At 65.1% G+C, this 56748-nt stretch carries 49 protein-coding genes (1 of these 49 running past the window's edge); 26 read left to right on the top strand and 23 right to left on the bottom strand.

Features of this window, described 5'->3' with window-relative positions; genetic code table 11:
* The first annotated feature begins 147 nt into the window (after positions 1-147).
* Complete coding sequence (locus ACV22Z_RS04640; protein ID WP_448075114.1) at positions 148-1824, top strand: S53 family peptidase; 1677 nt, start codon at positions 148-150, stop codon at positions 1822-1824.
* A gap of 70 nt (positions 1825-1894) precedes the next feature.
* A complete protein-coding gene (locus ACV22Z_RS04635; RefSeq protein WP_448075113.1) occupies positions 1895-3583 on the top strand; it encodes a S10 family peptidase in 1689 nt (562 codons plus the stop codon).
* Positions 3584-3776: 193 nt separating this feature from the next.
* Here ACV22Z_RS04635 and nadE read toward each other — a convergent pair whose 3' ends face one another.
* The 3 genes from nadE to ACV22Z_RS04620 all read right to left on the bottom strand — a co-directional run bounded on the left by nadE (position 3777) and on the right by ACV22Z_RS04620 (position 6051).
* Positions 3777-4631: an ammonia-dependent NAD(+) synthetase gene (nadE, locus tag ACV22Z_RS04630; protein ID WP_448075112.1), complete on the bottom strand. Its 855-nt coding sequence runs from the start codon at positions 4629-4631 to the stop codon at positions 3777-3779.
* 222 nt (positions 4632-4853) lie between these two features.
* Positions 4854-5723 carry a DMT family transporter gene (locus ACV22Z_RS04625; protein ID WP_448075111.1) on the bottom strand — a complete coding sequence of 290 codons (870 nt, stop codon included), beginning with the start codon at positions 5721-5723 and terminating at the stop codon, positions 4854-4856.
* A 142-nt stretch (positions 5724-5865) separates the two neighbouring features.
* On the bottom strand, positions 5866-6051 hold the full coding sequence (locus ACV22Z_RS04620) for a hypothetical protein (RefSeq protein ID WP_076482052.1): 186 nt from the start codon (positions 6049-6051) through the stop codon (positions 5866-5868).
* Positions 6052-6380: 329 nt separating this feature from the next.
* Here ACV22Z_RS04620 and ACV22Z_RS04615 point away from each other — a divergent pair, with 329 nt between their 5' ends.
* Both ACV22Z_RS04615 and ACV22Z_RS04610 read left to right on the top strand, forming a co-directional pair.
* Positions 6381-7139, top strand: a complete 759-nt coding sequence (locus ACV22Z_RS04615) for a DeoR/GlpR family DNA-binding transcription regulator (RefSeq protein ID WP_448075110.1) — start codon at positions 6381-6383, stop codon at positions 7137-7139.
* A gap of 107 nt (positions 7140-7246) precedes the next feature.
* On the top strand, positions 7247-9031 hold the full coding sequence (locus ACV22Z_RS04610) for a phospholipase D-like domain-containing protein (RefSeq protein ID WP_448075109.1): 1785 nt from the start codon (positions 7247-7249) through the stop codon (positions 9029-9031).
* A gap of 186 nt (positions 9032-9217) precedes the next feature.
* Here the strand turns inward: ACV22Z_RS04610 and ACV22Z_RS04605 are convergent, their stop codons facing one another.
* From ACV22Z_RS04605 to ACV22Z_RS04595, 3 genes are all read right to left on the bottom strand, one after another.
* Positions 9218-9892, bottom strand: a complete 675-nt coding sequence (locus ACV22Z_RS04605) for a TetR family transcriptional regulator (RefSeq protein ID WP_448075108.1) — start codon at positions 9890-9892, stop codon at positions 9218-9220.
* Positions 9893-10032: 140 nt separating this feature from the next.
* Complete coding sequence (locus ACV22Z_RS04600; RefSeq protein WP_448075107.1) at positions 10033-11301, bottom strand: NAD(P)/FAD-dependent oxidoreductase; 1269 nt, start codon at positions 11299-11301, stop codon at positions 10033-10035.
* A 141-nt stretch (positions 11302-11442) separates the two neighbouring features.
* A complete protein-coding gene (locus ACV22Z_RS04595) occupies positions 11443-13020 on the bottom strand; it encodes an amino acid permease (RefSeq protein ID WP_448075106.1) in 1578 nt (525 codons plus the stop codon).
* 651 nt (positions 13021-13671) lie between these two features.
* On the opposite strand from ACV22Z_RS04595, the gene amaB reads away from it, so the two are divergent.
* On the top strand, positions 13672-15183 hold the full coding sequence (amaB, locus tag ACV22Z_RS04590) for an L-piperidine-6-carboxylate dehydrogenase (protein WP_448075105.1): 1512 nt from the start codon (positions 13672-13674) through the stop codon (positions 15181-15183).
* 98 nt (positions 15184-15281) lie between these two features.
* Here amaB and ACV22Z_RS04585 read toward each other — a convergent pair whose 3' ends face one another.
* Complete coding sequence (locus tag ACV22Z_RS04585) at positions 15282-17741, bottom strand: DUF3772 domain-containing protein (protein WP_448075104.1); 2460 nt, start codon at positions 17739-17741, stop codon at positions 15282-15284.
* A gap of 22 nt (positions 17742-17763) precedes the next feature.
* Between ACV22Z_RS04585 and ACV22Z_RS04580 the strand changes: the two genes are divergently transcribed.
* The 3 genes from ACV22Z_RS04580 (at position 17764) to ACV22Z_RS04570 (ending at position 20869) form a co-directional block, all read left to right on the top strand.
* On the top strand, positions 17764-17985 hold the full coding sequence (locus tag ACV22Z_RS04580; RefSeq protein ID WP_448075103.1) for a hypothetical protein: 222 nt from the start codon (positions 17764-17766) through the stop codon (positions 17983-17985).
* A gap of 119 nt (positions 17986-18104) precedes the next feature.
* Entirely contained in the window at positions 18105-19532 is a 1428-nt protein-coding gene (locus ACV22Z_RS04575) for an MFS transporter (protein WP_448075102.1), read from the top strand.
* A gap of 194 nt (positions 19533-19726) precedes the next feature.
* Positions 19727-20869, top strand: a complete 1143-nt coding sequence (locus ACV22Z_RS04570) for a hypothetical protein (protein WP_448075101.1) — start codon at positions 19727-19729, stop codon at positions 20867-20869.
* A gap of 132 nt (positions 20870-21001) precedes the next feature.
* Here ACV22Z_RS04570 and ACV22Z_RS04565 read toward each other — a convergent pair whose 3' ends face one another.
* Together ACV22Z_RS04565 and pdxR are read right to left on the bottom strand one after the other, a co-directional pair.
* Complete coding sequence (locus tag ACV22Z_RS04565) at positions 21002-23221, bottom strand: penicillin-binding protein 1A (RefSeq protein ID WP_448075100.1); 2220 nt, start codon at positions 23219-23221, stop codon at positions 21002-21004.
* A 230-nt stretch (positions 23222-23451) separates the two neighbouring features.
* Positions 23452-24954, bottom strand: a complete 1503-nt coding sequence (gene pdxR, locus ACV22Z_RS04560) for a MocR-like pyridoxine biosynthesis transcription factor PdxR (RefSeq protein ID WP_448075099.1) — start codon at positions 24952-24954, stop codon at positions 23452-23454.
* A gap of 124 nt (positions 24955-25078) precedes the next feature.
* Between pdxR and ACV22Z_RS04555 the strand changes: the two genes are divergently transcribed.
* Positions 25079-25717: an FMN-binding negative transcriptional regulator gene (locus ACV22Z_RS04555; protein ID WP_448075098.1), complete on the top strand. Its 639-nt coding sequence runs from the start codon at positions 25079-25081 to the stop codon at positions 25715-25717.
* A 132-nt stretch (positions 25718-25849) separates the two neighbouring features.
* On the opposite strand, the gene ACV22Z_RS04550 is transcribed toward ACV22Z_RS04555, so the two are convergent.
* The 3 genes from ACV22Z_RS04550 to ACV22Z_RS04540 form a co-directional block, all read right to left on the bottom strand.
* Positions 25850-26539 (bottom strand): SDR family NAD(P)-dependent oxidoreductase, encoded by a 690-nt coding sequence (locus ACV22Z_RS04550; RefSeq protein ID WP_448075097.1) that lies wholly within the window; start codon positions 26537-26539, stop codon positions 25850-25852.
* Positions 26540-26659: 120 nt separating this feature from the next.
* Entirely contained in the window at positions 26660-27256 is a 597-nt protein-coding gene (locus ACV22Z_RS04545) for an HD domain-containing protein (RefSeq protein WP_448075096.1), read from the bottom strand.
* Positions 27257-27316: 60 nt separating this feature from the next.
* A complete protein-coding gene (locus ACV22Z_RS04540; protein ID WP_448075095.1) occupies positions 27317-28051 on the bottom strand; it encodes an ABC transporter ATP-binding protein in 735 nt (244 codons plus the stop codon).
* 189 nt (positions 28052-28240) lie between these two features.
* Between ACV22Z_RS04540 and ACV22Z_RS04535 the strand changes: the two genes are divergently transcribed.
* The 9 genes from ACV22Z_RS04535 to ACV22Z_RS04495 all read left to right on the top strand — a co-directional run bounded on the left by ACV22Z_RS04535 (position 28241) and on the right by ACV22Z_RS04495 (position 38593).
* Positions 28241-29452: an ABC transporter substrate-binding protein gene (locus tag ACV22Z_RS04535; protein WP_448075094.1), complete on the top strand. Its 1212-nt coding sequence runs from the start codon at positions 28241-28243 to the stop codon at positions 29450-29452.
* 60 nt (positions 29453-29512) lie between these two features.
* Positions 29513-30277, top strand: coding sequence for an ABC transporter ATP-binding protein (locus ACV22Z_RS04530; RefSeq protein ID WP_448075093.1), 765 nt, complete (start codon positions 29513-29515; stop codon positions 30275-30277).
* Positions 30278-31189: a branched-chain amino acid ABC transporter permease gene (locus ACV22Z_RS04525; protein ID WP_448075092.1), complete on the top strand. Its 912-nt coding sequence runs from the start codon at positions 30278-30280 to the stop codon at positions 31187-31189.
* Positions 31190-32281, top strand: coding sequence for a branched-chain amino acid ABC transporter permease (locus ACV22Z_RS04520; protein ID WP_448075091.1), 1092 nt, complete (start codon positions 31190-31192; stop codon positions 32279-32281). It begins immediately after the preceding gene.
* 102 nt (positions 32282-32383) lie between these two features.
* Positions 32384-34414 carry a hydantoinase/oxoprolinase family protein gene (locus tag ACV22Z_RS04515; RefSeq protein ID WP_448075090.1) on the top strand — a complete coding sequence of 677 codons (2031 nt, stop codon included), beginning with the start codon at positions 32384-32386 and terminating at the stop codon, positions 34412-34414.
* Positions 34415-34425: 11 nt separating this feature from the next.
* Positions 34426-36123, top strand: a complete 1698-nt coding sequence (locus tag ACV22Z_RS04510; RefSeq protein ID WP_448075089.1) for a hydantoinase B/oxoprolinase family protein — start codon at positions 34426-34428, stop codon at positions 36121-36123.
* Positions 36124-36125: 2 nt separating this feature from the next.
* Positions 36126-36320: a hypothetical protein gene (locus ACV22Z_RS04505; RefSeq protein ID WP_448075088.1), complete on the top strand. Its 195-nt coding sequence runs from the start codon at positions 36126-36128 to the stop codon at positions 36318-36320.
* Positions 36321-36613: 293 nt separating this feature from the next.
* On the top strand, positions 36614-37720 hold the full coding sequence (locus ACV22Z_RS04500; RefSeq protein WP_448075087.1) for a porin: 1107 nt from the start codon (positions 36614-36616) through the stop codon (positions 37718-37720).
* Positions 37721-37882: 162 nt separating this feature from the next.
* Positions 37883-38593 carry a GntR family transcriptional regulator gene (locus ACV22Z_RS04495; protein ID WP_448075086.1) on the top strand — a complete coding sequence of 237 codons (711 nt, stop codon included), beginning with the start codon at positions 37883-37885 and terminating at the stop codon, positions 38591-38593.
* A 695-nt stretch (positions 38594-39288) separates the two neighbouring features.
* Here ACV22Z_RS04495 and ACV22Z_RS04490 read toward each other — a convergent pair.
* The 3 genes from ACV22Z_RS04490 to ACV22Z_RS04480 all read right to left on the bottom strand — a co-directional run bounded on the left by ACV22Z_RS04490 (position 39289) and on the right by ACV22Z_RS04480 (position 42055).
* Positions 39289-40581: a hypothetical protein gene (locus tag ACV22Z_RS04490; protein ID WP_448075085.1), complete on the bottom strand. Its 1293-nt coding sequence runs from the start codon at positions 40579-40581 to the stop codon at positions 39289-39291.
* A gap of 140 nt (positions 40582-40721) precedes the next feature.
* Positions 40722-41468, bottom strand: a complete 747-nt coding sequence (locus tag ACV22Z_RS04485; protein ID WP_448075084.1) for a hypothetical protein — start codon at positions 41466-41468, stop codon at positions 40722-40724.
* Positions 41469-41524: 56 nt separating this feature from the next.
* Positions 41525-42055, bottom strand: a complete 531-nt coding sequence (locus ACV22Z_RS04480) for a hypothetical protein (RefSeq protein WP_448075083.1) — start codon at positions 42053-42055, stop codon at positions 41525-41527.
* A gap of 246 nt (positions 42056-42301) precedes the next feature.
* On the opposite strand from ACV22Z_RS04480, the gene ACV22Z_RS04475 reads away from it, so the two are divergent.
* Positions 42302-42511, top strand: coding sequence for a hypothetical protein (locus ACV22Z_RS04475; protein ID WP_448075082.1), 210 nt, complete (start codon positions 42302-42304; stop codon positions 42509-42511).
* 414 nt (positions 42512-42925) lie between these two features.
* On the opposite strand, the gene ACV22Z_RS04470 is transcribed toward ACV22Z_RS04475, so the two are convergent.
* The 3 genes from ACV22Z_RS04470 to ACV22Z_RS04460 form a co-directional block, all read right to left on the bottom strand.
* Positions 42926-43255 (bottom strand): hypothetical protein, encoded by a 330-nt coding sequence (locus tag ACV22Z_RS04470; RefSeq protein WP_448075081.1) that lies wholly within the window; start codon positions 43253-43255, stop codon positions 42926-42928.
* Between the two features lie 81 nt (positions 43256-43336).
* Positions 43337-44347 (bottom strand): hypothetical protein, encoded by a 1011-nt coding sequence (locus tag ACV22Z_RS04465; protein WP_448075080.1) that lies wholly within the window; start codon positions 44345-44347, stop codon positions 43337-43339.
* 148 nt (positions 44348-44495) lie between these two features.
* Complete coding sequence (locus ACV22Z_RS04460) at positions 44496-45164, bottom strand: hypothetical protein (RefSeq protein ID WP_448075079.1); 669 nt, start codon at positions 45162-45164, stop codon at positions 44496-44498.
* 756 nt (positions 45165-45920) lie between these two features.
* Between ACV22Z_RS04460 and ACV22Z_RS04455 the strand changes: the two genes are divergently transcribed.
* The 3 genes from ACV22Z_RS04455 to ACV22Z_RS04445 all read left to right on the top strand — a co-directional run bounded on the left by ACV22Z_RS04455 (position 45921) and on the right by ACV22Z_RS04445 (position 49151).
* Complete coding sequence (locus tag ACV22Z_RS04455; RefSeq protein ID WP_448075078.1) at positions 45921-46301, top strand: helix-turn-helix domain-containing protein; 381 nt, start codon at positions 45921-45923, stop codon at positions 46299-46301.
* Positions 46301-47626 carry a type II toxin-antitoxin system HipA family toxin gene (locus ACV22Z_RS04450; protein ID WP_448075077.1) on the top strand — a complete coding sequence of 442 codons (1326 nt, stop codon included), beginning with the start codon at positions 46301-46303 and terminating at the stop codon, positions 47624-47626. The genes ACV22Z_RS04455 and ACV22Z_RS04450 overlap by 1 nt, the downstream gene beginning before the upstream one ends.
* A gap of 295 nt (positions 47627-47921) precedes the next feature.
* Positions 47922-49151, top strand: a complete 1230-nt coding sequence (locus tag ACV22Z_RS04445; RefSeq protein ID WP_448075076.1) for an SIR2 family protein — start codon at positions 47922-47924, stop codon at positions 49149-49151.
* On the opposite strand, the gene ACV22Z_RS04440 is transcribed toward ACV22Z_RS04445, so the two are convergent.
* On the bottom strand, positions 49108-49731 hold the full coding sequence (locus ACV22Z_RS04440) for a hypothetical protein (RefSeq protein WP_448075075.1): 624 nt from the start codon (positions 49729-49731) through the stop codon (positions 49108-49110). The two genes, ACV22Z_RS04445 and ACV22Z_RS04440, sit on opposite strands and share 44 nt — an antisense overlap.
* Positions 49732-50030: 299 nt before the next feature.
* The gene (locus tag ACV22Z_RS04435) at positions 50031-50639 is read right to left on the bottom strand and encodes a thioredoxin family protein (protein ID WP_448075074.1); all 609 of its coding nucleotides are present in this window, start codon (positions 50637-50639) and stop codon (positions 50031-50033) included.
* Between the two features lie 288 nt (positions 50640-50927).
* On the opposite strand from ACV22Z_RS04435, the gene ACV22Z_RS04430 reads away from it, so the two are divergent.
* Together ACV22Z_RS04430 and ACV22Z_RS04425 are read left to right on the top strand one after the other, a co-directional pair.
* Complete coding sequence (locus tag ACV22Z_RS04430) at positions 50928-51668, top strand: response regulator (RefSeq protein WP_448075073.1); 741 nt, start codon at positions 50928-50930, stop codon at positions 51666-51668.
* Entirely contained in the window at positions 51665-52984 is a 1320-nt protein-coding gene (locus ACV22Z_RS04425) for an ATP-binding protein (protein WP_448075072.1), read from the top strand. The genes ACV22Z_RS04430 and ACV22Z_RS04425 overlap by 4 nt, the downstream gene beginning before the upstream one ends.
* Here ACV22Z_RS04425 and ACV22Z_RS04420 read toward each other — a convergent pair.
* Both ACV22Z_RS04420 and ACV22Z_RS04415 read right to left on the bottom strand, forming a co-directional pair.
* The gene (locus tag ACV22Z_RS04420) at positions 52981-53598 is read right to left on the bottom strand and encodes an alpha/beta fold hydrolase (RefSeq protein WP_448075071.1); all 618 of its coding nucleotides are present in this window, start codon (positions 53596-53598) and stop codon (positions 52981-52983) included. The genes ACV22Z_RS04425 and ACV22Z_RS04420 overlap by 4 nt on opposite strands.
* A gap of 26 nt (positions 53599-53624) precedes the next feature.
* Entirely contained in the window at positions 53625-54359 is a 735-nt protein-coding gene (locus tag ACV22Z_RS04415) for a metallophosphoesterase family protein (RefSeq protein WP_448075070.1), read from the bottom strand.
* Positions 54360-54695: 336 nt separating this feature from the next.
* Here ACV22Z_RS04415 and ACV22Z_RS04410 point away from each other — a divergent pair, with 336 nt between their 5' ends.
* Positions 54696-55889: a porin gene (locus tag ACV22Z_RS04410; RefSeq protein WP_448075069.1), complete on the top strand. Its 1194-nt coding sequence runs from the start codon at positions 54696-54698 to the stop codon at positions 55887-55889.
* A gap of 460 nt (positions 55890-56349) precedes the next feature.
* On the opposite strand, the gene ACV22Z_RS04405 is transcribed toward ACV22Z_RS04410, so the two are convergent.
* The gene (locus ACV22Z_RS04405; RefSeq protein WP_448075068.1) at positions 56350-56601 is read right to left on the bottom strand and encodes a hypothetical protein; all 252 of its coding nucleotides are present in this window, start codon (positions 56599-56601) and stop codon (positions 56350-56352) included.
* A 55-nt stretch (positions 56602-56656) separates the two neighbouring features.
* Between ACV22Z_RS04405 and ACV22Z_RS04400 the strand changes: the two genes are divergently transcribed.
* A protein-coding gene (locus tag ACV22Z_RS04400; RefSeq protein WP_448075067.1) for an SMP-30/gluconolactonase/LRE family protein crosses the window boundary here: on the top strand, positions 56657-56748 show its 5' end (the start). It continues 1825 nt past the right edge of the window; 92 of the gene's 1917 nt are visible here — the first part of the coding sequence; the start codon lies at positions 56657-56659; its stop codon lies off the right edge, out of view.

Here is a 56748-nt window from a genome sequence, read left to right as displayed (position 1 = left end):
CCCGCAACCGCAATTTGTCCGACTTGTCCTAAACTTCCTGTACCTCGCCGCGCTGCGAATCCGTCTGACTGAACGGAACCGGCCGCCGCCGGTCATGTCCGATTTTCTGGCTGTTCCGTGCAACGCGGTACCAAGGAGGGTCTGAACATGGCAAGGCATCTTCACGCCGACCGCGAACCCCGAATCGTCGCCGAGTCTCAGCGTCTCGGCCCGTGCGATCCGGCCGAACGCATTCACGTCACGATCATGTTGCGGCGGCAGGAAGAAGGGGATCTCGATTCGTTGCTTCACCAGCTGGCGACCGGCGATCCGAACGCGCGGCCGCTGTCGCGCGACGCGTTCGCGAAGCGCTTCTCCGCCAATCCCGACGATATCCGCAAGACCGAGGAATTCGCGCGCCGTCATCAACTGACGGTCGATCGCGTCGATCCGGTCGAAAGCGTCGTCGTGCTGTCCGGCACGATCAAGCAGTTCGAAACCGCGTTCGGCGTCACGCTCGAACGCTTCGAGCATCGCTCGATCGGCCAGTATCGCGGCCGGTCCGGTGCGATCACGCTGCCCGATGAACTCGGCGATGCGGTCACTGCCGTGCTCGGCCTCGACAGCCGTCCGCAGGCGCGGCCGCATTTCCGGCTGCGACCGCCGTTCAGGCCGGCGCGCGGCGGCGCGGCGGCCGTCACGTTTACCCCGCCGCAGCTCGCGTCGCTGTACGGCTTTCCGGCCGGCGACGGCGCCGGGCAATGCATTGCGATCATCGAACTCGGCGGCGGCTACAGCGCAGCCGATATCGCGCAGTATTTCCGCGGGCTCGGCATCACGACGCCGCCGAAGCTCGTCGACGTGAACGTCGGCACGGGCCGCAATGCGCCGACCGGCGACCCGAGCGGCCCGGACGGCGAAGTTGCGCTCGACATCGAGATTGCCGGCGCGATCGCGCCCGCGGCGACGATCGCCGTGTACTTCGCGCCGAACAGCGACGCGGGCTTCATCCAGGCCGTCAACGCGGCGGTCAACGACACGACGAACCGTCCTTCCGTGATCTCGATCAGCTGGGGCGGCCCCGAGGCGATCTGGCAGGCGCAGTCCGCGCAGGCGTTCAACCGCGTGCTGCAGGCGGCGGCCGCGCAGGGCATCACGGTGTGCGCGGCGTCGGGCGACAGCGGCTCGGGCGACGGCCTGCAGGACGGCGCGCAGCATGTCGATTTCCCCGCGTCGAGCCCGTACGTGCTCGGCTGCGGCGGCACGCAGCTCGATGCGCTGCCGGGCCAGGGCATCCGCAACGAGGTTGTATGGAACGATGACGCGTCCGGAGGCGGCGCGGGCGGCGGCGGCGTCAGCACGATGTTCGATCTGCCCGCATGGCAGCAGGGGCTCACGGCAAAGCTCGCCGACGGCAGCACCGCGCCGCTCGCGAAGCGCGGCGTGCCGGACGTCGCGGGAGACGCGGCGCCGCAGACCGGCTACGAAGTCGCGATCGCGGGCACGCCGACGGTGATGGGCGGCACGAGCGCGGTGGCGCCGCTGTGGGCGGCGCTGATCGCGCGGATCAACGCGGCGGCGAGTGCGGTGGCAGGTTCGCCCGCAAGTTCCGCCTCAAGTTCGGCTGCGAGTTCGGCTGCGGGTTCGGTCGCGAGTCCGGCGGCCGGCGTGTCCGTCGGCTGGATCAATCCGGTGCTGTACAGGAATCCGGGCGCGCTGCGCGACATCACCGAAGGCACGAACGGCGCGTATGCGGCGGCGCCGGGCTGGGATGCGTGCACGGGCCTCGGCAGCCCGAACGGTGCGCAACTGGCCGCGATCCTGACACGCAAGCCGTCGAGCTGACGGCGACCGTCTTCACGCAGCACGCTTGTTGCGGGTTTCCCGCATTCCTCTCACCTCCAGGAGCAGCACGATGGGCATCGATTCCGCATCCAGTGGCGGCGTGTATCCGCTGCATCACGGCGACCACAATTCGCACGGCGTGCCGCCGACCGTCACTCCGGTCGCGCTGAGCCACGGCCGCGACCAGCCGTTCTTCGATCCGGTCGCGTACGGCAACGGGCCGGACGACTCGGTGACCGACACGACCGAGGCGGCCGCAGTCACGCATCACGCGGTGACGATCGGCGGACGGCGCATCGCGTACACGGCGACGGCCGGGCATCTCGTGACGGTCGATCCGAGCAGTTCGCAGCCGGCCGCGAAGATCTTCTATGTCGCGTTCACCGAAGACGGGCAGAAGGAGGAGGCGCGGCCCGTGACGTTTTTCTATAACGGCGGGCCCGGTTCGTCGTCGGTGTTCGTGCTGCTCGGCTCGTTCGCGCCGCGCCGCATCACGACGTCGATGCCGGGCTTCACGCCGCCCGCGCCGTACCAGATGGAAGACAACCCCGACAGCCTGCTCGACCGCAGCGACCTCGTGTTCATCAACCCGGTCGGCACCGGCTATTCGGCGGCGGTCGCGCCGAACAAGAACCGCGATTTCTGGGGTGTCGACCAGGACGCGAATTCGCTGAAGCAGTTCATCAAGCGCTACCTGACGAAGAACAACCGCTGGAATTCACCGAAATACCTGTTCGGCGAGTCGTACGGCACCGCGCGCAGCTGCGTGCTCGCGTACAAGCTGCACGAGGACGGCATCGACCTGAACGGCATCACGCTGCAGTCGTCGATCCTCGACTACCGGCAGGCCGGCAATCCGGTCGGCGCGCTGCCGACCGCCGCGGCCGACGCGTGGTACCACAAGCGGCTCGGCGTGTCGCCGGCGCCGACCGATCTCGGCGCGTTCGTCGAGGAAGTCGCGCAGTTCGCGCGCACCGACTACCTGGACGCGCTGCGCAAGTTCCCGCAGACCGACGCGGCGGTCGTGCAGAAGCTGTCCGAATACACGGGCATCGACACGACGACGCTGCTGTCGTGGAGCCTCGACATCGCGGGTTACGACGCGCGCGGCAATTCGCTGTTCCTGACGACGCTGCTGCATGCGCAGGGGCTGTCGCTCGGCTCGTACGACGGCCGCGTGACGGGGATCGGCACGGGCATCGCAGGCAAGGTCGATCCGAATTCGGGCGGCAACGATCCGACGATGACGGCCGTGTCGGGCGTCTATACGGCGATGTGGAACAGCTACCTGAACGAGCAGCTGAAGTTCACGTCGAATTCGGCGTTCACGGACCTGAACGACCAGGCGTTCCAGAACTGGGACTTCAGCCACATCGACCCGACCGGCGCGCAGCAGGGCGTCGACGCGAAGGGGAACGTGATCCTCTACACGGCGGGCGACCTCGCCGCGGTGATGGCACTGAACGTCGACCTGAAGGTGCTGTCGGCGAACGGCTTCTATGACTTCGTCACGCCGTTCTACCAGACCGTGATCGACCTGCAGCAGATGCCGCTCGAGGACCAGAAGGTGCGGCAGAACCTGTCGGCGCGCTTCTATCCGTCGGGGCACATGGTGTATCTCGACGGCGGCTCGCGCACCGCGCTCAAGCACGACCTCGCGGCGATGTACGACACGACGGTCGCCGATACGGGCGCGCGGATGCGGATCCGCGCGCTGCAGGCGAAGCAGGGGGCGCCGGTGTCGGGCGGGCACGCCTGACGCGTCAGGGCGAGGCGCCGGTGTGTGATTCCGGCGAGGCGGTGATGCGCATTCGGCCGTGGCTGCGTGCGGTGGTGCGCGCCGGCAGTGGTACGCCGGCGCGCTGCAGTTGATGGCGGCGGCCGACGGCAGGCGGGCGATCCGTCATGCCGTGGGCGGTCGCCGCATGCCGCGAAATGCGCGCGGGCGCGCGTCAGCCGCGCTGCTCGGGCCAGTCGAACGGCGTGTAAGGCAGCGCGCGCTTGTGCCGCGAGCCGTGATGGAAGCGCAGCACCGTTTCGTACACGTGGTCGCTGACGGGCTTGCCCTCGAGGAAGTCGTCGATCTCGTCGTAGGTGACGCCGTATGCGTGCTCGTCGGGGCGCAGCGGACGCAGCTCCTCGAGATCGGCCGTCGGCACCTTCATCACGATCGTCTCCTCGCCGCCCAGCGCGCGGGCCACAGCGCGCACGCGGCGCTTGTTCAGGCCCGCGAGCGGCAGCACGTCCGCGCCGCCGTCGCCGAATTTCGTGAAGAACCCCATCAGCGATTCGGCCGCGTGATCGGTGCCGATCACGATCCCGCGCCGCGCGCCCGCGACCGCGTACTGCGCGATCATGCGCTCGCGCGCCTTGATGTTGCCGTGCACGAAGTCCTGCTGGGCCGGGGTGTCGAACGCGTGGCCGGACGCGGCCAGCGCGCCGAGCATCGCGTCGGCGGCCGGCTTCACGTTGACCGTCAGTTCCTCGTCGGCGCGCACGAACGCGAGCGCGCGCTGCGCATCGGCTTCGTCGTTCTGCATGCCGTTCGGCAAGCGCATTGCGATGAAGCGCGCGTCATAGCCTTCCGCGCGCAGGCGTTCGACCGCGAGCTGCGCGAGCCGGCCGGCCGTCGACGAATCAACGCCGCCGCTGATCCCTAGCACGTAGGTCTGCAGTCCGGTCGAGCGCAGGTAATTGGCTAGGAATTCGACGCGGCGCGCAATCTCGGCATCGGCGTCGAAGTGCGGGGCGACGTTCAGTTCGGCAATGATTGCGCGTTGGCGGCTGGCGTAATCGGCGGCTGTCATGGGGGAGTTCCGGGTCGAAATGCGAGGCGCTCATCATAAGCGCATTCGCGGCGCCATGCCGTGCCGGGGGGCGTGATGTGGGGGGCGGTGCGTTGCATGGGCGATACGGCGGATCGGGGATCGGGGATCGGGGATCGGGGATCGGGGATCGGGGATCGGGGATCGGCGGACCGGCGGACCGGCGGATCGGCAGACCGGCAGACCGCAGACCAGCCGACTCGCCTATCGCCGCGCGAGCACGACGCCCGCCAGTGCGACCGCGAACCCGGCGAGCTGCACGACCGCGAGCGTTTCGCCGAACAGCATGTAACCCTGCAGCGCGGCGAGCGGCGGCGCGAGGAACAGCAGCGACGTCGCACGCGCGGCATTGCCGCGTCGAAGCATCCACATCAGCATCGTGACCGCGCCGCCGGACAGGAACACGACGCCCCATACGAGCGATACCCACAGTGCCGGTGCGCCGATCCAGCGCGTCTCGTGCAGCAGCGCCGCGAACACGGCCGCGACGATCGCGGCACCGAAGTTCTGCACGGCGACGGCCGTGCGCAGGTCGTTCTGCGCGAGGCCGCCTTTCTGATAGAGCGAGCCGGCGGTGATCGACCCGACCGCCAGCACCGACACCGCGACGACGAGCCATGCCGGCGCGGCGCCGGGCAACGGCGCGACGCCGCCCATCACCTTCGGCGCGAGCACGAGCGCGACGCCGGCGAGGCCGAGCGCCATCCCGAGCCAGCCGCGCGCGGACAGCCGCTCGTTGAACAGCGGCGCCGCGAGCACCGCGGTCGCGAGCGGCTGCAGCGCGCCGAGCAGCGCCATCACGCCGGCATTCAGTCCCTGCGCGACTGCCCAGTAGCTCGCGCCGAGATACACGCCCTGCAACAGCGCACCCGCAATCAGGTGGCGCGGCCATTCGCGGCGCGCGGGCCACGGTGCGCGCGCGGCGAGCGCGACCGCGCCGAACAGCACGGCGGTGCCCGCGAAGCGCGCGAGCAGGAACAGGTTCGGATCCGCGTAGGGCTTGATTGCCCGCGCAACGATGAAGCCGGTGGACCAAAGCGCGACGAAGGCTGCCGCGACTATCGAGTTGAGCATGCGAAGCGGGCCGGGACACGGCCGGACGGAATCACGAAGTCCGGCAGTATCCGGCGCCGCGGCGCCGGCGTCTTGTCGAATCCTGCAATCGCCCGCGCGGCACGAAGCGGGCGGATCGGGCGGATTGAGCGGATTGGCGGAATCAGTCGATGGAGAAAGTGTCGAGCGGCTGGTTCGCGCTCGTTTCGTTCGCGAAGCGCGCGGCGAGCTGCTGATGGAGGCGGCGGGCCTCGTCGAGCGTGAGGTCGATCCAGTAGGGATCGCCGGCGGCGTCGTTGAGTCGTTCGGGCGGAAACTGGATTTCGAGCACTATGCCTTTGCGATACATCGCGCAAGCCCCCTGGTTGGTCTGTCGTTCGGTGAAGCGCAAAGTGTAGCAATCCGCACCGCTGCGATTCGCGCGCTTTCGGCAATTCAGAATTTCGCTGCCCGTTGCCCGTTGCCCGTTGCCCGTTGCCCGTTGCCCGCTGCCCATTGCCCATCGCCCATTGCCCATCGCCCATCGCCCATCGCCCATTGCCCATTGGCCGATTTCCGACTTCCGATTGTTGTTTGCCGTTCATCGAGCGCCCGACACCCGACCGTCAAACGTCGGTCAAATCGGCGTAATACAATGTCACGCTCCCCATTTACTTGTCGCCTCGGGCGTGTAGCGAGATGCTGGCGGAACAACGTCATCAATTCATTCTGTCGGAACTCGGACGATCGGGCGCGCTGTCGGTCGCGGAACTGGTGCGCTCGCTCGACGTGTCGCGCGAGACGGTGCGGCGCGACCTGAACGCGCTCGCCGCGCGCGGCCTGCTCGTGATGACGCATGGCGGCGCGCTGGCCGCGGACCGCCGCGAGCCGAGCCTGTCCGAGCGCGAGGCCGCGAATGCCGACGCGAAGCGCACGATCGGGCGGCGCGCGGCCGAGTTCGTGCCCGACGGCGCATCGGTGCTGATCGATTCCGGCAGCACGCCGCATGCGGTGGCGCTCGCGCTTGCCGACAAGCACCGTCTCGCGGTCTACACGAACGACTGGCGCACCGCGTTCGTGCTCGCGCGCCGCAACGGCAATCGCGTGACGCTGCTCGGCGGCGAACTGTCCGACGACGAGGACGCGACGTTCGGCCTCGACACGATCCAGCAGCTCGCGCAATACCACGTCGATTTCGCCTTCGTCGGCGCGGGCGGCATCACGGCCGACGGCGAGTTCACCGACTACTCACGGCTCGCGGCTGAAGTGCGCAGCCGGATGATCGCCACGGCTGCGATGGCGATCGTCGTCGCCGATCATTCGAAATTCGGCCGCGTGACGCCGGTGCGGATCAACGGCACCGACGCGGCGCGCTGTCTCGTGACCGAACGCGCGCCGGACAAGGCCGTGCGGCGCGCCTTGACCGCGCGCGGCATCGAGCTGATCGTGTGCGGCTGACGCACACGCGACACACAAGCTTCTTCGAACCGTCATCCTGCGTGAAAAACCGCCGAGGACACTGATCCATTCGACCTTGACCGGCCGTTGAGCCAGGGAGAATGCCGATGTCTGTCAGCGTGCGCAGCTATCTTTCCCCGACCTTGGTATTGCTGGCCTTCGACTGGCCCGGCGCGCAGGCGCGAACCGACTTCCTCGGTTTCGCGATCAAACGCACGCCCGGGTTCTGGCCGGCGGACAGCAAGACGCGCGCGCCCTACAGCTGGCTGCCGAACCGCCTGACGTTCGACGGCCCGGCCGCCGACACGCAGGGCGACGCGCCGACCGACCAGGCGCCGATCCAGAAATTCATGTGGTGGGACGCACGGATCGATCCGCAGGATCGCGGCGCCAGGTTCCGCTATGACGTCTATCCGGTCGTCGGCACGCCCGCGAGCCTGCAGGTGCTCGATGCGGAAGCCGGCACGTGCGACGTCGTGCTGCCCGCGCATGTCGAGGACGGCGTCGGCACGTGGTTCAATCGCGCGGTGGTCAGCTCGCAGGCGTTCGCGAAGCAGGTCGCGGCGCTGCAGCTCGCGTCCGGTGCGGCGCCGAGCGCCGGGCAGGCGCTGAAGCTGCGCACGTGGCTCGCGAACGACATGGAACAGGTGTTCGCGCAGATGCTGGATCCCGCGTCGAGCGCGGTGTCGGCCGTCTATCACCTGACCGACACGCTGTGGGCGCTGCCCGCATTCGAGGCGTTCGGCCATGCGCACGGCGACGCGGCGCTCGCGATCGTCTACGACGCGCACGTGACGCCGCGCAAGGGCCAGCCGCCGCTGCCGTCGCCGAACCAGCCGGCCGTCGACGCGTTGCAGGGGCTCGCTACGCTCGCGCCGCGCGACAAGACGCACATCATGCACGACAAGTTCATCGTGACGGACGCGCCGGCGAACGCCTCGCCCGCACGCGTGCTGACGGGCTCGGCGAACTTCACGACCGAGGGCCTGACCGAGCAGGCGAACGTGCTGCACACATTCGATTCGCCCGCGCTCGCCGCGCTGTACAACGACCGCGCGCGGGCGCTTGCCGCAAATCCGCCGGTGGCCGAGACGGCGCGGCTGTCGCCGGGCTGGTCGCAGCCGCTGACGGTCGGCACCGCGCAGGTGCGCGTGTCGTTCTCGCCGGAGCCGGCCGGGCAGCGCACGCAGATCGATACGATCGTCGCGGCGATCGCGGCAGCGAAGCATTCGGTGTCGTTCTGCCTGTTCATGCCGACCGACGCCGCGTTGCGCGACGCGTGCTTCGCGGCGGGCGACCGCGGCCTGATGATGTTCGGGCTCGTCAACAAGATCAACATCGGCAGCGCGACGAAGGCCGAGGCGGCGAAGCAGAACGGCCAGACGCTCAATGCGGCGACGCTCGCGAACCTCGAGCTGTACCACCGGAGCCGCGATCACCGCGACGTGATCGACGCGGAATACTTCTCGCCGGTGACGGTGCCGCAAGGTTTCGAGCCGGAGCTGCGGCTGTTCCCGGGAGAGCCGGCGCCTGCATACCCACCGGTCGTGATCCATCACAAGTTCATCGTGATCGATGCGGAAGGCGCGAACCCGATCGTCTACACCGGGTCGGCAAACATGAGCCGCAACTCCGAGCAATTCAACGACGAGAACCTGCTCGAAATTCGCGATCCGCGGGTCGCCGCGATCTATCTCGCGGAATTCCTGCGGCTGTACGAGCACTATCGGGCGCGGGCGCTGGCGATCGATGCGCAGAAGCAAGGTGGCGCGTCGACGCACCCGCGGCTCGCGCTGGCGCCGGATTCGAGCTGGGCGAAGAAGTATTTCGTGGCAGGGAGCCCGGAGGAGAAGGCAAGGATCGCGCTGGCGGCGGCTGCGCCGATGAACTGATGCGCATCGGCATCCGCGAGGGGGCGCGCACGTTGCGGATCGCCCGGGCCATGCGCTTTGCGCGTGTGCTGTCGGCATTCGCCTCGTTCCGGCGGGGCTGGCCCCCGGCTGTTGCGATCAAGGCGATCGACGCGGTGCGGACACCTTCCGGCAGTCCGCACGATGCGTTCGGAACGGGAACGGACGTTATGCGGCGACGTAGCGCAGCACGGCTTCGGCGATCGTGTCGCGGTGCCGTGCGCGCAGGCGCGGCGCCGACGGATCGCGGCCGAACGCGGCGCCGAACGTGTAGCGGTTCGACACGCGATGGAAGCAGAACGAGCTGATCAGCAGGTGCAGGTCGAACGCGTCGATGTCCTGGCGGAACGCACCGCTTGCCGCGCCGCGCTCGAGCAGTTCCTCGAGCGTCTTGATGATGCTGACGTTGCGGTTCTTGAACGACTTCAGCTGTTCCAGATACTTCGCGCCGTGGATGTTCTCGATCGATACGAGACGGACGAAATCGCGATGCTTGTCGTGATAGTCGAACGTGAACTCGACGAGGCGGCGCATTCCTTCGCGCGGCTCCATGTCGCCGACGTGCAGTTCCTGCTCGAGCGCGCGGATGTCGCCGTACACCTTCTCCAGCACAGCCTCGTACAGGCCTTCCTTGCTTTCGAAGTAGTAATAGAGCATCCGCTTCGTCGTGTTGGTGCGTTCGGCGATGGCGTCGACGCGCGCACCGGCGAGGCCCATCGCGGAAAACTCCTGCGTGGCAACGTCGAGGATGTTGCGCTTGGTCTGCTCGGGATCGTATTTGCGCCGCGCATCGGACGGAAGCGCGCGGTTGTCGGGCGAGGCGGCCTTGCTTCCAGATTTCATGTGGCGTTTTTTTGTGGCTTTGCGGCGGCTTGGACGAGGCATTCTAGCATGTGGAAAACCCCGTCCCGCCGACCTTCCGCCGACCTTTCGTTCTAACCGCAGCGCATCGCGCGGCACCCGGCGGGCCGCCGCGCGGGCGTTCAGTTGCGGTACACGGCGATCGCGTCGCGGGCCTGGTACGCGGTGTACGTGAGCTGCGCGGCCGCGAGGCCCGCGAGCCCGAACGTGCGGGTCAGGCCGAACTCGGCGAAGCCTGCAGGCACCGGCCGCTCGCCGGCCAGCGCGGCCGCGAGCGTTTCGCCGGCGACCGTGGTCGGCGCCATCCCGTGGCCGCCGAACGCGATCGCGTGCCACACGCCGTCGGCGTCGCGGCCGATCTGCGGCATCTTGTGCCGCGCATAGCTCATCAGCCCGCCCCATGCGTATTCGACCTTCACGTCCGCGAGCTGCGGATACACGCGCACGAGGTCGCGCTTGAGCAGGCGCGCGATCGCGTCCGGGCCGCGGTCGAGCACCGAGATCCGGCCGCCCCACAGGATTCGCGTGTCCTGCAGCGGACGGTAGTAGTCGAACGCGAAGCGCGTGTCGTAGATCGCGTACGGCGCGTCGATCGCGTCCGGCAGACGCGCGCCGAGCGGCTCGGTCGCGATCACGTAGGTCGCGATCGGCAGCACCGCGCGTTCGATGCGCGGCGACACGCCGCGCGCGTAGCCGCCGCATGCGAACACGACGTCCTTCGCGCGCACCGCGCCGTGCGCCGTGCGCACGACGTAACCGGCGCCTTCGCGGGCGATGCCGAGCGCGGCCGACTGTTCGTAGACGCGCGCGCCGCCGCGCGTCGCGGCCGCGGCGACGCCGAGCACGTACTTGAGCGGATGGAAATGGAACGCGTTCGGCTCGAACAGGCCGCCGTGGTAGCGGTCAGTCTTCAGCCGGTCGCGCAGCGCGTTCGCGGCGACCGGCTCCCAGTCGACGTCGAGTTCGTTCTTCATCAGCTTGCGCAGGCTGTCGAGCCGCGACGGATCGTCGAACCAGTTCGCGAGCATCACGCCGCGGTCGACGATGTCGCAGTCGATCCCGTAGCGGGCGATGCGCGAGCGGATCAGGTCGACCGCATCGACGGTCAGCCGGTACAGGCGGCGTCCTTCTTCACGGCCGAGCGTGCGCAGCAGGTCGGCGTTGTCGAGGCTGTAGCCGCCGAACACGAAGCCGCCGTTGCGGCCCGACGCGCCGTAGCCGACGCGTTCGCCGTCGAGCACGACGACGTCGCGCACGCCGCGCTCGACGAGGCCGAGCGCCGTGCACAGGCCGGCGAGGCCGCCGCCGACGATGCAGACCTGCGTGTCGATCGTGCCGGTCAGTTGCGGATAGGGCTGGCGGGTAACGGTGGCTTCGTAGAAATTCTGCATGTGATTCGATGACTGATGAACGACGGAAAAACGGACGGCGCGCGTCGATCTTGCCTGATCGCGCGCGCCGCGTCGAATGCCGGATGAACCGGGCCGGGCTGGCGGCCACCCGTAGACGGGCGGCCGCCAGCCCGGCGGGAATCAGGCGCCCGGGGTCGGGTTCGCGACGTAGCCGCCGGCAGGCGCGGGTGCGGATTGGGCTTCAGCCGCCTGGGCCGCTGCATTGCGCTGGATCCACGGCGCGATCTCCATGTCCTCATAGCGGACCAGCCGGCACTTGCGCACCAGCGCGTAGCCGAGCCAGATCGCGAAGAAGAAAGGCAGGCCGATGTAGGTCGCGGCGATGCCGACCCAGTCGATCTTGCTCGACAGGAACGCCTGGTAGTCCTGGCCCAGCGCGACGATCGCGCACAGCACGAATGCGAAGATCGGGCCGAACGGGAACCACTTCGCGCGGTACGGCAGCTGGTCGAGCGAATAGCCCTGCTTCAGCAGACCCTTGCGGAACCGGTAATGGCTGACCGCGATGCCGAGCCACGTGACGAAACCGGCCATGCCCGACGTGTTCAGCAGCCACAGGTAGACCGTCTTGTCACCGTACAGCGACGTGAGGAAACACAGCGCGCCGACCGCGGTGGTCGCGTACAGCGCGTTGAGCGGCACGCCGCCCGGCGACAGCTTCGCGAACAGCTTCGGCGCGCGGCCTTCGACCGCGAGGTTGTACAGCATCCGCGTCGACGCATACATGCCGGAGTTGCCGGCCGACAGCACGGCAGTCAGGATCACTGCGTTCATCACGCCCGCAGCAAAGGCAAGACCGGCATGACGAAACACGAGCGTGAACGGGCTCACGCCGATGTCGGTCACGTCGCTCTTCAGCAGGTTCGGGTCGGTATAAGGAATCAGCACGCCGATCACGAAGATCGCGAACACGTAGAACAGCAGGATGCGCCAGAAGATCTGGCTCACCGCGCGCGGGATCGTGGTGCGCGGGTTTTCCGATTCGCCGGCTGCGACGCCGATCATCTCGGTGCCCTGGAACGAGAAGCCCGCGATCATCGCGACGCCGAGCATCGCGGCCCAGCCGCCCGCGAACGGCGCGTCGCCGATCGTGAAGTTGCTCCAGCTTGCACGCGGCCCGCCTTGCATGATGCCGAAGATCATCAGCAGGCCGACGCCGACGAACGCGACCACGGTGACGACCTTGATCAGCGCGAACCAGTATTCCGCCTCACCGAAGCCGCGCACCGACAACGCGTTGAGCGCGAAGATCAGGACGAGAAACAGCGCGCTCCACCAGACGCCCGGCACGTGAGGGAACCAGTAGTTCATCACGAGCTGCCCGGCCACCAGTTCGACCGCGAGCGTGACGGCCCAGCTGTACCAGTAGTTCCAGCCGATCGCGAAGCCGAAGCCCTCGTCGACGAATTTTGAGCCGTAGGTCGCGAACGAACCGGACACCGGCATGAACGCGGCCATCTCGCCGAGGCTCGTCATCAGGAAATAGACCATCAGGCCGATCATCATGTACGCGAGCATCGCGCCGCCGGGGCCGGCCTGCGAGATCGACGCGCCGGACGCGACGAACAGGCCGGTGCCGATCGAGCCGCCGATCGCGATCATGCGCAGGTGGCGTGCCTGCAGGGCGCGGTGCAGGGTAGGCTTCGAAGCTTGCGAGCCCGACGGGCTCGTGGAATCGGGGTGGGAATCTGAACGCATGGGGGAGCTGAGCGCTGTCTCCGGGATTGTTTTGGGGAGACGAAGCGCGGCGTCCGCCCGCCGCCTGCCGGCGGCGTCGACGCGCGGTGCGGGGGCCTGGCCGACCTGCGCGTCGCCTTCGTCTGGGGTCCGGCCGTGCACGGCGAGACGGGCACGGCGGCTGTTGGCGCGCCGGGTGCTGTGTCGCACGCCTTGACGCAGATCAGATTGTGTGGGGGCGAAGCGTGCGCGGCAAACGATATTTCCGAACTAGTTGATGCGTCTTTGTCATCAACTCGTGCCGGATCGCAGCGCGTGCCGCGTGCCTGCTGCTTGCCTTTGCCTCGCATACCAGACGCGTCCCGAGGTGCCCCGGACAGGATCGGACCGGATTCGACCGTATGATGCGTTTTGGGAATGAAGTCGTGAGTTAATATCAATAGCCGCCCGACTTGTGGCCACCGACAATGCTGTTCATGGATCGCGGCTCGCGAGGCGAGGCCACGTGCGACGGCAAAGGCGAACCGGCGAGGCCGGCGTCGTGTGGCCGGACGAGGCGGCAGGCTCGCCCGGGCGCGCATCTGCTTGCACCCGGCGCGCGAACGCGCTCCAATCGAATCACGCGGGCGGCGCTGCCGCCGCACCGATCAATCTGTCCCTGAAGAGGAAGTGATGCAATTCAACGACATTCTTGCCGCGCTCGACATCGATCTGGCCCAGTGGAAAGGCAATGCGCTGACCGCGCGCTCGCCGCTCGACGGCGCGACGCTGGCGACGCTGGCCGTCGACAGCCCTGCCGACGCAGAGCGCAAGATCGACGCCGCGCACGAGGCATTCCTCAAGTGGCGCACGGTGCCGGCGCCGGTGCGCGGCGAACTCGTGCGCGTGTTCGGCAACGTGCTGCGCGAACACAAGGCCGCGCTCGGCCACCTCGTCACGCTCGAGGCCGGCAAGATCACGTCGGAAGGGCTCGGCGAAGTGCAGGAAATGATCGACATCTGCGATTTCGCGGTCGGCCTGTCGCGCCAGCTGTACGGCCTGACGATCGCGTCCGAGCGCCCGGGCCACCGGATGATGGAGACGTGGCACCCGATCGGCGTGTGCGGCGTGATTTCGGCGTTCAACTTCCCGGTCGCGGTGTGGGCATGGAATGCGGCGCTCGCGTTCGTGTGCGGCGATCCGGTCGTGTGGAAGCCGTCCGAGAAGACGCCGCTCACCGCGATCGCGTGCCATGTGCTGCTCGAGAAGGCGCTGCGCGAGTTCGAGAAGACGCATCCGGGCGTTGCGCCTGAAGGCCTGAGCCAGCTCGTGCTCGGCATGCGCGATGTCGGCGAGGTGCTGACGTCGTCGAAGAAGGTGCCGGTCGTCAGCGCGACGGGCAGCGTGCGGATGGGCACGGAAGTCGCGAAGGTGCTGAGCCAGCGTCTCGCGCGCGGCATTCTCGAACTCGGCGGCAACAACGGGATGATCGTCGCGCCGAGCGCGGATCTCGATCTCGTCGTGCGCGCGGTCACGTTCGCCGCGGTCGGCACCGCAGGCCAGCGCTGCACGACGCTGCGCCGCCTGATCGTCCATCGCAGCGTCGTCGATCAGCTGCTGCCGCGCCTCGAGAAGGCCTATGCGTCGGTGAAGGTTGGCAGTCCGCTCGAAGCGGGCACGCTGGTCGGGCCGCTCGTCGATCGCGCAGCGTTCGACGCGATGCAGAAGGCACTCGCCGACGCGCGCGAGCAGGGTGGCGAAGTGAAGGGCGGCGAGCGTATCGACGTCGGTCATGCGGATGCGTACTACGTGCGTCCGGCCATCGTACGGATGCCGAGGCAGTCGGCCGTGGTCGAGCGCGAAACGTTCGCGCCGATCCTGTACGTGATGGTCTATGACGACTTCGCGGACGCGATCGACGTGCACAACGCGGTGCCGCAGGGCCTGTCGTCGGCGATCTTCACGAACGACATGCGCGAAGCCGAGCAGTTCATGTCGGCAGCGGGCAGCGACTGCGGGATCGTCAACGTGAACATCGGCACGAGCGGCGCGGAGATCGGCGGCGCGTTCGGCGGCGAGAAGGAAACGGGCGGCGGGCGCGAGTCGGGTTCGGATTCGTGGAAGGCGTATATGCGCCGCGCGACGAACACGATCAACTACAGCCGCGAGCTGCCGCTCGCGCAGGGCGTGAAGTTCGACGTGTAACGCGGTGCGCCGGATCCGGCGCTGCGCGCAAGTAAGACGGGCCGGTTGCCGCGATGCGGCAGCCGGCCCGTTTTGTCTGCAGATGACACGAACGCGCGTCAGCCACCCTCTCCGTACACCTCCCCCGTCGGCATGTTCTGCACCATCAGCATCTGCGGGCTCGACAGCGTGATCGCCGCCGCGCGCAGCCGCTTCAGGATCTCGAACAGCAGGTCGCTCTTCGTCGACCCTGCAATCCGCGGGCTCGCGACGTAACCCGTCACACTCAGCGTGATGCCGTCCGGCGTGAGCTGGCTGAACGTCACCGACGGCGCGGGCTTTTCCAGGATCCCCGGATGATCGCGATACGCGTCGAGCAGCAGGTCGCGCACCTGTTCGGGGTCCGTATTCAGCGGGAACGTCAGCATCAGCGTCGCGACGCCCTGCGTGCTGTTGCCCATCGTCACGTTGCGCACGTTCTGCGAGATCAGCTGCGAATTGGGCACGATCATCGTCGAGCGGTCGCTCAACTGGATTTCGGTCGCGCGCACGTTGATCCGGCGGATGTCGCCTTCGACGCCGCTGATGCTGATCATGTCGCCGACCTTCACCGGCCGCTCGGTCAGCAGGATCAGTCCCGACACGAAGTTCTTCACGATCTCCTGCAGGCCGAAGCCGATACCCACCGACAGCGCGCTGACGATCCACGCGAGGTTGTCCCATTTGACGCCGAGCAGCGACAGCGTCATCAGCACGAGCAGCACGTAGCCGACGTTGGTGAATAGCGTGATGAGCGACGCGCGCATGCCGGGATCCATGCCGAGCGCCGGCATGAACTCGTTGTCGAGCCAGCGCCGCACGGAACGCAGCAAGTAGAAGCCGACCGCGAACCCGATCGCCGCGTTCATGATCCGATCCGGCATGATGTTGAGGCTCTGCAGCCTCTGGCCGCCGATCATCGCGACGAGGCTGTCGAGCAGGTCGCCGGGCGTCGTGCCGAAACCGCCCGTCATCAGCGCGACCACCGCGAACAACATCAGCAGGCTCGTGCCGAGGCCCGACAGCACGGTTTGCGCCTGTTCGAGATGCTTGTCGTCGAGCCCGAACAGGTGCTTGATCTGCTTGCCGCTCGACAGGTGCGACGCGAACAGGGTTTCGAACGCGTCGCGCGTCAGTTTCGTGAGCACGTAGACGCTGCACAGCACGATCTCGAACCACACCAGCTCGTAAGTGATGAAGCGCGCGACCGTGATGTAGCCGATCACGAGCGCGGCCAGCGACGCGACGATCGCGAGCGTCACGCCGGCGTGGATCAGCCCCGCGAGCGTCGAGCGATGTTCGGGCGCTTCGCCCGCTGCCGCGAGCGCGCTGCGCACGCGGTTCGAGCGCAGCAGCGACGCGCCGACCGTCAGCGCAACGACGAGCGACACGATGCCACGGCCGAACAGCGTGACCGACAGGCTCGTGTCGACGATCCGGTTGATCGATTCGAGCGTGCCGGACACGAGCAGCAGTGCCGCCAGCACACCCGGGAACGGCCGCATCGCGCGGGCAACCGGATCGGCGAGCGCGGGCAGCCGCCACGACGGATGTTTCGTGCACAGCAGCGCGCGGCCGAGACCGGCGATCAGTGCGCAGGTGAGCGTGAGCTTCGCGAACTGCTCCCACAGGTCGCTCAGCATCGGCGTGAGTTCGTAGTGGCGTGTCAGTGCGACGTAGAGGATCTGCACCGCGATCCCCGTGGTCAGCAGCGTCGCGACCGCGGTCGACAGTGCGAGCGCGCTGCGGCGCAGGCGGGTTTCGGGCAGGCGGTTCAGACAGAACCACGCGAGCGTGCGTTCGACGAGCCGCCGGCCGATGAGCCAGACCGCCAGCGCGGCGAACAGCAGCAGCGCGGTCGCCGCGCGCTGCCCGGGCGCCCACGCCGACTGCAGCATGTCGCGGAGCTGCGAATTGAACGCGCCGAGCCGCACGGCGTCGCGCGGCGAATGCTCGACGAGCGGCGCCCAGAATTGCACGCTGAAAATGCTGCCCGAGCGGAACGCAAGCTGGTTCTTCAGCAGGCTGCGATGCAGCTTCGCGAACTGCTCGTTCAGGTTGGCGAGATTGTCCTTCTGGTCGGCGGCCTGTTTCAGCGCGACATCGATTTGCGTCTTGCGTGCGTCCAGCGTTGCGCGCTGCTGCGCGACGGCCGGCGTCTCGGGCGCGGCGCCCGGCACGGGCGGCGGACCGAGCACGTCGAGCTGCGCCTGGATCTGCGCGCGCTGCGGGCTCAGCTGAGCCGCCAGCTTCGCGACGTCGGTGGCCAGTTGCTGGGTCGCATCGGCGAGCGCGTCCAGCTCCTTGCTGTTCGTCGCAGCCGACGTCTGCTGCTTGATGCGATCCTGTTCGACCTGCGTCTGCTTCAGCTGCGCGACCGCGTCGTTCAGCGAGATCGTGGCGGCGGGCGCGCCAACGGCGGTCGCGCTCGTGGCGGACGCGGCAAGCGGGAACGCGGAGGCCGTGGCGACCGGCAGCAGGTGAATTAGTGCGATCAGCGCGAGCTGGCGCGCGAATGGAAGAAGTCGTTTTATCTGCATGGGATGTTTACGATTGGCTGACATGATCGACGTCTGCGAATCGTCGGAAGAGTGCCATGTTAGGGCAGCCTGCATGTTACCCGCGCTCGCGGGCATGAAGCGCCCGGCACTCGCGCACGCCAATCGCGCAGCGACCGGCGGCGCGGCGCGGCGCAGCGGCCGTTGCGCGCTGTTGCCGGAGGAAGCGCGCGGGACAGATCGTTACGCAATTTACACAATCTCGACGTGGGCGCGGCCCGAATAAAAAGGGGGACGGGCGGTCCGTCGTGCGCGTCCTCCGTCCCCGCTAAAATGCCCGAACCCGCCCGCAGATCCGACCCGCGGCGGCGACCAGACCAATCAAGATTCCGGAGACGCGCCACCATGGCTTCGACCCAGCCCGATCCGCTCGCCGCAGCGGACGTCGCCCGCACTTCAACGCTCGACGCCGGCACGATTTCGGCCCGCCTCGACCGCCTGCCGCCCACCCGCAGTGTCTGGAAGCTCGTCGTGCTGCTGAGCCTCGGCTTCTTCTTCGAGCTCTACGACCTGCTGTACAGCGGCTACGTCGCGCCCGGCCTCGTGAAAAGCGGCGTCCTCACGGCGACCACGCACGGGCTGTTCGGCACGACCGGCGTCGCGAGCTTCATCGCCGCGCTGTTCGCGGGCCTCTTCATCGGCACGATCGCATGCGGTTTTCTCGCCGATCGCTTCGGCCGCCGCGCGATCTTCACGTGGTCGCTGCTGTGGTACACGGCCGCGAACGTCGTGATGGCGTTCCAGGATACGGCCGCCGGGCTGAACTTCTGGCGCTTCATCGTCGGCCTCGGGCTCGGTGTCGAGATGGTGACGATCGGCACGTACATTTCCGAACTCGTGCCGAAGCAGATTCGCGGCCGTGCGTTCGCGTGCGAGCAGGCGGTCGGCTTCGTCGCGGTGCCGGTGGTCGCGTTCCTTGCCTACCTGCTCGTCCCGCACGCGCCGCTCGGCCTCGACGGCTGGCGCTGGGTCGTGCTGATCGGTGCGCATGGCGCGATCTTCGTCTGGTGGATCCGCCGCGCACTGCCGGAAAGCCCGCGCTGGCTCGCGCAGCAGGGCCGGCTCGACGAGGCCGATCGCGTGATGCGCGCGCTCGAGGCGAAGGTCGAAGCCGAATACGGCCGCGCGCTGCCGCCGCCCGCGCCCTCCGAGCCGGTGCCCGCGCGCGGCAGCTTCCGCGACATGTGGGTGCCGCCGTACCGCAGCCGCACGATCATGATGACGATCTTCAACGTGTTCCAGACGGTCGGCTTCTACGGCTTCGCGAACTGGGTGCCGACGCTGCTGATCAAGCAGGGCATCACGGTCACGACGAGCCTGATGTATTCGAGCGTGATCGCGCTCGCCGCGCCGGTCGGCCCATTGATCGGACTCCTGATCGCCGACCGCTTCGAGCGCAAGTCGGTGATCGTTGCGATGGCGGGCGCGGCGATCGTCTGCGGGTTGCTGTTCAGCCAGACGAGCGTGGCCGCGTTGCTGATCGTGCTCGGCATCGGCCTCACGCTCGCGAACAACATCATGTCGTACAGCTTCCATGCGTATCAGGCCGAGCTGTTCCCGACCGCGATCCGTGCGCGCGCGGTCGGCTTCGTCTATTCGTGGAGCCGCTTTTCCGCGATCTTCACGTCGTTCGTGATCGCAGCAGTGCTGAAGGGCTTCGGCACCGTCGGCGTGTTCGTGTTCATCGCGGGCGCGATGGCGATCGTGATGGCGTCGATCGGCCTGATGGGACCGCGCACGAAGGGCATCGCACTCGAAGCGATCTCGAAGTGACGGTGGCGCGGCGTGCAAGCGCCGCGGCTTGCGCGCGCGTAGAATGAAAAATCAGACGACTCTCTGGTTGCCACCTGCCTGATTGCGTTGTGCGCGCGGCGAGGTGTGCCGCGCGAAGGCGCCGGCGTCCCGCGTGCGCGATGCACCCGGCGCGTCGTTGCCTCACGCGGCCTGCGTGCCGCTCACGACGTGCAATGGCCGATCCGGCCGATGGCATCGATCGTATGACGTTTCCTCGCCTGACGCGGCGTTTCTCGCGGCCGCGTCGTCTTGCCGTTTCGCTTGCCGCGTGCGCGTGTGCCGCGGTCCCGGTACTTCCCGTCCTCGCCGAACCGCCGGCGTCCGCCGTATCGCCGATGTCGGCCGCAGCGCCGTCGGCCACTGGGTCGGCTGCATCAGGGGCATCTGGCGCATCTGGTGCATCGAATGCATCGGGCGGCACATCCAGCGCGCCGGCCGCCGCGGAGGCCGGCGCGGCGTCAGCCGCATCCGGCGTCCCGGCCAGCGAGGCTGCGGCCGTGACGCCGCGCATGCATCCGCCGCTGTCTCCCGCCGATGCCGCGAGTGCGACGACCCGCGCGGTCGACTTGCGCAAGCGGTTCGCGCAGGAAGTCACGCGCCGTCTGAATGTGCCTGTCAGCGCGCAGCGCGCGTACGGGCAGCGCCTGCAGCAGGCGCTCGCGGCCGACGATCTCGCCGGGCTCGCGGGTGAATACGTGGTGCTCGTCGATCGCGCGCCGACCGTGCAGGCGCTCTTCATCTACTTCCGCGCGACGCCGGCAAACGCGTGGCTCATGATCGGCGCATCGCCCGTCGCGACCGGCTGGCCCGGCAAATATGACCACTTCCTGACGCCGCTCGGCGTGTTCACGCATACGCCGGACAACATGGATTTCCGCGCGGAAGGCACGACGAACGACAACGGCATCCGCGGCTACGGGCGCCGCGACATGCGGATCTACGATTTCGGCTGGATGGACAGCGAACGCGGCTGGGGCAAGGGCGGCGTGTCGCCGATGCGTTTCCAGATGCATGCGACCGATCCGGACCGTCTCGAACCGCTGCTCGGCATCCGCCACTCGAAGGGCTGCGTGCGGATCCCGGCGTCGCTGAACGTGTTCATCGACCGGCACGGCATTCTCGACGCCATTTACGAGGCGCGCATCGAGGCCGGCAAGTCGTACTGGGTGCTGCAGCCGCGGCGCGACGTCACGCCGATCGAAGGCCGTTACCTCGTCGTGATCGATACCGCGCGCAACACGCGTCCGGCGTGGTCGCCGCTGCCGGGCCGCAACGCATGGGCCAAGGTGCCGAAGGGCGGGGATACGGCGGATTGAAGGGCGGCGTGAGACAACACAGAGCCGACCGTGCAAGGGGCAGCATATTGGCAGCGTGCAGCGTGCAGCGTGCAGCGCGCATCGCGTGCCGTCGTCGGTTCCGGCCGTCACGCGAGCCCGTGCAATAGGCGGCTAGCGGAACAGCCTCAACCAGTCGAAGAGGCCCGGACGCGGGTGCCGCTTTTGCGGCGGCGGTGTCGCGGGCCGTGGCCGGAAGTCAGGCGTCAGCTGTGCGCGCGGATCGATGATGCGCGCACGCAGCGCCGAATCGTAGAACGTGCCGACGATCGGCAGCGCGCTGTGCGCGCCTTCGCCCCAGTAGTCGCTGCCGAGCGTCACGTGGCCGTCGTCGAAGCCGACCCACGCGCCGGCGACGAGCTGCTCGTGCATCAGGATGAACCAGCCGTCCGCGTTGTCCTGCGTCGTGCCGGTCTTGCCGGCGACGTCGGCGCGGATGCCGTAGCGCGTGCGGATGTCCGCGCCCGTGCCGCGGTCGACGACGTCGCGCATTACGTCGACGAGCGTCTGCGCGGCGCCGACGGGCAGCGCGCGTTCCGGCGGCGCGCTGCCGAACTGGGCGAGCACGTTGCCGTTGCGGTCCTCGATGCGCGTAATCATCTGCGGCGCGACATACATACCGCGGTTCGCGATCGTGCCGTACGCCGACACCATTTCCTTCAGCGTGACGGGGCTCGTGCCGAGCGCGATCGACGGCACCGCGTCGAGCGGACTCTCGCGCACGCCCATCGCGCGCGCGAGCCGCACGACCTTCGCGGGGCCTTCCCGCTGCATCAGTTGCGCGGTGATGCGGTTGCGCGAATGCGCGAGCGCGTCACGCAGCGTCATCGGCAGGCCCGTCGGCGGCTCCGCGTCGGTCGGCCGCCACACGGCGTGACCCGACAGCGGGATCGCGACGTTGCGGTCGATGAACGTATCGCCCGGCCGCGCGCCGTCCGCGAACGCCGCGCCGTACACGAACGGCTTGAACGTCGAGCCCGGCTGGCGGCGCGCCTGCTGCACGTGATCGAACGGCTCGTCTGCGAAGTCGCGGCTGCCGACCCACGCCTTGATCTGCCCGTTGCGCGGGTCGATCGCGATGAAGCCGGCCTGCACCTGCGTCTTGCTCTCGCACAGCGCACGCACGAACGCGCGGTCGGTGCCGAGCTTGCGCAGCGCGGCCGGGTCCGGCATGCCCGCGTCGCGCAGCGTCCGGTAATCGGGCGTCTGCCGGATGAACGTGCGGAACAGCGCGTTGCGCAACCCGCAGCCGTCGGGGTTGTGCCATTCGTCGTTCGCAATCTGCTGCAACCGGTCCGTCTGCGCGTCGAGCGCCTGCGTCGCGATCTCCTGCAGACGCGAGTCGATCGTCGTGCGCACGACGAGCCCGTCCGAATAGATGTTGTAGTCGTTGCGGTCGGCCCACGCGATCAGCCACTTGCGCAGCAGCGCAGCGAAGTGCGGCGCAGTGCCCGGCGACGCGGTCTGCGGCTCGAAGTCGACGCGCAGCGGCTGCCGGATCAGCCACGCGTATTCGTCGGGCCGCAGCTTGCCGTAGCGGTTCATCTGCGCGAGCACCGTGTTGCGCCGCTGCAGCGCGCGTTCGGGGTTCAGCACCGGGTTGTAGTAGCTGTTGCCCTTCAGCATGCCGACAAGCGTCGCGCTTTCGAGGATGTCGAGCTGGTCCGCCGATTTGCCGAAGTAGGTGCGCGCGGCCATCTCGACGCCGTACGCGTTGTACAGGAACGGCACCGTGTTCAGGTAGGTTTCGAGGATCTCCGGCTTGCTGTAGACCATCTCGATCTTGAACGCGGTGATCAGCTCCTTCAGCTTGCGCGTGAGCGTCGGCGCGCGGCCGACGTCGTCGGGGTACAAGTTGCGCGCGAGCTGCTGCGTGATGGTCGAGCCGCCCTGGCGCTCGCCGGAGAACGTATGCATGCCGGCCGCGATCGTGCGGCGCCAGTCGATCCCGTGGTGTTCGTAGAAGCGCCGGTCTTCGGTCGCGATGAGCGCATCGACCATGTGCGGCGAGATCTGCTTGAGCGGCACCCATTCGCGGTTCACGGGCCGGAATTCGGCGATCACCTGGCCGTCTGCCGACACGATCTGCGCTGGCCGGTCGATGCGCGCCTTGCGGATGTCGCCGATGCTCGGCGTGAACGGGATGAACGCGAGCAGCACCAGCAGGCCGAGCACCGGCACCGCGGCGAGCGTCAGCGCGATGCCGCGGCGAGTCGGATGCCGAAGACGATGCAGCGCGGCGGCGAGCAGCGCGCGCAGGCGGGTGGCGCCGGCCGCCGCCAGCGGCCGGATGCGGGCGAGCCACCTGGCGCAATGGTCACGGAGAGACGACACGATTCGGCGATTCACGGAGATTCACGGGGACGGCGCACGGCGCGGAAAAGGCGCGATCGTAGCAAACGGACCCCGTGCGCCGGCGCGCGAAACGGGCTTCTGCTTGCAGGATTTACAGATGATTACGTTTGTTTCGGATCGACAACGTGTTGCCGCGGTAGGGCAACCGCGTGCGCGGTCATTCGACTGACGAATCGGCGGCAAGCGCCTTTGCGGAACGCCCGTTGCGCTCAGCGCCGCCCATGCGCCGCGCCGGCCGCTGCAATCACGTCGGCGAGCCGTTGCGCGGCCGTTTCGATTTGCGCGCGGCTGAAGCCGCCGAACCCGAGCACGAGCCCCGGGCGGCCCGTGCCGGGCGCGAACATCGGCGACACCGCGCGCACCGCGACGCCGGCGTCGGCCGCGCGCGCGACGACCGCGCGATCGTCGATGCCGTTCGCGAGCCACAGCACGACGTGCATCCCCTGGTCGCCGGGCTGCAGCCACGCGAGCGGCTTCGGCAGCCGCTTGCCGAGCGTGTCGATCAGTTGCGCGCGATGGTCCGCGTACACGGTGCGCACGCGGCGGATGTGCCGGTCGAGATGGCCTTCGGCCATGAAGGCTGCCAGCACGTGCTGGTCGGCGGTCGGCGCATGACGATCCATCAGCACGCGCGCGCCGCAGAACGCGGCGACGAGATCGTCCGGCGCGATCACGTAGCCGAGCCGCAGCGACGGGAACAGGATCTTGCTGAATGTGCCGAGGTAGATCACGCGGTCGGGGTCGAGCCCCTGCAGCGACGGAAATGGATAGCCCTCGTAGCGCAGTTCGCTGTCGTAGTCGTCCTCGACGATCCACGCGCGGTTCGCGCGTGCCCATGCGAGCAGCGCGTTGCGCCGCGCCATGCTCATCGGCATGCCGAGCGGATACTGGTGCGACGGCGTGACGAACGCAGCGCGCGCATGCGGCGCGAGCCGGATCCCCGCGTCGACGTCGATGCCTTCGTCATCGACCGGCACGCGCACCATCGCGTCGCGTCGGCCCGTGCTTTCCAGCAAGGCAGTGATGCCGCGGTAGGCGGGATTCTCGACCCAGGTCTGGTCGTTCGCGCCGAGCAGCACCTGGCACGCGAGATGGAGCCCTTGCTGGGTGCCGCTGGTGACGATCACCTGATCGGGTTCGCAACGGACCGAGCGCGACTTGCGCACGTAGTCGGCAATCGCTTCGCGCAGCTGCCGCGCGCCCTGTGGATCGGCATAGCCGGATGGCGCGCCCGCGCCGCGTGCGCGCAGCCGGTTGCCGAGCCGGCGCCAGATGTCGTCGGGCGCGGTCAGGCCGACGGGCACCGAGATCGCGAACGGCACCGCCGGCAGCGGCGCGAATTCCTGCGCGATCCGCGCGAATGCGGCGGCCGGCTCCGGCAGGCTGGCGCGGGCCGGACGGCGGCGCGCGGCCACCGGTTCGACGGGCGCCGGCGGCTCGGCCAGCGCATGCGCGACGTGCGTGCCTGCGCCGCCGCGCGATTCGAGGAAGCCTTCGGCGATCAATTGCGCGTAGGCGTCGACGACCGTGCCGCGCGCGACCTGCAGCGCCGCTGCCAGCATGCGCGTGGACGGCAGCGCATCACCGGGCCGGATGTGTCCATCGCGAACCGCGTCGCGCAGGCGCTGCGCGAGCTGGCGGCTCAGGTTGCCGGCAGCGCGGTCGAGCGCGCCGAGCGACGGGATTTCGATGATCCGGGCAATTCTCGCCATGATTCTGGTTCATTGAAAATGTTGCAAACCGGCTCTTCAGCATAAACCAGTTTGCGACCACAATCGTTGCATGACGGGTTCGAGCCCGTGCGCCTCCGGACCTTTTCCGAACCGTGGAGTCCCCATGTACGTCCCTGCCCATTTCGATGAATCAGATCTCGACACGCTGCATGCGCTGATCGCGCAGTTTCCGTTCGGCAGCCTGATCACGCACGGCCGCAACGGGCTCGACGCGAATCACATCCCGTTCGAGCTGGTCGCGGGCGACGGTGGGCTCGGCGAACTGCATGCGCACGTCGCGCGCGCGAATCCGGTCTGGCAGGACGTCGCGAACGGCGACGAGGTGCTCGTGATCTTCCGCGCCGGCGACGCGTACATTTCGCCGAACTGGTATCCGAGCAAGCATGCGACGCACCGGCAGGTGCCGACGTGGAACTACGTCGTCGTGCACGCGCATGGCCGGATCACCGTGCGCGACGACGAGAAGTTCGTGCGCGGCCTGGTCGCGCGGCTCACGCGCACGCACGAGGCGTCGCAGCCCGAGCCGTGGAAGATGGGCGACGCGCCGCAGGACTATCTCGACACGATGCTGCAGTCGATCGTCGGGCTGCAGATCGACATCACGCGGCTCGTCGGCAAGCGCAAGCTCAGCCAGAACAAGGCGGCGGACGATGTTCGCGGCGCGGGCGACGCGCTCGTCGCGCGCGGCAACCGCCAGATCGGCGATGCGATGCTTGCGGAGGCCGACGCGAAGCGGGAGTAGGGTGCGCTCAAAGCGATCGGCGCGTCCTCGTCGGGCGGGCTGGATGTGGGCAGGCATGCTGCTCGTGCTGTTTCGGGCCGCACAGCCGCGCAGGCATTCGATCGCGGCCGCCACGGAAACACGGGGTAACGGCTACCAAGGGAGGATTTCTCCGTGGCGGTTGACAAAGCGCAAGCCCGGAATACCTGCGCTTCGCTCGACGACGTCTATCACCAGGGGGATACTTTCAGAGATTTCCAATGTGGCGTTTGCTCCGCCCATTTCGGTCCGTACCCATCCGGGAGCGACCAGAAGCAGTGAGCGGGATTCATTGGCATGTCGGGATGAGAAGGCCTTCATGAGCATATTCAATGCGGCCTTGCTGGAACTGTAGAGCTCCCAGAACCCGGTGCAATTGGCGATGCTGCCAAGTTCGGATGACATGACGGCAATGACGCCCTGTTCGGCGACCCGGTCGTAAAGGGCCTCGACAATGCGCATTGGGCCAAGGACGTTGGTCGACATCATGTCGAGGAAATCTTTTTCATCTGCCTCGAGCGGCGTAAGCTCGTTTGCCTTGCAAATACCAGCGTTGACAAATAATGCGTCCAGCCTGGCCACATCAAGACGCCGAGCCAGTGCTTGTATCGATGAAATATCCGTTATATCGACTGTTTCAATGTCGAGCGAGGACGGGTAGCGCTCATGCAGTTTGTCGAGACCAACGCAAGGGCCACGGGATGTCGCGATGACATGCCAGTTGCGGGCGCAGTATTCCTCGGCAAGTGCCAGGCCGAGTCCGCGAGAAGCGCCTACCACGACGATCGTCTTGCTTTTGCTCATGATGGCAATCCTGTTTGAAAACCCATGTAAAGGACAAAATGCGGGGCATCGTTGAGCCGGCCTTCCTGAAGCCGGCCCTTCGCGCCGCGCGAATGGCGCCGCGTTGCAAATGTTGCTGACTCAGCTACCCGGTTTCGTGTAGATCGAATGCGGAACGCGCGAGAAAATCTCGCGGACCATCGGCTCGAAGAACGAGAGTGGCAAAAAGTCCCCGTCTTTCACAAAAGCCGGACCGTCGTACTTGGCACAGAACTCCTCGGTGCGATGGAACAGCTCCGGCTGATCTCGATAGCGCTCGCGCATGTTGCGGTCGAGGCCGAGATACTGGAAATAGAAGTAGCCCTGGAAGATCCCGTGATGCTTGATCATCCAGTGATTCTCCGGCGACACGAACGGATGCAGGACCGCTGCCGCGATGTCGGAGTGGTTGTAGCTGCCCAGCGTGTCGCCGATGTCGTGCAGTAGTGCGCACACGACGTATTCCGTATCACGGCCATCTCGATAGGCGAGCGTCGCGCTTTGCAGGCTGTGTTCGAACCGATCGATCGGGAAGCCGCCGAATTCGCCTTTCAGCAACTGCAGATGGTCGATGACGCGCTGTCCCACGGCCGAATCGTACGGATGGGCCTCGCGAGCGATGATCTCCCAGTCCTCCTGGGTGCTCTGAGAAATGTCGGAGAACGATGCGCGCGCGCCGGTCGGTGCAGTGATTTTCATGTCGTTGTAGTCCAGGGTTGAAGTGCGGCGCCGTGCGTGCCGCCGCGGAATGAAGGTCGATCAGGCGGTGGCGAGCATGGCGTGATCACCGTGATAGCCGAAGTACGCGTTTTCGAGGGCGACGCCGTCGCCGATCGCTTCGCGAGGCTGGTTCAGTACGATCTTCCCGTTTCGCAGGACGGCGATCCGATCGGCAAGATCGAGCACGCGGGCAGTGGACTGCTCGACGACGAGCAGCGTGAGCCCCGATTGCTTCAGCGCGGCGAGTGCCTCGTACACTTGATCGACGACGAGCGGCGCAAGGCCGAGCGACGGTTCGTCGATCATCATCAGCCGCGGCTTCAGCAGGATGGCGCGCGCAATCGCGAGCTGCTGCTGTTCACCGCCGGACAGGTAGCCGGCAGCGCCCTTGAAGCGCTTCTTCAGGATCGGAAAGAGCACGGTGACTTTTTCGATGTCCTCACGAACCCCGTCGCGGTCCTGACGATGCATCGCCGCAAGCAGCAGATTTTCCTCGACGCTCAGCGACCCGAAGATGTGGCGGCCTTCCGGCACGAGCGCGAGGCCGTTGCGGCACAGCCGCTCGGGCTGGCCGCCGACGATGTCCTTGCCGTCGAACCGGATCGTGCCGGCACGCGGCCGGAGCAGGCCGGCGACGCACTTGAGCAGCGTGGATTTGCCCGCGCCGTTCGGGCCGACCACGAATGTCAGCTTGCCGGCCTCGACCGCCAGGCTCACGCCCTTGAGTGCCTGCAGCTTCCCGTATGAAGCGGACAGGTCCGCGATTTCGATCATTTCACATCCCTCCTCAGATAAACGGGGCCGTATCTGCTTGCGATATGAGGCCGACGCTCAGGGTTGACCCGTAGCCACGCGCAAAAACGCTTGACAGGTTTTATTGTGGCCGCAAATATCAAAACTGTCCACAGTCCTCAAACCACAGTGGGCAGTTTTTGGAAAGGCAAAGGTCAAATGGAGATGACGATGCGCAAGAAATTCGGAAGGGTCCTCGGGGGCGCGCTCGTGCTTTGCGCGTCGCTGCTCGGCCAGGCGGCGCAGGCCGCAGACACGGCGCCGATCACGATCGGTTTCGCGATCGCCCAGTCGGGATGGCTCGCGAACTACGATTCCGCGCCGTTCAAGGCGGCGGTGCTGAAGATCGACGAGATCAACAAGGCGGGCGGGTTGCTCGGGCATCGGGTCGACTACAAGGTGATCGACACGAAAACGGAGCGCGAGCGTGCGGCGAGCGCGGGCAACGAGCTGATCCAGTCGGGCGTGAAGCTGCTGGTCGTGTCGTGCGATTACGACTTCGGCGCGCCGTCCGCGCTGGCCGCGCAAAAGGCGAAGGTCGTGTCGATGAGCCTGTGCGCGGCCGATCCGAAGATGGGCGCGCAGGGCGTCGGCAGCTACGCGTTCACGGCGAACAGCGCTGCACAGTCCGAAGGGATCGCGATAGCCGAATACGCACGGCGCAAGCTCGGCCTGAAGACCGCGTATGTGCTCGAGGATACGTCGATCGAATACACGAAATCGGCGTGTGCGGGCTTTCGCGCCGCATGGGTGCGGGAGGGCGGCAAGGACGCGCTGCTCGGCTCCGACGTGTTCAAGAACGACGACCCGTCGATCGCCGCGCAGATCACGCGCCTGAACAGCCTGCCGCAGAAGCCCGACACGATCTTCGTGTGCAGCTACACGCCGGGCGGTGCGTCCGCGATCCGGCAGCTGCGCGCGGCAGGCATCGGTCAGCCGATCCTCGGCGATACCGCGATGGTCGACAACTACTGGCTCAACGCAGTGCCGAACCTGAAGAACTTCTATGTGCCGGCGTTCATGTCGCTGTACGGCGACGATCCGCGGCCGGAGATGCAGACGTTCGTCAAGCATTTCACCGAGCGCTGGGGGCAGCCGCCCGTGTCGTCCTACGCGGTGCTCGGCTATAGCCTCATCGAGCAATGGGCGTATGCGGTTACGAAGGCGAACACGACCGATTCCGCGAAGGTGCTCGACGTAATGAACAGCTATCAGAACCAGCCGTTCCTCGTTGGCCCGACGACCTATACAAAGACGCTGCACATCCAGGTCAACCGCCCGTGGCTCGTGATGAAGGTCGAGAACGGTTCGTTCCGCGCGGTCGAGCTCTATCGCAACGCGTTCGTGCCCGACAACCGGCTGCTGTTTCGCGTCGGTGGCTGAACGTTAACCGGCGCGTTCGGGCCACGCGGTCCGCACGCGCCACCGTGGAAGAGGTGCGCAATGAACGAGCATGGGTTTGCGACGATCAAGGTCGAGAACGTATCGGTGGCGTTCGGCGGGATCGCCGCGCTGACGGACGTGAACATGGAGCTGAGGCAACGCGAGGTATTCGGCCTGATCGGTCCGAACGGCGCAGGCAAGACGACGATGGTCAACGTATTGAGCGGCTTTCAGCGGCCGACGCACGGCAGCGTGACGCTCGACGGCGTCGAGATCGGCGCGCGCGGCCCGCACCGCGCGGCGCGTCTCGGTGTGGGCCGGACCTTCCAGGCCGGCCGGTTGTTTCGCGATCTGACCGTTGGAGAAAATCTGACGATTGCCGCGATGGGCGCGGGCATGAGGACGCGCAGGGCACGCTGGCACGCGGGTGCCATTCTGAAATGGATGGGTTGCGAGGACATGGCGCAGCAGCGATGCGATAGCCTGTCGTACGGCAACGAACGCCGCATCGGCATTGGTCGTGCGCTCGCACTGACCCCAAAGTTCGTACTGCTCGACGAGCCCGCATCCGGGATGAACGACGCCGAAAGCGACGCGCTGATGCGCCTGATCGCATCGATTCCCGGCGAGTTCGATTGCGGCGTGCTGCTGATCGAACACAACATGGAAGTGATCATGGGCGCATGCGCGCGCATCCACGTGCTGGACGGTGGCAAGAGCATCGCCGAAGGCAGTCCGGCAGAAATCATGCACAACCCCGACGTGCGCCGCGCCTATCTTGGCGACAAGGGCAAGGCCGGGGCAACTCCAGTCAAGGCGGCTTAAATGTACTTCGTTCAGACGATTCTCGACGCGCTCGCGCTCGGCAGTCTCTATGCGCTATCGGCCCTGGCGATCGGCTTCGTGTTCGGCATCATGCGCCTGATCAACTTCGCGCAAGGCGACTACATCACGATCGGCGCGTACCTGCTGATCGTGCCGGGCGCGAGCGCCGCGCCGGCCCTGATGTTCGGCGCGCTACCCGTGCCGCTGATGCTGGCCGCGACGATCGCCGCCGTCGCCGGCATCGCGCTGCTCACCGAACGGGCCGCGTTCCGCCCGCTGCGCCAGACGAGCCCGGCGACGCTGCTGGTGTCGTCGTTCGCGGTCAGCTACTTCCTTCAGCATCTGGTGATGCTCGCGTACACGAGCCGGCCGAAATCGATCGATATCAGCCACGGGCTGAACGAAGCGATCAACGTCGGCGCCTTGCGCGTGCAAGGCACGCAGTTGTTCAGCATCGGCGTATGCGTCGCACTGCTGATTTCGCTGCTGGTGTTCCTGCGCCGTACGCCGATGGGCATCCAGATGCGCGCGGCGGCGGAGAACTTCCAGATGGCTCGGCTCGTCGGCGTGCCGGCCAATCGCGTGATTGCGGTTGCCTTCGCGATCAGCGGGATTTTGTCCGGCGCGGTGTCGCTGCTGTTCGTGATGCAGACCGGCACGCTCGACATCCGGATGGGAACGCTGCCGGTGATCTATGCATTCTTCGCGACCGTGATCGGCGGAATGGGATCGCTTGCGGGCGCGGTGCTGGGCGGCTTCATCGTCGGCTGCTTCAGCGTGTTTCTCCAAGCCTGGCTGCCTGCGGAACTGCGGCCGTTTCGCGACGCGGGTGTGTTCGGTCTGGTCATTCTGATGCTGCTCGCGAAGCCGAACGGGCTGATCGCCAACAGCACCAATCGGGAGCGTGTGTAAATGTCAGCCTACCAAGACAACAGCCTCTATGCGGACGCGCGGGATTCGCGTTCCTTCGTCGCGTCGATCGTCGCCAGCTGGTCGCCGGTGCTGCTGCTCGCGATCCCGCTGGTCGGGCTCGCGGCGGCGGTCGAGTACGCCGGCAACGCGACGCTCGAAAGCATTGTCACGCTCGCGCTGATCCGCATCGTGACGGTCGTCGGCATTTATATCTTCGTTGGCAACTCGGGGATCGTGTCATTCGGCCAGATCGCATTCATGGCGATCGCTGCCTATGCGAGTGCGTGGCAGACCTGCTGCGAGGCGCTCAAGCCGATGACGATGCCCGGGCTGCCCGCGTTTCTGCTCGAGCGCAGCATGCCGTTGTGGGTGTCGGGCCTGACTTCCGTCGTGCTCGCCGCCGCAGCCGCGTTCGTCGTCGGCTTGATCCTGATGCGCCTGTCGGGCCTCGCCGCATCGATCTCGACGCTGGCCGTGCTGTTCATCTTCAACACCGTCTATTCGAACTGGGACAGCGTGACGATGGGCTCGGCGTCGATCGTCGGCCTGCCCGAATTCGTGAATGCGCCGGTCGCGGCGGCCGGCGCCGTGGTTGCATTGGTGGTTGCATTCGTGCATCAGCGCTCGCGCTCGGGGCTGATGCTGCGCGCGAGCCGCGAGGACGAGGTCGCGGCGCGCGCGGCCGGCGTGTCGCTCTATGTGTCGCGGCTCGTCGCGTTCACCGTGTCGGGCGCGGTGATGGGGCTGGCCGGCGTGCTGCAGGCGCATTTCCTCGGCAGCATCTCGACCGATTCGTTCTTTCTCGACCTGACCTTCATCACGCTCGCGATGCTGATCGTCGGCGGCACGCGCAGCATGGCCGGCGCCGTGGTCGGCACGGTCGTCGTCCAGGGCATTACCGAGGTGTTCCGTCAGTTGGAGAGCGGTGTGCATATCGCGCACACGCAGATCGCGTTGCCGAGCGGTGTGCAGGAGCTCGTGCTCGCCGCCGCGATGCTGCTGATCCTGATCTATCGCCGCGACGGCCTGGCCGGCGGGCGCGAATGGTCGCTCCGGCTGCGGCCGCGATCGGCCCGCGCGCCGCAGCCGTGACGCGGCATACGGGATCGGGCAACCCGAATACAAGGCGGGTCGACGCCGTCGACTCGCCGAGCAATCGAGCCGCGACGTGCGGCAAGTACCAGGAGGAGTGTCATGCAAGGCATCGATATTATCGGAATCGACATCGGCGGGACGTTCACCGATTTCGTCGCGTACGATTCCGCGAGCGGGACCATCAAGAACTGGAAGAACCTGACCACGCCGAAGGATCCGATCCAGGGCGTGCTGCAGGGGCTGACCCAACACCCGGACCCCGCCGGCGTCGCCAAGATCCGTCTCGGCACGACCATTGCCACCAATGCGTTGCTCGAGCGGCGCGGCGCAAAGATCGCGTACGTGACCACCGAAGGTTTTCGCGACGTCCCGTTCATCCAGCGCGGCGATCGCCGCAGCCATTACGACATCTCGTGGGTCAAGACGCGGCCGCTCGTTCGGCGCCGCGACTGCTTCGAGGTTCCCGAGCGGCTGTCGGCGAAGGGCGAAGTCGTGACCGAGCTGGACGAGGCGGCCGTGCGCGAAGTCGCGTCGAGGATCAAGGCTGATCCGTCGATCGAGGCGGTCGCGATCTGTACGCTGTTCTCGTATATCGATCCGACCCACGAGCGCCGGATCGCGGAGATCTTCGCGGAAGTGCTGCCCGACCTGCCGGTGTCGATCTCGTACGACGTGTTGCCGAAATGGAAGGAATACGAGCGCGCGTCGACGACGATCGCGGACGCGTACCTGAAGCCGATCGTGTCGCGCAGTTTCCACCGGATGCAGAAGCATCTCGACGAACTGGGCGTTGGCGACAAGGTCGGTGTGATCAAGTCCAACGGCGGCGAGTCGACGCTGCGCCGCGCGGCCGAGGCGCCGGTCCAGATGTCGCTGTCGGGGCCGACCGGCGCGGCCGTCGCGACACGCGTGATTGCGCAGCTCTGTCAATTCGAGCACCTCGTGACGTTCGACATGGGCGGGACGTCGACCGACTGCACGACGGTCGTCGACGCCAAGGAGCACCTGACGACCGACTTTGAAATCGAGTGGGGGCTGCCGATCCAGGTGCCGATGATCGACATCCATACGATCGGCGCGGGCGGCGGGTCGATCGCATGGATCGACAAGGGCGGCATGCTGCGCATGGGGCCGCAGTCCGCGGGCGCGGACCCGGGCCCGGCCGCCTACGGCCGCGGCGGCGAGCATGCGACAGTGACGGATGCGAACGTCGTGCTCGGGCGCATCAATCCCGACTATTTCCTCGGCGGCAAGATGAAGCTCGACGCGGCCGCCGCGCATCGCGCGGTCAAGTCGATCGCCGACCAGCTGGGGATGGCAGTCGACGACGCGGCCTACGCGATGATCCAGATCGCCAACAACAACATGCTCGGTGCGCTGCGCACGGTGCTGTTGCAGCGTGGCCTCGATCCGCGCGACTTCACGCTGGTCAGCTCCGGCGGCGCGGGTCCCGTGCACATCTGCGACATGATGGAGATCAGCGGCATTCCGCGCGGCCTCGTGCCGAACTATCCAGGCCAGTTCTCCGCGTTCGGCTTCATCATGACCGACGCGCGCGTGGACCAGCACCGCACGGTGCAGCAGGTGTCGACGCGCTTCGAGGCGCAGCGAGTGGCGCGCGTCGCAAAGGAGCTCGTCGAACGGGCGTACGGCGAGCTGCGCGAGCAAGGTTATCGCGACAACATCGAGATCTACCGGTCGGTCGAGGCGCGCTATCTCGGCCAGAACCACGAACTCGAGATCGTGCTGAACGGCGACGACTTCGACGAGCGGTCAGTCGCCGATCTGTGGGCGCGCTTTCACGCGCAGCACGAGGCGCGCTTCGGCTTCGCGATTCCCGGCGAAACGATCGAACTGGTGAACCTCAAGGTGACGGCTGTGGCGCTCGGCGAGAAGCCGAAGCTGCGCGTGCTGCCTGAAGGCAGCGGCACGCCGGCGTCGACCGGCCACCGCCGCGTGCGTTTCGAATCGGGCTGGATCGACACGCCGACCTACGACCGCGAAACCTTCCTGCAGGGCCAGACGATCGCCGGCCCCGCGGTGATCGAGGAAAGCGCGTCGGTGACGATTCTGCGCCCCAACCAGTCGATGCGGGTCGACCCGTACGGCAACCTGATCATCTCGGTCTGAGGAGAACAACGATGGACCTGATTACCATGAACATTCTCGAGTCGACGATGGTGTCGATCTGCCGGGAAATGGGCATCACGCTGATGAAGACGTCCTATTCGACGATCTTCAACGAGGCGCTGGACTTCACGTGCGGCCTCGCGAACGCCGAAGGCGAGATGATCGCCGTCGCCGACTACTGCCCGTCGCAGATCGGCGGCATGCCGCTGCTCGTGCAATCGTGTCTGAAGGAGCTCGACATGGACGAGCTCGCGGAAGGCGACATCATTCTTCACAACGATCCGTATCGCGGCGGGTTGCATACGCCGGAGCACACGTTCTTCAAGCCCATCTTCGTCGACGGCGAACTGGCAGGCTGGGCGGTTGCGATCGGCCACATCGCCGAAGTCGGCGGGATGGCGCCGGGCGGCTTCTGCGGCGAAGCGACGGACATCTTCCAGGAAGGCATCCGAATTCCTCCGGTCAAGGTGAAGACGAAGGGCAAGGACAATCGCGACATCTGGAAGCTGCTGCTTGCGAACGTGCGTACGCCGCGCACCAATTACGGCGACCTGCGTGCGCTGATCGCGGCCGTGGATCTCGGCGAACACCAGATGAAGGGCGTGTTCGAGAAGTACGGCAAGGCGCGCGTACGGCAGAACGTCAGCGACCTGCTGCTGTATTCGGAGCGTCGGATGCGGGCGGAGCTCGACGCGATTCCGGACGGCATCTACACATTCGTCGATCACATCGAGAGCGATGGCATCGATGCCGATCGCACTTATGACATTCACGTAGCGGTCCACAAGACGGGGCAAGACATCGTCGTCGACTATACGGGCTCGTCGCCGCAAGCGTCGGGACCGATCAACGCGACGCTCGGGGTCGCGACGTCGGCCGCGTACAACGCGATCCTGCATATGACGGATCCGTCGATTCCGCGCAATAGCGGCTGCTTCCGGCCGATCCGGATCGTCGCGCCCGGCGGCACGATCGTCAACGTCGATTTCCCGGCACCGGAAGTTGGCGGCAATACTGAAACCCATCCGCGCATTGTCGGCGCGATTCTCGGCGCGATGGCGAACGCGGTGCCGAACCGTGTGATGGCTGCAGAGGGTGCGACGCACTGCAACTTCGTGTTCGGCGGGGTGGACGCCGACAGTGGCGAGTATTTCGCGTGCTACGACCTCGAGGCCGTCGGCTGGGGCGGCCGCGCATTCGCGGACGGCAACGACGCAGTCGACTCGATCAACGGGAACTGCCGGATTACGCCGGTCGAAGTGTACGAAACGCGTTTCCCCTGGCGGGTCGAGAAGCTCGCATTCAACACGGATTCGGGCGGTGCCGGCGAATATCGCGGCGGCGTCGGTTATTCGAAGCAGATGCTCTGCCTGAACGAGGTGATCACCGTGTCGCAGATGACCGACCGTCATCAGTTCGCGCCGTGGGGATTGAACGGCGGCGGCGAGGGCGGCCTGGGCGCGACGCTCGTGCAGAAGGCCGGTACGTCGGGCTGGAAGACGATGTGCGACGTGTATGGCAAGGCGTCATCGAGCCGCTATTCGAATGTGCAGATCCGCCGCGGCGACCGCGTCACATTGACGACGCCCGGCGGCGGTGGTTACGGTGACTCCGCGAAACGCGCGCCGGAAGCGCTGCGCGACGATGTGCTGGACGGCTATGTCTCCGCGCAGGCCGCCCGCGAGTTGTATGGCTACAAGGAGGCTTGATCATGAAATTCTCGCAAAACGGACTTTACATCGAGCGCTACATCAAGTGCGCGAACTGCGGCACGCTGATTTACGCGAACGACAACCGCCAGCAGGCTGAAAGCGTTCAGCGGGGCGCGCAACTTTTCTGTTCCCAATGGTGCGTGGACTGGCATGACGCGCGCGAGAAGCGTGCAGCGGAGGCGGCCGCGCGCTGACGGTGCGTGAGTGCGCCGCCGGGACGCTTCGGTGCTCCGGCGGCGTGCTTGTTTGACAGTGCGCCTGAGTCTTTCAACCGCATGGCGTGGGCGAAGGCATCGGCGCCATGCGATCCGGGGAAGACTTCGATTCCGGATTCTTCGTCTTTCATGCGATTAGGACTGCAATGAAAATTATTTCGGGAAATCAGGTTGTGAAAAATGTGGTGCGGGAACGTAGCGAGGGCGGTAACGGAACAGGCAGGAACGAAGCGAGCGGAAGGCGCCTGACCGCATGGATCGCGGGTGCCTGCATGGCGGCTTGTGGCGCGGCGCACGCGCAAAGCAGCGTGACGCTGTACGGGATCATCGATACGGGCATCGATTACGCGAACAACGTTGCGAGCACGCAGGGTGGCAGCGTCGTGCCCGGCAGCGGCCGAAGTCAGTGGCAGATGTCGAGCGGCGTGCCGCTCGGCAGCCGATGGGGATTGCTCGGCACCGAGGAGCTTGGCGGCGGGCTGAAGACGATCTTCCGGCTCGAAAGCGGATTCAACGCGGTCAACGGCGGCCTCGGCGGCAGTAACACGCTGTTTTCGCGCAACGCGTACGTTGGCCTGTCGAGCGAGCGCTACGGGACGCTGACGTTCGGCAAGCAGTGGGATCCGATCGTCGATATCGTCGAGCCGTTCACATTGAACGGGAACGTCGGCGGCTGGTATTTCGCGCACCCGAACGACATGGACAATACCGACAACGGCTTCTCGGTCAACAACGACATCAAGTACGTGAGCCCGTCGTTCGGCGGCTTCAAGGTCGAAGGGCACTATTCGTTCGGCGGGCAGGCCGGCCGGTTTTCGAACAATTCAGCGTACGGCGGCGGCGTGTCATATCAGAACGGCGCGTTCGCGGCAGGTGTCGCGTATTTGCGCGTGAACGATCCACAGGTTGCGGTGGCCGGCTACCAGAGCGGCGGCAGTTACGTGAACAGCGTGTATGGCGACGCGCTCGCGCAGGCCCGCAGCCAGGGCGTGCTCGCGGCCGGCGCGTCGTATCAGCTCGGCGCGCTCAAGCTGCTCGGCGATATCACGAGCGTTACATTCCAGGACGGCAACGCGGGGCAGGACGTGAAGTTCCAGAACTATGAACTGTCCGCGATCTACGCGCTCACACCCGCATGGACGCTGGCCGGCGGCTACACGTTCACGACCGGGCGCGATCATGCGACTGACGCCAAACCGAAGTATCAGCAGTTGAACCTGCTCGCGCAGTACGCGCTGTCCAGGCGGACCGACGTGTACGTGATGACGGCGATGCAGCGCGCGTCCGGTTCCGCGCAGTACGCGCAGATCGCGGGGTTCAATCCGTCGGGTACCAACAAGCAGCTCGTCGCCCGGATCGGACTCACGCATCGGTTCTGACGAAGGGCGATCTCCGGTCTCGTTCCGGCGCGGCTCGCCAAGGCGTTCGCTCTTCTGGCGTGCCGGCAACCGACGGTGTTCCTGCGAGAAAGTGTCCACAGTCTATAATGTGCATACTTTGGGTCGGTATGCCGACTGCAATTGGGAGGCGCGTCAGTGAACATGCGAGAGAACCCCGTCGCGGCAAGCAAAGAGGGGCACCATCAGGGCGAGGGTGAGTTGCTATATACGGAAAGCCTGGTGGATCAGGTGACGGACATGCTGCGTAGCCAGATCGTCGAGGGCATCATCGCGCCGGGCGAAAAGATCGTCGAGGCAGCGCTTGCGGAGCGGCTCGGAATCAGCCGCAACCCTATTCGCGAGGCGGTGCGACGCCTGGAGGGGAGCGGCCTGCTCGTCAACTATCCGCGGCGCGGGCGTTTTGTTCGACAGATCAGCCGCGACGAAGCCGAAGACATCATTTATTTCCGTACCTGCATCGAGCGCGCGGGCATCATGCGTGTGGCTGCGACGCGGATGGACGACGACGTTCGCCGTCTGCGCGGCATTCTCGCCGAGATGCGCGAGGCGGCGGACAAGGGCGACGTCGTACGGACGCTGGAAATCGACGCACAGTTTCATCGCGCGATCTGCGAAATGACGGGAAGCAGCCGTGGCCTCAAGGCGTTCGACGAGATTCACACGGAATTGCGGATTCTGTTCCGGATGATCGGGAATACCTATGCGACGCTGGATGAAGTGGTCTGCGCGCATGAGCCACTGTTGGCGGCGATCGAGACTGGCGACGCCGAAGAAGCGGGACGAGCGATGACGGAACACATCGCGGCGACGCGTGTCGAGGTCGAGGCGTATTTTCAGGCCAAGGGGCAATAGCACCACGATGAGGGGCTTTATGTCAGTGCTGCCATGGCGCGCCCTCCTTGACGTCTGCGCCGAATTTGCACCGCAACGGGCTTGCAAAAGAAACAGGCTCCCGGATAACCCGCAGAGCCCTGACTGACGAACCCCGGTGGGTCAAAGATCTACCGGGGTTTTGCATTTGGTGGCGAATCAGGGGGGAGACTCCCAGCTTCGTCCAGAGAGCATAACCCTCAACAAATCAAAGGGTTATCGAGCCGATTGCATCACGCTTTGTACCGAGACTTTGTACCAGAAACGGACCGCTGCCGCAAGGCATGTCCTTCCATAACCAGCGACCGAAATGCTTGTTTGCGAGCGTCTTGGACAAGGTACGTTCCAATGCGCCGGAGCTTCACCCAACCTCTCGCTAACCGCAAGCCTTTCTGAGATTGGCAGCTTTTGCAAGATTGGCTCGGCAGACCTCGCCTTCGAATTTGACGGAGGCGGTGAGATTCTCGCTCAGTATAAATCCGGTGCTTTAAAAACAAGGGCTTAGCTTTGTTTCTGGATTTATTCTGGCACACCTGCGCGGCACACCTGCGCGGCACACCTGCGCGGCACACCTGCGCGGCACACACAAGCGGCGATTGCAGCGAGGCATGGCAGCTGCTTCGCCCTGTCGCGAATGCGCGGTGAAGTACCTGTCGGACTACGTTATACGTGAGCGGTCAGTTCGGGGTGGACAAGCCCGGGTCCGCGTTGCTGACAGCAGTGGGTTCAGGGGCAGCCTGCGGTGCCACCGGTTGCGAAGCGGCGTCAGCAGGACCTGCGCTCAATGCCGAACTGCTGACCGCATCGGTCGTGACTGCACCGACTTCCACGCCGGGCGCGGCCCCGGCGTCAGGGGGAACAGCAGGACCGGCGGCCGCTTCGTGCTGCGGAGCCGTCGGCGGCACACCCTTGACCAGCGCGTCCATCTGTTTCTGGCGTTCATCATCAAGCAGGAAGGCATTCCGGGAAGCGCCCGCACTCGCCAGTTTCTGCTCCAGAACCTCACCTGCACGCGGGTCCATGCCCAACAGGGTCATGCGGTCAAACGCCCACCTGTCTGCCTTGTCAAACGCGGAGGAAGCCACCCAGCTCACCCCGTGGAGTGTCGCTGAATTGGCAACCGCCTCGGCGGCAATCTGCGCCGCGACAAAAGGAGCCTCCGCAGCGGCCACCGCACCGACCGCGCTCCCGAGGGATGCGCCGGCGGCCATTGCGGCACCACCCGCCGCCGCACCGGCTCCAAGGGTGGCGACCGTGAGCGCTGCCACCGCTCCCAGTTTGACCACACCGACACTGAAGGTGTACGCCTTCATCCGGAACCCGCCTTCCTCGGAGAGCCCCTGAGTCCACAGCACCACCCACTGGGCTTCGTCGGGCGTAAGCGGGACCGTGGCAATCTGCTCCGGGTGAATGCTCCTGAGCCAGCGGTAGTCCTGCATCTCAGCGTGCTTGCCCGGCTGCGCAAGCAGGGTGCGGCCACGACAAACCTTGAGCGGGGTCACGTGAACCGGCTTACCGTTCGCCAGTGTCATATCGAAAGGGTCACCTTCATCCCGCAGTTTATCCAGCCTGACCGTCATCTTGATGGCGTTCTTCGAGTCATAGCCATCCACGGCCTGGATAATATCGCCCGGTGCGACATCCGCCACCGGTGAGGTGGCGATGACACGCAGATGCTCGTCAACGCCTGCGCCGCGAACCCAGGCCACCTTGGCATCATCACCCTTGACTGCGTAGGACGTGGCCGTATCGAATGGAAGCTCCCACTGCGTAGAGCATTCCTTGTCATGCAGGTCGGCTGAGCGCACGATGGCGGGGCGCAAGGCTTGTGTTCCTTGCGCGTACGTGCGGATTTCCTTGAGGAGGACTTCATCGACCTTGCGGCCGTCATCGACCGTGTAATGCGTTGCACACCCCGCAAGCCAAAGCACGGCTGATGCCGCTACCACACGTTTCGGTTGGCCTTTCATGTAAAAACCCCTGAATCTTGTTGTAGTTGGAAATGGGCAGGCAATTAAGAGGGGCGCTACCCGCTGTTGTAAGTGGGAGACTGTGTCCGGAGATTCAGGGGGGGGCTACTCCAATCACGGTATCGACTTGAGCCGAGAGCTCACTTAATCGTCCCGACCGTAGCGGTTGCATCAATACGTTTATATGTATTGACGTCGATAGTCGAACCGCCTGACTTCGGAGTCAGGCCGTCGCCGAGTTCGCGACCGGTACTTGCGTCGAACCTTCCACGCGCGTAGTTCGCCGCGCAAATGCGATAGGCCGAACCACCGTCAGTTGAGGAGGAATCCTTACAGAGTACCCGAGTGAGGATGACCCATCCGTCGTCATTGCTCAATCCCGCAACCAGGTCGCCTGTTGTTCCGATGAAGAACGAACCGAAACCCGACGCAAAGTTGATTGACTTGTCGAGGCCGGCAGGCACCATCGCCGGGATTCGCAGGTTCATCAGTCCAGGGATGCCAAAGACCTGCACGGATGTCCAGCCGGCAATCGTATTCACAAAATCGGCCTTCGACAGGTACGGGTCAGGATGCTCCGGGTGCCATGCCGCCGCAGTATGGACATACTGCTTGTTGTATTCCTTGGCTTTCGTGTCGTTATCGAACGCGCGGAACGGGCCTACATCTCCGATGAGCACGACGCCGGGTTTCGAATTTCGGTTCACCACATCATTTGCGAGTTTCTTCGCTGACGATTCGCTCGCATTCTTCTCAAGTTCTTTGCGAGCTTTCGTGATTTCGTTGTCACTGGGTGCGGACCCAACGCCAAGATGAACACCGTCCTGGTTTACCGCGCAAGCGCTCAAAAGGACACTGAGGCCCAACGCAAAAGCTGTTTTGTACATTTTAAATCTTGTTGATTTTTCAGTTAGCCATACGTAGCGCATGGCCAATTATTTGGCTAGTTGGACAGTGCGGGTGCTGTATTGGTCGAAACCGTTGATTCGGTCGTGACCTTCGGTGTTGACGCCGCAGGAGGTACTGTTGGCGTGTCCGGACTGGCTTGCGTGGCCGACGGGTTCCCGAGGGACACTGTAATGTCATCGGGATAGGCCCACCAAGCACCGGTAGCGCGGTCTATAGGACCCATAGCAAGCGTGCCAACCGGCCCAAACATAATGAGATTGCCGGCCAGGGCACCCTTGCGAGTTTTAGACTGAACGGTAGTAGTCGCGTCCGGTTCGCCAGTCTTGCTGCATTTGACGTTCAGGTCATCTTTCGCGCGGTGGACTTTGATGGTGCCCGGAGTGATTACTTCGTAACTGCCTTTTGAGTTAGTCAGGATGCAGTTGGCTCCTGCGACATCGACAGAATCTTTTTGCGTCTTCACCGACACGGACTGGGTGGTGCCTCCCGTGATGGTTCCACAACCCGTCGTCATCGCGGTAAGCCCGACGGAAGAGAGCAGTGCGGCGATTCGTATGTATTTCATACTTGTCCGTTGTATCTTTAGAATGTACTTTAATTAGGGCAGGTTCTGTTGCCGTCACATCCCCATATAATGGCCGGTTATGTCGGGGCCCAGACACGAGCCATCGACGTTGTCAAATGCAGACCCCGTCGCTGGGTTGATGCATGCGGTGAATGCGACCCGTCGGCCGTTGTCATAGGTGCGGACACAAGCGGCGTTCTCACATTGCGTGGTCCAGCGCGTGACCTGCGGGGCCGGAGGAGTCAGGTGTCCATCGCTGAATACCTCGGCGGCGTTCTCGGGACATTGCGTGCCATTGTGCGTGCATCTTTGATATGCGGTGTCGATGGCCTGCTGCCGGTCAGATGCGAAGCCGGCCGAAATGCTTCCGTCATTGCCATGAAATATTGCCCACCACCCTTTTCTGGTATCCGAAGCAAAAACATGGCATCCACCGGGCGACGCTCCGTCGCGTGAGGCACTTTCGTGACATGAAGTAATGGCACAGCTTTTTGCGTCCGTCGCGGATTTCTTGTCGGTGCACCAATAGTACGAAATTCCATCCGCAGTCTTGGACGTTGCGATTGCGCTCGCAGCGTGGACTACGGCGTGGGTCAGAAGGAATCCGACTGCAAGTGCAATTCGAAGAGAATTTTTCATCTGGGCTGTCACCAGGTCAGTTATATCGCTAGTTAGATTTCTGCAGGAGTACTTCGAACATGAAGCCATTCCCCTTGATGAACACCGCAAGCGGTGTACATGTGGGCATTGCGGATACATCAAACGGGACTTGCGCATTCTGGGCGTATGTTCCTGGTGAGTAAGTTGTCCAGGACTACGCGCGCTGTACAGCGTACTCAGCGGTAGCCGTCAATACACAACGCCCACCGGTCATCGACAATTGAAGACCATGCCGGAACCGTAATACGATGCAAGATGAATTGAGCTTGGCTTTATGCAGTATGGCGCGTCGATGACGGATTCGCTCATGTGGACGTTACCGTCGTCCTCGGACACGCCATAGGTGTTAGAGATGATGTGGACATTCTTATAGTCCCCAGCAGGTTGCGGTCCCCGAAGTATCGTTCGGCCTGCAGTATCGTGTTCAACCCGAGACTGTTTTTCCTGCTCCCTCGCAGCTCGTTGCAGCATGCGTCGTTGCCACGCCACTAAGTCGTCGTGTTCCTGTTTACTGCGCGCTTTTTGCTCCTTGGCCAGCATGGCGGGCACCGGCTAAGGCCATCGTCATAAACTTTGAGAAAGCCCCGCCGGTACGGTGGGGCTTTCTACTAAAGATAAAAGTCAGGTGGTGGTCTGATTCATCAGCAAGACTTCAAACATTGCGCCGTTCACCCGCAGAAAAAGTGCGACGGGTGTGTAAGTCGTCTCGGTCGAAGTGCTCGACGAGTTGCCGGTGGTGGGTGCGAACAGGCCGTAGTTTTGGTAGTTCATCGCATACGCGCCTGTCAGTGAAACTGACCCGGCCGTTCCTGTAATTTCGGCTACGCCAGTCGTTGCGTCGTACGCGGATACCGTTGCCATGAACGAGCCAAGAATCGGAATCGTGCCCGACAGACTTCCATCGGACTTGATGGTTACGGCAACGGTTCCACCAAGCGCCCCGGAAAACTGCGAATTGCGCTCGTTTACGGAAAGCGGTGCGGCTTGAGCGTTTTCATACGTGCCCGCATACGCTGCCAGATTTGCAGGGACAGGAGCATCAGCAGTATTTGCTCCCAGCGGCCCACCCCATACCCACAAGCTCGATGGAACAACAAACGTCGAGGCTTGATACTGAGATGACGTGCCAGCCTCGGTCAGTTGGAGCTGCACACTGTTGTTTAATCCGACGTTCGTGCTTATGTTCACAGGAACGGCATTGAACGTGTCAGCAGGAATTGCAACGTTCGCTACCGACCCGGCGGGAGCGCCGCTATACGATAAAGTTGAGTAGTAGGTGACGTTTGACAGCGTTGCATGGATAGCGAGCGGTCCGGTCGCTCCGTCAGGCAGGGGTACAGTCCCAGACACGCCGGTATACGATGCGCTTACGTCTACGATATTCTGCTGCTTGTCCGCGCATTGGCCGTAAATCCCGCCATGCGGAGTCGCCAGCACCTCCGTGCTTGGCCACAATGTCGTGCCGGACGCCGAGCATCCATACCAGCCCGAAAGAACGAGCGCTTTCGTATTCACCAGGTTGTTAGGGTCATCTCCACCGCCACCACCGCAAGCGGTCATCAGCAGCGCAACAACCGCCGCGCCTGCGTACTGCGTGCAACGCAAGACTGCATTTTTTTGCTTAAACATCATTGGCCTTGTCTGATTTATTCGATTTATGCGCTGGCCTACCGGACAACACGAATAATTATTCGGCTATTCGCAAGGGAAATCTGTCGGCCGCACTCCATCGGAGCGCAGCCGGTTCGGACTTTCAGTGGTGTGAGGGCAGTGACGGGCGTCAGTGTGTGCCGAGCTTGTCCACCCAGGGCAACTGGTCCCCAGCGATTTTCGGTTGCCCCTCAATTTGCACAACCTTCGCGTGTGAGACCGACGCGATGTTGCGAACCGTATCCGTAATCGTCTTGTTCACCCACTGGTCCGGCGTGCCGACCAAGCTGCCGGCGAGACCTTGCTCAAGACCAACCAGGCCGCCGGAGTTTTTCTGGAATACGCCGTAGACATCGAGTTGATAGCCTCCCTTGTAGGCGTACAGGCAGCTGTAGAGGTTCAGATTGTTGTACCCCGGAATGGCGCGCGTCGCCTTCGATGTCCAGACGGCACCGTCGCATTTCGCGAGGCGCATGGTGGTATTGCCGGCCTGTGCCTGTGCGGCTTGCAGGAATGCGCCCATCCCGGTTCCGGCGAGTGCGGACGACGCGTCGACCAGCTGGAACCTTCCCGGTTTTGCCGGGATATCCGTGGACATCATGAGTGGGCGGTTCTGCTGAATCCTGTTTGTATTCTGGGCGAGCCCATCGGCAGCGGCCGTGGCCACCGTGTCGATATCAGCCGTCGTCCTGATGTCAAAGATGTGATACAGCTCGGTGGTCTCGCTGCGGTCCGCAAGATACTGGTTGACACCGCCGCATGCGGTCAGTGCGAGCACGGGCGCAATGCCGGCAATCACAAGTCTCGTTCGCTTCAATTCTTTCCCCGTCTGGTGGCAAGCTTTCAGATTATTTTCATCCGCCCATGCACCGCGAAATTAGGACGGCATGATGGATATCGGCATCCCATTTATCAGACTTTAGGTATATGGGGCGCGATTTGCTTCTGGTCATGCGCCTTGAATTTTTCTGCGCGTCGTTTCGGGATTTATCGCCTGTCCCGGTTGTGCCCCAGCCTTCTTTCCGCAACTTTCCTCCTGCCGTGGACGGATGACCGCATGTATCTGGTCAGGTCGGGTGACCCTACGCGCGCCGCTTTTTGTCGCGGCCACCCGTCGGGACCATGGAAGGCGTCGCAATCGCACTCGACGGCAAGTCGAGCGTCGTTGGCCCCTTCCACGACCATGTCCAGACGATAGACGCCGCTCTTCACCCTGCTCGGCTGTTACCGACCTGACCGGATACATGCGGTCACACGCACGACTCGCCGCGACGTTGAAACGCTGGTCATAGGCGTTCCCTGAAGGCGCGTCGCAGCGCTCGGGGTCGGCCACCATCGACAGGAACATGATGTCGCGCTCACGGTTGGGTGGGCGTTTTTCAACAGGGAGCCTCCGGCCTCTTCTCGCGCCTTATTTCAAGTTAAGGAGTCATATATGACCTCTTAAGTGAAATATTGACCCATATCTGACCGTTTTAAAAAGCGCACTGGCGTTCATCTGACGGATGTCGTATAGTGGTCAAATATGACGCATTAACCCATTAAGGGTTCAGATATGACCGATAAACCAAAGGCAGAGGCGACACCCAAACCTTCCGGCCGCTTCACCGAAAATCCGATACCCTTGCCGGTCGAGCGTGCGCTGGTTGCTGCCGGAGATGACCTTGCGCTGGCCCGCCGACGCCGGGGGCTTTCTACGTCATCCATGGCGGAGCGGGCGGGCATCTCAAAAAAGACGCTCTACCGGCTGGAACAGGGCGACCCCGGAGTGTCGTGGGGCGCTGTGGTTCGGGTCCTGAACATCCTGAACCTCCTCCCCGAGCTCAACAAGGCTCTGAACACCACCAATGATGCGCTCGGCCTGGCGCTCATGAACAAGGCGGTGGCCAAACGCATCCGGGTACGCAAAACCAACCCGGACAGTGGAGCCCTGTAATGGCAACGACAAAAAAAGCAAAAACCAGCACAACGCGGACGCTGCTTGTCTATCTGGGCGACACGGGACTGGATGTGGGCGAACTGCAATTTTCCAGACAGGGGCAAAAAGAGGTCTCGGCGTTCCGGTACTCCCCCGCCTGGCTCAGTAATCCAGATTGCTTCGCACTGTCTCCGGACCTCCCCCTGAGCACCGACTTTCAATACCGCACGGGAAGCAAGGAGGCTTCTACCTTTGCGGGTGCCATTGCCGATACTGAGCCTGATGGCTGGGGACGCCGTGTCATTAACCGCGCCCATGCCAAACGGCGCAAGGCTGAAAAAGACGCCGGCCGAGACGCCGGTTCCGCACAGCTGTCAGACCTGGACTATTTGCTAGGGGTGCTGGATTCCAGCCGCATTGGCGCACTGCGCTTCAAGGACAATGCCGACAGTCCCTTCCTCGATGTGCCCCATGACGACGACTTGCCTGAAGGAACTCACGAGGTCCCGCTGCAGACCTTGATTCAGGCGTCGCAAGCGGTCGAATCCGGCAAGGAAACGGCGAGGGACCTCGCGTATCTGAAAGGGCGCGGCACCTCGCTCGGCGGTATGCGACCCAAAGCAACGGTCCTGAAGCCCGACGGCACCCTGACCATCGCCAAGTTTCCGAGCGTGAGTGATACGCGTGACGTGGTGCGCGGTGAGGTGCTGGCGCTGTTGCTCGCGAAAGAGGCGGGCCTGAATGCATCCGAGGCCGAAGTCGTCATGTCTGGCACCCAGGCTGTCGCGCTTATCGTGCGGTTTGACCGACCCCGGGCTGGCGGTCGCATCCCTTACCTGTCTGCGGCCTCGCTGCTGCAGCTGGATTCCAGGGAAGATGGCGCATACACGCAGATTGCGGAGGCCATTGACCGGTTCTCCCCGAGACCACTCGAAGACAAGCAGGAGCTTTGGGCGCGCATCTGCTTCAGCATGCTCATCACCAACGTGGATGACCACATGCACAACCACGGTTTCCTGCACAGCGGCGGGGGCCAGTGGCGGCTTGCCCCGCTGTTCGACGTGAACCCGTTCCCCGACAAGGAACCCATCCTGAAAACCGCCGTGACCGAAGCGACCGGTGAAACCGGAGATATCCAGGAGGCGCTGGATGCGGCGGCATACTTTGGCGTGTCCGATGACGACGCTCATGCAATCCTGACCCGGATGATGGCTGCACTGAACGACTGGAAACGACTCGCCCGGTCCCCGGCCGTGGGGATGGGTGATGATGAAATCGACAAGGTCGCGCCTGCTTTTGAGAACGACAACTGGGATACGGTAGCGTCCTTTCTGGAACAATAAACCGGCCAATCGAACTGTCTGGTCAGGCGTCGCCGACGTGGTATTCGATTGGCGGGGTAGTAACATATGAAATGTTATTTCTGAACGGCGATTCTGCGAAACGCCAATGCCATTTCCGATGGGAACCCGTTTGGTTTTCGAATCCGGCATTTTTAGGTTGCCGACGCCGGCGTGGCAAATTCTCGGTTTAGGGCTGTGCCTGTCTCAGCTTATTCTTCGTGGACCGGCGTAACCCGTTGATTCGAAAGGATGCAAATTCTCGCGTTAACACGCTGCCAGAACATAACAGCAAAAAATGACAACAGCATTCGAGTATCTGGTTGAGCGGATAGTCAGCCGCCGCTGCGTCCCGCTCATCGGCGCGGGGATATCGATGGGCGCTCGCAGAGGTGGGGCGAAATGGACCGGTCATCACGTCACAGTGATGATTGAAAAGGTCCTCGTACCCACGCTCATGGCCCGTATCGCCCGCACCCTTGGCGCGCCGCCGGATGTGCGAAGGGCGCGAATCTGCGCCAGCTGTCAGGCAGCTTTCGCCGACTACCATCTCGCGCACGCAGCCACCTGCACTGGCATATGCATGACGTGCGACCTGAGGGAGGCTCGATTGAGCCGGGCGCTGACAAAAGTTTGCGAGGCATTCCTGTGGGAGCACGGGGGGCCCAACCAGGAGTCGACCTATCGAAAGCTGGTCCAGTTTCTCGAGATAGAGAAGTTCGCGGACCTGGAGCCTACCCCAGCGCACTACTACCTGGCGTTTCTCGCGCGCGAGGGCCTGCTTTCTGAGGTTGTGACGACAAACTACGACTGCAACCTCGAGCATGCCTACGACGCCACATGGGCAGACTCAACGCGGGTTCGAACGAGCGAGGCATACCGCATATACGACCTCAACAGTTTCGCCGCTAACGCGGCCCGCAGCTCGCGCCGATTGCCGGGTGGCGATACGGCTCACGCGCTGAAAGTATACAAGGTCAACGGATGTGCCAAGCGGCTCATGGAGGATGCACGCCACGCGGTCGATATTCTCCTGACCGCCTCGCAGCTTCAGGATTGGCGAGCGCGCCGCTGGGCTGCGGACTTCTTCCGTACCAAGATACGAACGTCCTCCCTTGTGACCATCGGATTCGGTAGCGATGAGCCGCAGGTCGTGCATACCCTCCAGCAGGTGCTGGAAGAGTTCTCGGGAATCACAAGCGAGAATCCATCTGCCGACAGGAGCGTGTTCGACGCATCAAATGCGCCGATTGTGACGACCTACGACTACCAGCCGTCCTTTCCGCAACTACAGTTGGTCAATGGATTTGCTGCCTGGTGGGCAGGAAATGCTGTCAAGGGCTCGGACCTGGTCATTGGCCCGTATCAGAGGGTCCTAAAGAGCGCCCCATCGGCCAGCGGTGTCGAGCCGCAGCAACTTCGCGCTGACGTTCTGTGGGCCGAGATATTTCATGCCGTATTCGGGCAGCTTTCCCGCGTGTCGCTTACCCGTCACCGTTTTCCTCGGGGTTCAGTCGTTCCAGGCTGAGTCGCAGCGCTTTCAGTTCCGCCTCGGCCATGCGCAGGAAGAAGGCTTGGCGGTCTGCGCACTCCGGATGCAGCCGGATGCCGAGCGAGACGGCCAGATGCTCCTCAACTTCCTCAATCCACCAGTCAGGTGCACTGTTGCGCCTGAGCGCTTTCCGCAGCGCCTGCTGGCGCTGTTTCAGGTCCGCTTCGTGGGCGGTGAGTCCCTCGTCGCTCAGGCCTGTCCCGTCCTTCCCGTCATCGACGTCCCAGTCGTACGCGTCCTGCGGCCGGTATTCCCAGCTGCTGACGAGGTGGTCCAGCAGCCTGTGTTCGCGCATCGTCTGTATCTTGTACGTGACGACCCGGTGGTTGCGCTGCGGGCGGTCGGGGGCCTCGGCCTGGCGTTCCAGGTCGGCCCGCAGCATGGCCCATTCAAGCGCAATGCCGGGGTAACGCACGAGCGCTTCTTCGTAAGTGGCACCGAGCGTGCGCTTGAACTCGCGGCCGGAGTCCTGCGTGCGCAGGTACTCCGGGATAACGACGCGGAACTCCCAGCTGCTGCGGTCGTTCGGCTGTTGCATGTACGGATGTTTGGCCATGGCGTTTTTCATGCGGTGGCAAGGTAAAAGCGTGGCCGGGTTTGTACCAGCGCTTTGTACCAGTTCAATACGTCGAACAAAGCATGAAAAGCAGGCCAATTAAAAAATATCCTTGTAAAACAATGACTTATGTCTTTACCTGGGTGGCGCCAGACAAAGAAAAAGGCCGCTGAACCTTGCGGTGCAGCGGCCTTTTGCATTTGGTGGCGAATCAGGGGCTCGAACCCCGGACCTGTGGATTGTGATGCCGCGGCGCGCACACGGCATGGCGTGCTGCCGCCGCGCAGCCGGCGCAGCAGCTACTCCGTGCGCGAAGCATCTTGCAGACCCGTCGCGCTCTGCGCGGTTTTCGCCGTCCGCGCGAGCGCATCGCGAATCGCCGCCTCGGTCTTGTCGTAATCGCCTTCGCCGAACCGCGTGTAGACGATATGCCCGTTGCCGTCGATCAGGTACAGCGCGGGCCAGTATTGGTTGCCATACGCATTCCACGTGTCGTAGCGGTTGTCCTGCGCCACCGGGAAGTGGATCCCGAACCGCCCGATCGCGTCCGCGACGTTGTGCGCGTCGCGCTCGAACGGATACTCGGGCGTATGCACGCCGATCACGACGAGGCCCTGGTCGCGGTATTTGCGGTACCAGTCGTTCACGTGCGGGATCGTGTGGATGCAGTTGATGCACGAGTACGTCCAGAAATCGACGAGCACGACCTTGCCGCGCAGCTGGCCGAGCGTCAGCGGCGCGCTGTTGTGCCAGCGCTCGATGCCGGCGAGCTCGGGGGCCGGTGCGCCGGCGGCGGGCATCGGCGACACGGTCTGGCCCCGTGTGTCGGCGAACGCAGCCAGTGCGGCGGTGGCGGCTATTGCGGCGAGGGCGGTGACGGCGGCGGCGGTCTTGAGGCGCGTGAACATGGCAGGTTCCTCCGGGAAGCGATGCCGCTGACGGCCGGTGCCGGCGGCGGACGTTCGCAGTTTCGACAGACCGTATTGAGCGGCGCGGACGTATCGGGCATGTGTCCGCGAAACCGCCCGTGTGCAATGTCATGTATCCGCCCCCGGGCCGGATACAGTGGGATACAAACCGGCGCGCGGCCTGCGGTATAAAGCGGATATCGCCCGTCAGGCGCCGCGCGGCACGCGTCGGCGGCAGACGGACAACCGGACATTTGTGCGGCACACACCGCGAGTACGATTCCTGCCATGGACAAGACCGACCACGTGTTGATCGTCGACGACGATCGCGGCATCCGCGAGCTGATCGCCGGCTACCTCGAGAAGAACGGCATGCGCGTCTCGCTGGCCGCGAACGGGCGCGAGATGCGCGCCGTGCTCGACAGCGGCGCGCCCGACCTGATCGTGCTGGACCTGATGCTGCCCGGCGAGGACGGCCTCGTGCTGTGCCGCGAGCTGCGCGTCGGCAAGTTCCGCGCGGTGCCGGTGCTGATGCTGACCGCGCGCGGCGAAGAGACCGACCGCATCGTCGGTCTCGAGATGGGCGCCGATGACTACCTCGCGAAGCCATTCGCGGTGCGCGAGCTGCTCGCGCGGATCCGCTCGGTGCTGCGCCGCACGCGGATGCTGCCGCCCGGCATGCAGGTAACGGAGACGGCCGAGATGCTCGGTTTCGGCGAATGGCGGCTCGATACGACCGGGCGGCACCTGCTCGACAGCGACGGCACGCTGGTCGCGCTGAGCGGCGCCGAGTACCGGCTGCTGCGCGTGTTCCTCGATCATCCGCAGCGCGTGCTGACGCGCGACCAGCTTTTGAATCTCACGCAGGGGCGGCAGTCCGATCCGTTCGACCGGTCGATCGACCTGCTCGTCAGCCGCCTGCGGCAGCGCCTGCGCGACGGCGCGCGCGAGCCGCGCTACATCAAGACGCTGCGCAACGAGGGCTATGTGTTCTCGGCGGCGGTCACCGTCATCGAAGGCACGCCATGACGCCGCGCGTGACGTGGCGGTGGCCGCGCACGCTGTTTGCGCGGCTCGCGCTGATCCTGTGCGTCGGCCTCGCGCTCGCGCAGGCGCTGTCGTTCTGGCTCACGCTGACGGAACGCGACCAGGCGACGACCAACATGATGATGGGCTACATCGAGCGCGAAGTCGCGAGTTCGGTCGCGCTGCTCGACCATCTGCCGGCCGGCGAACGCGCGGCGTGGCTGCCGCGCCTCGCGCGGCGCAGCTACCGGTTCGTTCTCGGGCCGGGCGAGACCGGCACGCCGCCGGAGGCGCGGCTGTCGGCGAGGGTCGAGCAGTCGATCTCGGACGGCATCGGCGGCGCGTATCCGCTGACCGCGAACGCGATTCCCGGCGACCGCGAACATCTGCAGGTGCATCTGCGGCTGACCGACGGGTCGCCGCTGACGATCGACATTCATCCGATGTCGACGGTGCCGCTGTCGGGCTGGCTGCCGTTCGTGCTCGTGCTGCAGCTCGCGGTGCTCGCCGCGTGCTGCTGGCTCGCGGTGCGGCTCGCGACGCGGCCGCTGAAGCAGCTCGCGCAGGCCGCCGATGCGCTCGGCCCGGACCTGAAGGCCGAGCGGCTGAGCGAGGACGGCCCGTCGGAAGTCGCGCGCGCGGCGCGCGCGTTCAACGCGATGCAGGACCGCATCGCGCAGTACATCGCCGAGCGCATGCAGATTCTCGCGTCGATCTCGCACGACCTGCAGACGCCGATCACGCGGATGCGGCTGCGTGTCGACGTGATGGACGACGACGTGCAGGGCGCGAAGCTGCGCCAGGACCTGATCGAGATGGAAACGCTCGTGAAGGAGGGCGTTGCGTATGCGCGGACCTTGCACGGTGGCGCGGAGGCGGCGCGCCGCATCGACCTCGACGCGCTGCTCGACAGCATCGTGTGCGACTACGTCGATGCGGGGCAGGCGGTCACGTTGCAGAGCCGCGTGACGATCGCGCTCGTCACGCGCCCGCAGGCGCTGCGCCGCATCGTCGGGAACCTGGTCGACAATGCGCTGAAATTCGCGGGCTCGGCTGATATCGGCGTGACGGCCGCGCCCGACGGCGGCGCGGTCGTCACTGTGTGCGACAGCGGGCCCGGGGTGCCGGACGATATGCTCGAAGCGGTGTTCGAGCCGTTCCGGCGCATCGAGACGTCGCGCAATCGCGAGACGGGCGGCACCGGGCTCGGGCTCGCGATCGCGCGGCAGCTCGCGCTCGCGATGGGCGGCGTGCTGACGTTGCGGAACCGGCCGGAAGGCGGGCTCGAAGCGCGGCTGGTGTTGCGGAGTCTCGATTAGCGCGGGCTTTGCCGCAGATGCGCGTCGATGAGCGGCGCAAGTTCATCCGCATGCACGGCGGCGAGATCGTGCCGGCCGCCTTCGACTATGTGCAGCCGCGCGTCGGGCAGCCGCTCGAGCAGACGCCGGCCGGCCGCGACCGGGCTGATCGGATCCGCATCGCCCCACAGCAGCAGCGTCGGCTGCGCGACCCGTCCCAGCTCCGCCGACAGATCGGCGCGGAACGTCACGAACCAGTCCGGCAGATGCGGGTTCGCGGCGACGAAACTGGTCTGCCACTCTTGCGCGCCCAGGCCATGCATGTCGAGCCCGCCGGACGTGACTGTCAACACCAGATGCGTGACGCGTTCCGGTTTCTCGAGCGCCGCGCGCAGCGCGATCACGCCGCCCATCGATTGGGCGATCACCGCCGTCGGCTGATCGATGTGTCGCAGCACGTGTTGCACGAGGCCGTCAAAATCGCCGACGTCCGGATCGCCGGGCTCCGTACCGAAACCCGGATAGCTGACGATCCGTCGCGCGGCAGGGTGGGTGAGCCGATCAGCGAGCGGTTGCCAGAATGCGGTGCTGCCCGATGCGCCCGGCAGGAAAAGAAGCTGCGATGGAACCGGCATGGTGGTGGTTGGATTCTCGATAGGGTTCAGCACCGTCCGCTACGCAGCGCGACGGACCATTCGTGGCGCCCGATCGATTCCGCGGTGGCGGCGGCCGCGTCCCAATCGTATTCGACTGCGTGGAATTCGACGGCCCAGCCGGACGCCGTGCGCGAGGCCATCGCATAGCGCGCGTGCGGCGAGCCCGTTTCGATCTTGTGCGGGAACGGCAGGTCGTCTTCATAGGCCTGAAGGCCGACGCTGCCCGGATTGACGATCGTGCGTCCGTCGGCGAGCGTGAGCGCGCGCGGCACGTGCGTGTGCCCGCACAGAATCAGCGACGCCGACGCATCGCCTGCGCGCCGCGCGACTTCGTCGGGCGTGGCCGCGCGGCAACCGGACGCGGTGACGGTTTCCAGGAAGTAGTCGAGGTCGCTGTCGGGCGTGCCGTGGACCATCAGCACGTCGTCGTCGAGCGTCAGTCGGGCAGGCAGGCTGGCGATCCACGCGAGCTGATCGTCGCGCAAGGTATCGTGCGCCAGGCGGTCGGACAGGCGCATCGATTCGCGATTGCCGGCCAGCACCTGACGCTCGTGATTGCCCTTGATGGTCGGCAAGCCGAGCGGCATCAGGCGGTCGGCCGTTTCGCGCGGGTACAGCGCGCCGGACAGGATGTCGCCAAGATTGACGATCACGTCGGCACCGCGCCGGCGAATGTCGTCCAGCACGGCGTCGAGGGCGGCCAGGTTGCCGTGGATGTCGGAGAGCGCGGCGATTTTCATGGGCGGGCGTCGTGGCACGGAGTGGCGATTGTCGTCAATTCCTGGTGTGTCGTCCAATACGTGCCGTGCGCATCAATCGGTCGACACCTCGATGTGGCGCGATTCGAACGAGCCCGCGACCATCTCATTTTCCGCAATAAATTCTTTCCACCATTCCACTTTCGTGTGGAACCGGTTCCATTTACCATCGGCGGCCACGACGGGAGGTCACCGCGTGCGCCTTCGTGCACACGTCATCCCGCGCAAAAGCCGGCGGCGAAGCATCGCCGGTCACTCGTCAAACTCGCAACTCGTCCCTAGAACAACGGGTTCAACGCCCGGAGACAAGCCACAACCATGAACAAGCATCTCGTCGCAGCGCCGCTGCTGCTCTCGCTCGTCGGTATTGCGTCCGCGCAAAGCTCCGTCACGCTGTACGGCATCGTCGATTCGGGCGTCATCTATCGCAGCAACGAACGGGTCGGCTCCGCGGGCGCCTACACGGGCCACTCGAACGTCGCGCTCACGACCGGCAACCTGTCCGGAAGCCGCTGGGGCATCAAGGGCGCAGAGGATCTCGGCGGCGGCCTGCGTGCGCTGTTCGTCCTCGAGAACGGCTTCGACATCACCAACGGCACGTCCGGCCAGGGCGGCCGCCAGTTCGGCCGACAGGCGTTCGTCGGCATCGGCAGCGACCGCTACGGCTCGGTGACGCTCGGCCGCCAGTACACGTCGCTCGACGATTTCGTGAGCCCGGTCGCGCCGTCGTCGTATATCGGCGGGTTCGGCGCGCATCCGGGCGACATCGACGATCTCGATCAGACCGCGCGCGTCGACAATTCGATCAAGTACACGAGCGCGAACTACGCGGGCTTCACGTTCGGTGCGCTGTATGGCTTTGGCGGCCAGCCGGGCAGCATGAAGCAGCGCAACACGTGGAGCGTCGGCGCCGCGTATGCGGCGGGCCCGCTGCGCGTCGGCGTCGGCTACGAGCGCTCGGACAACAGCAAGAGCGGCCCGGCCGACCCGACGGTCGGCAAGTGGCAGAGTGCCGACGACGGCCTGTTCAACTCGTCGATCAACGAAGGCTACGCGAGCGCGCAGTCGCAGCAGATCATCGCGACCGGCGCGACCTACGACTTCGGGCCGGCGGTGGTCGGCGTGAACTACAGCAACGTGCAGTACCGCAGCGGCGACGGTTCGCTGTTCTCGGGCCACGCAACCTTCAACGTCGCGGGCATCTACACGCGCTGGAACGTGCGGCAGCAGACGCAGCTGTTCGCCGGTTACAGCTACACGCGCGGCAGCGACGTGAACGGCCTCGACGATCGCGCGCAGTATCACAACGTGACGCTCGGCGCGGTCTACGACCTGTCGAAGCGAACCAGCGTGTACCTGCTCGGCGCGTACCAGCACGCGTCAGGCATGACGCTCGACGCGCTCGGCCGTCCGGTGGCCGCGACCGCGTCGGTGTCGGACAAGGCAAACGGCCATTCGTCGGATTCGCAGTCGCAGGCGATCGTCAGCGTGGGCCTGCGTCAGCGGTTCTGAGGCGCGGCGGGCGGAGCAGAGGCCGTCCGCTGCGCGTGCCTGACGATATCGGGGCCCGCGCCTCGACGTCAGGTTCTGCACCGCCGGCCACGCAAGTGACGCGGCGGCATCCGCACATCGAGTAGGCCTCGCGGCTCCACATCCCTATACTTGGGCCTCTTCTCAAGGAGGTCCAAGGTCACGAGCGCAATCCGTTCGATGCCTGTGCGGCGCGCTGCCCGCCACGCCGCGTCGCGCATCCTGACGCATCCGATGCGAAGCCGCATCGAGCGCATCGCATCTCATCTCATGGCCGCCCCGTCGACGCGCACCGGCCGACCCGCGGCAGTACCCCCAATCGCGCGTTTCGTCACGGCCGCGCCTCGAATCCTGCGCATACTCCCGCCACCGCAGCGGCCGCCCATTCACCGCGACCGGCGCATTCCCTGAAAACAGATTGCCGTTAGATTAATTTTTGCTTTCATTGCGATTTCTGTTTTGGAATGATTGCGTCAATTATCCGGAAGGAAAATGGAATGCGCAGTAATGCGAAAAAATGACCATATTGCCTAAAGTGTGCGGCAGAAAATGCCGAAAAAGGCACGCATGAGCGGCCGCCGGCCAAGTCGTTCAGAGCAATGACCATTCTTGAAGAAAAAGGCCTCCACGGCCGCGCGCATGTCGCCCACAATTCGTCACGAGCACGACGAAAATGCTGGCAGAAATCACCCATGTTTCATGTTCCGTGATTTAACCATTCGCGAAACGACAGTCTGGAGTCAAATCTCATGTTCAGTAAACAATTGCGGGCAGCGTTTCTCGGCGCATTACTCGCGGTGATTGCGACGGCCGGCCATGCGCAATACACGACCGACTGGCT

The organism is Burkholderia sp. PU8-34, from assembly GCF_053427725.1.
Note: the sequence above shows the minus strand (reverse complement) of the source record. Positions and strands in the feature narration are given on the sequence as shown.

Excerpts from the sequence above, each read along its gene's own strand:
- ACV22Z_RS04640 (WP_448075114.1), top strand. The coding sequence starts at position 148 with ATGGCAAGGCATCTTCACGCCGACCGCGAACCCCGAATCGTCGCCGAG.
- ACV22Z_RS04635 (WP_448075113.1), top strand. The coding sequence starts at position 1,895 with ATGGGCATCGATTCCGCATCCAGTGGCGGCGTGTATCCGCTGCATCAC.
- nadE (WP_448075112.1), bottom strand. The coding sequence starts at position 4,631 with ATGACAGCCGCCGATTACGCCAGCCGCCAACGCGCAATCATTGCCGAA.
- ACV22Z_RS04625 (WP_448075111.1), bottom strand. The coding sequence starts at position 5,723 with ATGCTCAACTCGATAGTCGCGGCAGCCTTCGTCGCGCTTTGGTCCACC.
- ACV22Z_RS04620 (WP_076482052.1), bottom strand. The coding sequence starts at position 6,051 with ATGTATCGCAAAGGCATAGTGCTCGAAATCCAGTTTCCGCCCGAACGA.
- ACV22Z_RS04615 (WP_448075110.1), top strand. The coding sequence starts at position 6,381 with ATGCTGGCGGAACAACGTCATCAATTCATTCTGTCGGAACTCGGACGA.
- ACV22Z_RS04610 (WP_448075109.1), top strand. The coding sequence starts at position 7,247 with ATGTCTGTCAGCGTGCGCAGCTATCTTTCCCCGACCTTGGTATTGCTG.
- ACV22Z_RS04605 (WP_448075108.1), bottom strand. The coding sequence starts at position 9,892 with ATGAAATCTGGAAGCAAGGCCGCCTCGCCCGACAACCGCGCGCTTCCG.
- ACV22Z_RS04600 (WP_448075107.1), bottom strand. The coding sequence starts at position 11,301 with ATGCAGAATTTCTACGAAGCCACCGTTACCCGCCAGCCCTATCCGCAA.
- ACV22Z_RS04595 (WP_448075106.1), bottom strand. The coding sequence starts at position 13,020 with ATGCGTTCAGATTCCCACCCCGATTCCACGAGCCCGTCGGGCTCGCAA.
- amaB (WP_448075105.1), top strand. The coding sequence starts at position 13,672 with ATGCAATTCAACGACATTCTTGCCGCGCTCGACATCGATCTGGCCCAG.
- ACV22Z_RS04585 (WP_448075104.1), bottom strand. The coding sequence starts at position 17,741 with ATGCAGATAAAACGACTTCTTCCATTCGCGCGCCAGCTCGCGCTGATC.
- ACV22Z_RS04580 (WP_448075103.1), top strand. The coding sequence starts at position 17,764 with ATGATCGACGTCTGCGAATCGTCGGAAGAGTGCCATGTTAGGGCAGCC.
- ACV22Z_RS04575 (WP_448075102.1), top strand. The coding sequence starts at position 18,105 with ATGGCTTCGACCCAGCCCGATCCGCTCGCCGCAGCGGACGTCGCCCGC.
- ACV22Z_RS04570 (WP_448075101.1), top strand. The coding sequence starts at position 19,727 with ATGGCCGATCCGGCCGATGGCATCGATCGTATGACGTTTCCTCGCCTG.
- pdxR (WP_448075099.1), bottom strand. The coding sequence starts at position 24,954 with ATGGCGAGAATTGCCCGGATCATCGAAATCCCGTCGCTCGGCGCGCTC.
- ACV22Z_RS04555 (WP_448075098.1), top strand. The coding sequence starts at position 25,079 with ATGTACGTCCCTGCCCATTTCGATGAATCAGATCTCGACACGCTGCAT.
- ACV22Z_RS04550 (WP_448075097.1), bottom strand. The coding sequence starts at position 26,539 with ATGAGCAAAAGCAAGACGATCGTCGTGGTAGGCGCTTCTCGCGGACTC.
- ACV22Z_RS04545 (WP_448075096.1), bottom strand. The coding sequence starts at position 27,256 with ATGAAAATCACTGCACCGACCGGCGCGCGCGCATCGTTCTCCGACATT.
- ACV22Z_RS04540 (WP_448075095.1), bottom strand. The coding sequence starts at position 28,051 with ATGATCGAAATCGCGGACCTGTCCGCTTCATACGGGAAGCTGCAGGCA.
- ACV22Z_RS04535 (WP_448075094.1), top strand. The coding sequence starts at position 28,241 with ATGCGCAAGAAATTCGGAAGGGTCCTCGGGGGCGCGCTCGTGCTTTGC.
- ACV22Z_RS04530 (WP_448075093.1), top strand. The coding sequence starts at position 29,513 with ATGAACGAGCATGGGTTTGCGACGATCAAGGTCGAGAACGTATCGGTG.
- ACV22Z_RS04525 (WP_448075092.1), top strand. The coding sequence starts at position 30,278 with ATGTACTTCGTTCAGACGATTCTCGACGCGCTCGCGCTCGGCAGTCTC.
- ACV22Z_RS04520 (WP_448075091.1), top strand. The coding sequence starts at position 31,190 with ATGTCAGCCTACCAAGACAACAGCCTCTATGCGGACGCGCGGGATTCG.
- ACV22Z_RS04515 (WP_448075090.1), top strand. The coding sequence starts at position 32,384 with ATGCAAGGCATCGATATTATCGGAATCGACATCGGCGGGACGTTCACC.
- ACV22Z_RS04510 (WP_448075089.1), top strand. The coding sequence starts at position 34,426 with ATGGACCTGATTACCATGAACATTCTCGAGTCGACGATGGTGTCGATC.
- ACV22Z_RS04505 (WP_448075088.1), top strand. The coding sequence starts at position 36,126 with ATGAAATTCTCGCAAAACGGACTTTACATCGAGCGCTACATCAAGTGC.
- ACV22Z_RS04500 (WP_448075087.1), top strand. The coding sequence starts at position 36,614 with ATGGCGGCTTGTGGCGCGGCGCACGCGCAAAGCAGCGTGACGCTGTAC.
- ACV22Z_RS04495 (WP_448075086.1), top strand. The coding sequence starts at position 37,883 with ATGCGAGAGAACCCCGTCGCGGCAAGCAAAGAGGGGCACCATCAGGGC.
- ACV22Z_RS04490 (WP_448075085.1), bottom strand. The coding sequence starts at position 40,581 with ATGAAAGGCCAACCGAAACGTGTGGTAGCGGCATCAGCCGTGCTTTGG.
- ACV22Z_RS04485 (WP_448075084.1), bottom strand. The coding sequence starts at position 41,468 with ATGTACAAAACAGCTTTTGCGTTGGGCCTCAGTGTCCTTTTGAGCGCT.
- ACV22Z_RS04480 (WP_448075083.1), bottom strand. The coding sequence starts at position 42,055 with ATGAAATACATACGAATCGCCGCACTGCTCTCTTCCGTCGGGCTTACC.
- ACV22Z_RS04470 (WP_448075081.1), bottom strand. The coding sequence starts at position 43,255 with ATGCTGGCCAAGGAGCAAAAAGCGCGCAGTAAACAGGAACACGACGAC.
- ACV22Z_RS04465 (WP_448075080.1), bottom strand. The coding sequence starts at position 44,347 with ATGATGTTTAAGCAAAAAAATGCAGTCTTGCGTTGCACGCAGTACGCA.
- ACV22Z_RS04455 (WP_448075078.1), top strand. The coding sequence starts at position 45,921 with ATGACCGATAAACCAAAGGCAGAGGCGACACCCAAACCTTCCGGCCGC.
- ACV22Z_RS04450 (WP_448075077.1), top strand. The coding sequence starts at position 46,301 with ATGGCAACGACAAAAAAAGCAAAAACCAGCACAACGCGGACGCTGCTT.
- ACV22Z_RS04445 (WP_448075076.1), top strand. The coding sequence starts at position 47,922 with ATGACAACAGCATTCGAGTATCTGGTTGAGCGGATAGTCAGCCGCCGC.
- ACV22Z_RS04440 (WP_448075075.1), bottom strand. The coding sequence starts at position 49,731 with ATGGCCAAACATCCGTACATGCAACAGCCGAACGACCGCAGCAGCTGG.
- ACV22Z_RS04435 (WP_448075074.1), bottom strand. The coding sequence starts at position 50,639 with ATGTTCACGCGCCTCAAGACCGCCGCCGCCGTCACCGCCCTCGCCGCA.
- ACV22Z_RS04430 (WP_448075073.1), top strand. The coding sequence starts at position 50,928 with ATGGACAAGACCGACCACGTGTTGATCGTCGACGACGATCGCGGCATC.
- ACV22Z_RS04425 (WP_448075072.1), top strand. The coding sequence starts at position 51,665 with ATGACGCCGCGCGTGACGTGGCGGTGGCCGCGCACGCTGTTTGCGCGG.
- ACV22Z_RS04420 (WP_448075071.1), bottom strand. The coding sequence starts at position 53,598 with ATGCCGGTTCCATCGCAGCTTCTTTTCCTGCCGGGCGCATCGGGCAGC.
- ACV22Z_RS04415 (WP_448075070.1), bottom strand. The coding sequence starts at position 54,359 with ATGAAAATCGCCGCGCTCTCCGACATCCACGGCAACCTGGCCGCCCTC.
- ACV22Z_RS04410 (WP_448075069.1), top strand. The coding sequence starts at position 54,696 with ATGAACAAGCATCTCGTCGCAGCGCCGCTGCTGCTCTCGCTCGTCGGT.
- ACV22Z_RS04405 (WP_448075068.1), bottom strand. The coding sequence starts at position 56,601 with ATGGGTGATTTCTGCCAGCATTTTCGTCGTGCTCGTGACGAATTGTGG.